Genomic DNA, 51,665 nt, shown 5'->3' on the forward strand with positions numbered 1-51,665 from the left:
ATGAGGTTGATAGGTCCGAGGTGGAAGCGTGGTGACACGTGGAGCTGACGGATACTAATAGATCGAGGACTTAACTAACTTATTTGATATCGTTTGTTTACTCTTATTTAGTTTTCAGGGTATAATTTATAAAAAACCTTGCATTTCTTTTAAGAAATGAATATAATAGAACTTGTCTTGATTTTAAGAAATTGTCTGGTGATGATGGCGAGAAGGTCACACCTGTTCCCATACCGAACACAGAAGTTAAGCTTCTCAGCGCCGATGGTAGTTGGGGCATTGCCCCTGTGAGAGTAGGACGTTGCCAGGCAGGATAAGTCAGTAAAACACCCCGAAAGATATCGTAATATCTTTCGGGGTGTTTTTGTGTATAACCAAATATAATGGCGATAGAATGTTAGTAGAATAATTCATCATGCTTTGCGAACTGGAACAGAACTTTTCTTAAAGAAGAAATAGAATCGCTTGAAGCAATGCTGAAGGATGGATACCTATATCTGGATCAAGGAATCAGAACTAAATTCAACTAAACCGCATTATATTCTTTTGAAGCATGTTGAAAATGAATAGCATCCTTTATTTTTTGCTTAACTGTTTCTTGATCATGTGATAGAGCTTCTTTATAAATTTTTCTTTGGTTTTCATTGTTACAAAATCGAATTTAATTTAAGTAATCAAATTATATAGAAAAAGCACGCCCATCTTGAAGGCGTGCTTACTAAAATTGGTTATGCCATGCCGAAAGGTCCAAGCTTCTGAGTGTTTCCTCCACCATTTCCACTCATGCCCGCCACGAATGGGAGCATTTTTGAAATGGCTTGGCCGAAATTTTGGTTGTTTTTAGTCATCGTATAATACGTTGCCGCTCCAACTCCAACGGAAGCGAGAATTGGTAACCATTTTCCTTTTGTTTGCACTCGAAACCAACCCTTTCTGTGCTAAAGTATTTGTCCCCAATACATGATTAGAATTCCCTAATAGAGTAAAAAAATAAGAGGAATCAACTACCAGGTGAAGACGTTTCGAATGCAGCATTCATTCCAGCAAGCCTACCGGTGACTAACGCAGATGTAATATTATATCCCCCAGTATAACCATGTATATCTAAAATCTCCCCACAGAAATATAATCGGTCCATCATTTTCGATTGCATTGTATTAGGGACGATTTCCTTAATCGAAACACCTCCGCCTGTTACGAATGCTTTTTCCAGTGGTAGAGACCCATTTACTGTATAGGTGAAATGTTTAAAACCTTGTACAATGGAACGGAGTGTTTCCTTTCCAATATTTGCTGCCTTCTGATCCTCTTTAACGTTATTCTTTTCGAGGATAAAGTTTAGAAATCTTTCTGGAACTACTCCCTTTAATATATTTTTAATTGCTTTTTTAGGATTTTCTGCAATCGTTTCAAGAAGTTCCTGGTACAGTTCTTCCTCATGCTTGTCTGGCAATACATCTAGGTGCATGGTTACTAATTTTTTCCCTTTCATAAGCTCTTTGACAACAAATTGAGAGCATCGTAAAACTGCTGGTCCCGATACACCGAAATGAGTAAAGATCATGTCCATTTTATGTGTGATGATCGGTTTATTTTTATCGTTTAGAACAGAAAGGGCAATACTTCTTAAAGAAAGACCTTGTAATTTCTTTTGTTTAATAAATTCTTCAGTAGAGGTTAAGGCGACTTCTGTTGGGTATAATTCTGTAATCGTATGACCTGCCTTTTTTGCCCATGCATAGCCATCTCCAGTTGACCCTGTATGAGGAACGGCTTTTCCACCAGCTGCAATCACTATCGCACCTGTTTCAAATTTATCACCATTTTCAAGAATGACGGTATGTGCACTTTCTCCATAGTGTATCGCTTTCACAGGTGTATTTAGCTTTACTTCTACACCAAGCTGGTCCATTTTATTGATTAATGCTTGGACGACATCTTTTGCAGAGTTAGATACCGGGAACATACGTCCATGATCTTCTTCCTTTAGTGCAACACCAAGTCCTTCGAAAAAGTCGATAATGTCGTAATTATTAAAGACTGAAAAAGCACTATATAAAAACCGACCATTTCCCGGGATATGCTTAATAACTTCGTCTTGAGGAAGGCGGTTGGTAACGTTACATCGACCACCACCAGATATAGCGAGTTTTTTTCCTAATTTATTTCCTTTTTCAATTAGCATGGTTCTAGCACCATGTTCAGCTGCAGCGATAGCAGCCATTAATCCTGATGGTCCACCACCAATTACTATTACGTCATAATTCAAGCGTACTCATTCCTTTCAACTGTTAATTTTAACACTTTACACTTGATGTACTCAATTTTTAGCTGGAAAAATGTCATGTTTTGCAGCTTTGTTATCGTTAAAACTGATATTTTTGATATGGAAGAAGGTTTAAGTGCTTTTCTATCCTTTTTAATAATATAATGGTAAACGAAATGTATATAATTGTAAGTTAAGGTTATCTATCGGAACGGTAGTATGTTAAAATAGGCTTATTGTGATATTTTAAATTGTAGATGCAGGTGAAAAAATGTCAAAATCAACAATCGTAAGGGGTGCTTTCCTGTTAACGGGGGCGTCTTTTTTATCGAAGTTTTTAGGAATGATATATGTAATACCCTTTAATGCAATGGTAGGGCCAGAAGGTGTTGCTCTTTATTCATATGCTTACCTCCCGTATAGTATTTTAATTACCATAGCCACGGTCGGTATTCCGTTAGCAGTATCGAAGTTCATATCGAAATATAATTCCTTAGGGGATTATTATACTGGAATGCGAATGTTTAAAACCGGTATGTCACTAATGGCAGTTACAGGTATTATTACATTTCTTGCTCTCTTCTTTAGTGCGGAGCTAATTGCAAATCTAATCATTTCAGACGATGAGTTACATAATACTGTGGAAGATGTTACGATGGTCATTCGTATGGTTAGCTTTGCTTTAATTATTACTCCTTCTATGAGTATTATGCGAGGCTTTTTTCAAGGAAATCAATCGATGGGACCAACAGCAGTTTCTCAAGTTATAGAGCAAATTGCCAGAATCGTGTTTTTATTGGTAGCAGCGTTTCTTATTATCTATATATTTAATGGAACAACGACCACTGCAGTAGGCTATGCAACATTTGCTGCATTCATAGGTGCCATTTTCTCTTATGGTGTCTTGTTAATCTATTGGAAAAAACGTAAACCTTTTATCGATAAGAAACTCGCGGAACAAAAATCGGTACATGATATACCAAAAAAAGAGTTAATGCGAGAATTATTACGTTATGCGGGACCTTTTGTTATTGTTTCTCTTGCTATTCCACTGTTTCAAATAGTTGATACAGTTACGTTTAATCGAACAATGGTAGCAATTGGACAGGGGGAAATCTCTGAGGCGTTATTTGGGTCGATTTATTCATTAAGTCATAAGCTAGTCATTATACCAGTTACAATAGCAACAGGGTTATCTTTAGCTGTAATGCCAGTTGTCACGTCCTCCTTCACCCAAGGACAAAAGCCGCTATTAAATAATCAAATTAACCAGGCACTCCAAATTATACTGGTACTGGTTATTCCAGCATCATTTGGATTAACCATGCTCTCATCAGAAGCGTATGGTACCTTGTTTGGCGGATTAGAAACATTGAATCTAACTGGACCTTTACTCGGTTGGTATGCGCCTGTTGGCATTTTATTTGCATTATTGACTGTTACAGCGTCCGTTTTACAAGGAATCAATCAACAAAATCATGCAGTATTTAATTTATGTGCTGGATTTTTATTTAAAGTGCTCTTTAATATACAGTTCATTCATATGTTTGGTGCAAAAGGATCTATTTTTGCTACTGCGATTGGTTTAGCTATTGCAGTAGTGTTGAATCTCATCCGTATAAGAAGTACAGTAGGATTCCAGTTTAAACCAATCGTTAAACGCACCATGCTTACGGGGATTTTTGTTATCATCATGTGGATTGTGATTTTATTGGTTAAATTAATTGTGGGAGCAATATTCCCATATGAAGAAACGAGACTGGGATTAATGCTTATGCTATTCCTAGGCGTTTCAATTGGTGGCTATGTATACCTATGGTTTGCATACAAGTCTACATTATTAGAGCGGGTATTTGGAGAAAGAGTACGTATTTTAGGGAAGATTTTCAGGTAGCTTTGAGGTGTTAATATGAGAATAGATAAATTACTTTCCAATATGGGTTACGGTTCCCGTAAAGATGTGAAAGCATTAGTGAAGAAGAAACGGGTTACGTTAAATGAAACAGTTGTTAAGGATAGTGGTCTAAAGGTTGATCCGAAGAAAGACATAGTCAAAGTGGACGATCAGGTTGTCATCTATAAACCATTCATTTATCTGATGATGAATAAGCCTCCTGGAGTGGTCTCTGCGACCGAGGATCAGCGTGATAGGACGGTAATTGATATACTAACACCAGAGTTACAACATTTTAACCCTTTTCCTGTTGGACGATTAGATAAAGATACAGAAGGGTTATTAATACTAACTAATGATGGTCAATTAGCTCATCAATTACTTTCACCAAAAAAAGATGTGGGAAAAACATATTATGCTAAAATATCGGGGATGGTAACCGATAAAGAGGTTGAGCTGTTTTCAAATGGAGTTACATTAGATGATGGCTATAAGACAAAACCAGCAAAGTTAACCATCATTGCTTCTGGTGATATTTCCGAAATTGAAATAATCATTACAGAGGGGAAATTTCACCAGGTGAAGCGAATGTTCGAAGCTGTCGGAATGAAAGTTATCTATTTGAAGCGATTAAGTATGGGGGAGCTAAAGCTGGATTCTTCTTTAAGCTTAGGGGAATATCGTGAGTTGACTGAAGAAGAACTTTCTTATTGTCAATTTATTAAGTGAGGGATATAAATGGGACAAATTCCACATTATTTTATCGCTATACCGGTTTCAACTGAATTAAAAGAGACATTCTTCACCTGGCAAGAGACGTTGAAGCAAAATGTGTCTTATAAAGTATGGCCACATCAAGAAGACCTACACATTACATTGAAGTTTCTCGGGGCTGTTGAGGAGCAGCAGCTAAAACAGTTGCGAAATAATTTAGCGACCATTCCCCATCCTACATTTACCTTATCCGTAGGCGGGGTTGGAACCTTTGGAAAGCATGATACCCCCCGTGTAATTTGGGCTGGTGTAGAAAAAAATACAGAACTTGAAGGGTTATTTCGAAAAATTGAATCCGTTGTAACGGAAATTGGATTTCCAAGCGAAAATAGACCTTACAGACCGCATATTACACTAGCGAAGAAATGGTTAGAATCGTATCATTCAAGCGCTCTAGATGAAGTGAAGGAACAATTTGCAGCCGATTATTTTCAAATGAATGTAGATGAGTTTGTAATGTATCAAATTCATCCGTCTAAATCACCAAAATATCAGATTGTGGAATGTTATCGGTTGAAGAGGGGGTAATCCATTGGCCCAGTTAATTAAATTACAAAATTACATTACACGATATGAATGGGATATTTATCGTTATCCGAGTCAATTTATTCGATATAAACAAGATAATTGGAAGAAGCTTTTAAACTTATGGAACAATCCTGAGCTCTTGTCGACGTTGTCTGACATAGAAGAAGAGCAAAAAAAACCATCGAAATGGAATTTGTTTCAAAGAAAAAAAGAACAAGAAGAAGTAGAAGCTACAAAGCATGACGTTATGCTTCCAAATACGGAAGAAGAGCTTAAGCATTATTTCTTGAATCAACTTATTCCATTTCAGTTTAAATGGGCTACATCAACTATATCTAATGTTTCTTTTGTTGCCCCAAAATATTATAAAGACGAATTGCTTCACTATTTTTTAAAACGATTTCCAGATACCTATTTCGTAATGTATTATCCTGTTTTCGAGATACGGAAGGCGCCAGTTGAAGGGGAGATTATACTTATTAGTCCATTAGGTATCGAAATCATTTATGTATTGGAAGAAAATCAGAATACAATGATTACCGCATCGGATGATAGAAGCTGGGTCTTGGAGAACGGTGTCAAAAGCAAGAAGCAGTTAAGTCCAATCTTTGCACTAAAGCGGACGGAGAAGATTGTGAAAGGCATATTAGATAAATATGATATTTCATTTCCTGTACATAAGGTCGTCCTCTCCCGGACAAATATCATCAATTTTTTAAAAGAACCATATCATACTAGAATTATAGGAAAACATGAATATGATCAATGGTTTCAGCAAAAAAGATCGCTTAATTCCCCATTAAAAAGTGTTCAATTAAAGGCAGCAGAGGCATTGTTAAAACATTGCCAATCATCGTATGTAAAGCGGCCGGAATGGGTGGACGAGGATGAATTTGACGGTGGAATGAAGGAAGAAGATGGTTAATATTTTCATGGAAGGATGTATCTGAAGTAGATGCGCCCAAACGGGAGAAGGATAAGCCTAATAAGTAGAAGTATGTACCCGGGTGAGTAGTAGATGTGCCCAAGGGAGAGCAAGATGCCCCCGAATGGGAATTAGATGCGCCCAAGTGAGAGCAAGATGAGCCCAATAAGTGGAAAGATGCGCCCGAATGGGAATTAGATGCGCCCAAACAAGAGATAGATAAGCCCAATAAGTAGAAACATGTACCCGAGTGGAAAATACATGCGTCCAAACAAGAGAAAGATAGTCCCAAAAAGCTGAAACATGTACCCGAGTGGAAAATACATGCGCCCAAACAAGAGAAAGATAGTCCCAAAAAAGCTGAAACATGTAATGCAAAAATTCAACCCCATGTTCTACTGGTGTTAGTTATTCGTGGTATTTCTAAATGGAAAGTGTTAGGATTGTTTTTAACTGTTTTTATTGGGAAGCATATTTCATTTAAAGAAGTAGATTTATATCATGTGAGTCTCAATAAAAGCGAATAAGGCAATTAGTTTTCAAGTTGATGGGCAAATAGAAGTATGTAGTTCGTGTGAAATTGCTAAAGATAAACAAGCTATCCAAATAATGGGGACTATTTTTTCTTAATAAATAGGATAGACAACTTGAAAATAATGATAGAATTCGATAATCTATTAACATGTTTGTAATTTTTGTTGATTATTTTTTGATATGGGGAATGTATGATGGAATGGTTTAAGAAGGTTTTTGGTGAAGAATGGGAAATTACGCCTGCTGGTGGACTAACTGGGGAGGCTTATTTTGCCAAAAAAGATTCGAAGCAACTTTTTCTTAAACGAAATTCATCCCCATTTTTAGCAGTATTATCAGCTGAAGGGATTGTTCCTAAGCTCGTATGGACAAAACGATTAAACAATGGTGATGTGGTAACTGCTCAAAAATGGTTAGAGGGAAGGGAACTTAGACCAGCCGAAATGCAATATCAACGTGTAGCTGATCTACTTCATAAAATTCACCATTCCACTGAATTATTGCATATGTTGCTACGCTTAGGAAAAAAACCTATTACAGCCGATGATTATATACAATCAATTGAAAAGCGTTTAAATGCTAATCGAATCGAGAATGCCACAGTAGAAATTAAAGATGGTTTAGCTTATTTAAATAACTATTTACCGATTGCTAGACAACATAATCAAACGGTTTGTCATGGAGATATGAACCATCATAACTTACTGCTAACGGATGATGGTCAGTTATATTTAATAGACTGGGATAATGCTATGATTGCCGATCCGATTTTAGATTATGGTAAGGTTCTGAATTCCTATATTCCAAAAGAGAACTGGAAAGAATGGCTAGAGCAGTATGGTATGGAACTAGATAAACCGTTTTTAATTAGAATGTATTGGTACTTAATTGTTGACGCGCTTTCTTTCTTAGCCTTTCATTATGAGCGAAATGAAATGGATAAGTATGAAGAGCGTCTGATTGCGTTAAAAGAACTTAATTTACAAATGAGATTATTGTAAATTATTTTGTTCAATGGTGGAAATCCAATTAGTAATATTATCCTTATTGGTCAGAATATGCTCCTCTTGATTTTGAACACTTTCTCCTTGTCTACCGTAATTGTAGATTTCCGGTAAAAGCTGTAAGAGTTGTTCATTAGATATGGAGTTATTTGCTATCATGGATTTTACTAACCTTTTTATTTGTTGATATTCAGATACTTGAGCACAACATTCAGTTTGTTGCTCATCTAAAATGTCTAATAATAATTCTAGTTGATGATTTACTGTCAATGACATGTGACTTCACCTCATGGAATAGTATTCGATAATTTAATAAAAATATGTAAAAGTAGTAGAAAGAGGTGTCCTCTATTGCGTCAGCGTAATAAACCTTGGGCCGATGATTTTTTGCGTGAAAATACGCATTTAGTAATTCCTAATCCAAGTGAACATAAAAATAAATGGAAGGAACTTTTTGGAAATGACAATCCAATACACGTCGAAGTTGGTACAGGAAAAGGTCAATTTATTGTAGGGATGGCCAAACAATACCCTAATATTAACTTTATCGGTATTGAGCTTTCCAAAAGTGTTATCGTAACGGCTGCAGAGAAGGTTCAAGAATCAGGGCAATCCAATATCCTGTTAATTCAAGAAAATGCAGAGAATCTTAACGACATTTTTATGGAAAATGAAGTTTCAACCATATACTTGAATTTCTCCGACCCATGGCCGAAAAATCGTCATGCCAAGAGAAGGCTCACTTTCCGTACATTTCTAAAACGATATGAAGCAGCATTGGCTTCTAATGGAGAATTAATCTTTAAAACAGATAACCGAGGTCTCTTTGAATATTCGTTAGTTAGCTTTTCCGAATATGGTATGCTATTAAAGGAAATCAGTCTTGATTTGCATAAGGATCATGATCCAGAAAATGTCATGACAGAATATGAAGAGAAATTTTCTGCAAAAGGTCAGCCAATATACCGGTGTAAGGCAGTTTTTCGAGAGGAGTAGCAACTCCTCTTTTTTTAATTATTGGACGATGGATAAATTAGAGAAAGGGTACAGGATGAAAGAGAAGCTATTTGGAAGAGGCTAGAAGTAACAGTAATTAAGCCTCATTTGATAGCGTTTGCAAGATGATGCACCTTCCTATACACTATTATTAGGAAGGATGAAGGGGGAGATTGGATGGAGAAATTACAAGTAGGCCGCGCTACTTTAACTTGGTTAAGTGGAGGAGTGAATCACTTAGATGGTGGTGCCATGTTTGGTGTTGTACCAAAGGCCTTATGGTCCAGAAAGTATCCAGTGAATGATAAAAATCAGATAGAACTAAGAACTGATCCGATTTTACTGCAAATTGATGGTCAAAATATGTTAATTGATACAGGTATGGGGATTGATAAATTAACAGAAAAACAAAAGCGAAACTTCGGTGTGCTTGAGGAGTCGATGATTGAGAAATCGTTAGCTGAACTTAATTTAACCACTAATGATATTGATACAGTATTGATGACCCATTTACATTTTGATCATGCTTGTGGATTAACAAAAAAAGTAAATGAAACATATGAATCCGTATTCCGAAATGCAAAGATTTTTACTTCACAAGTGGAATGGGATGAGATGAGAAACCCAAATATTCGCTCCGTGAATACATATTTGGAAATGAACTGGAAGCCCATCGTCGATCAGGTAGAGCCTTTTCACGAAGAAATTGAGATTGTCCCTGGCTTAAAAATGGTTCATACGGGTGGACATAGTGATGGTCATTCCATTATCGTATTCGAAGATAAAGAGGAAACGTTTATTCATATGGCCGATTTAATGGCAACGAATGCCCATCAGAACAAGCTGTGGGCGATGGCCTATGATGATTATCCAGTAGCTTCTGTCCATCAAAAAGAAAAATGGATGGAATATGGTTATCAAAAGCAGGCATGGTTTACGTTTTATCACGATGCATTTTACCGTGCTATTAAATTTAACCAACAAGGTGATCAAACAGATGTCGTGGAAAGAGAGCGATATGAGTATTAACTAAAATTCAGAAATACCACGTATTTTTAGGTATTAAAAAAGTAGCCTAGCAAAGCTGTAAGGCTACTTTTTCATGTACATTAAACCGATTCTACGACGTCAATGACGGCACCAGTGTCTGCATCTGCATAAAATTCGTATTGTTTATTCTGTCCATCAATACTACGTGTAACACCACCACGATATGCATTGTACTGTAAGCCATTTTTTTCAATTGGCTCAGGCTTCATATAAATCCAAGAACCACTAATTGGTCCTTGCTTTTTGAATGTTTCTTTGGCGTATTTCAATGCCTTTTCAGGTGTTATCTTTTGATATTGATCGATTTGCTGCTTTGCTAAGTATCCAGCAGCAAAGCCTACACCAGCTGCTACGACAGTTTTTTTCCAACTCATCTTCTCACCTCATGCTTTAAACTTTTTTTCACATGTTAGTCTAGTTTTTAGTATACCGTAATTAGAACAAAATAGAAAATATTATTGAATTGTGGAAACAATTTAGTCCTTTCGGTATACTTAAGAAGTAGTGAGAAGGAATGGAGGGTTACATAGATGAATCAGGAAACATTACAATTATTTAAAACGTTAACAGAATTACAAGGTGCACCTGGTAACGAACATCCAGTTCGTGCTTTCATGAAAAGTGAGCTTGAAAAATATGCAGATGAAGTAATTCAAGATAACCTTGGTGGTGTATTTGGAGTTAAAAAAGGAAGCGGCCCTCGTGTAATGGTTGCAGGACATATGGACGAAGTGGGCTTTATGGTAACACAAATTACGAAAGCTGGACTTATTCGCTTCCAAACATTAGGTGGCTGGTGGAGTCAAGTATTACTTGCTCAGCGAGTACAAATTATGACAGAGAATGGACCAATAATAGGTGTTATTAGTTCCATCCCTCCACATAATTTAACACCAGAACAACGTAATAAACCTATGGATATTAAAAATATGTTAATTGACATAGGTGCTGATGATAAAGAGGACGCAGAAAAAATCGGAATTAAACCAGGACAAACCATCGTGCCAATTTGCCCATTTACACCGATGGCGAATGAAAAGAAGATTTTAGCTAAAGCATGGGATAATCGTTATGGTTGTGGACTTTCTATTGAACTATTAAAAGAATTACAAGGTGAAACACTCCCTAACGAATTGTATTCTGGAGCAACCGTACAAGAAGAAGTAGGATTAAGAGGCGCGAAAGTTGCAGCGAATATGATTAATCCCGACATCTTCTACGCACTGGATGCATCGCCTGCCAATGATATGACAGGAAGTGAAAGTGAATTTGGTAAATTAGGCAAAGGTGCTTTATTACGTATCTTTGATCGTTCGATGATTACACATCGGGGAATGCGAGAATTCATTTTAGATACGGCGGAATCTAATAATATTCCATATCAATATTTCATCTCCCAAGGGGGAACTGATGCAGGGAGTGTACATCTTTCAGGTAATGGCGTACCATCTGCAGTTGTCGGTATTTGCTCACGCTATATCCATACAGCAGCATCTATTATTCATGTGGATGATTACGCTGCTGCAAAAGAACTGTTAGTAAAACTAGTAAAATCTACTGATCAAAATACGGTCGATACGATCCGCAAACAATAATGAAATAGCAAACCAGCTACTCGTCCTAATGAGTAGCTGGTTTTTTTGATTAAAAAGGACATTACAAGTTTATATTTACATGTTTAAACGTATGGTAGCTTACATAAAGCAGTGAATAATTGCATTTCTTCTTGATAAAGCTAGGTACATAAGTATGCATATTTGTACCATCCTTCGAGAAAAAACAGCCATGTCATCCATACCGCGACAAAGTTAGTTTTCAAGTATCTTGAAGTGAAGATAATTGTAGCATATGATTTTAAGTGGAAGTTAGACACATATAACAATGAAAGGGAGAGATATAATGGCAAAGTCAACCATTAAAGTTAAGGTTCAACAATTTGGTAACTTCCTAAGCTCTATGGTATTGCCAAACATAGGTGCATTTATTGCATGGGGACTAATTACCGCATTATTTATAGCAGATGGCTTCTTTCCAAATGAAAGCCTTGCCAAACTAGTTGACCCAATGGTCTTTTACTTACTACCATTATTAATTGGTTATACAGGTGGTAAATTGATTCATGATCAACGAGGTGGTGTCGTAGGTGCAATTGCAACAATGGGAGTTATTGTAGGGGCACCAGATACACCGATGTTTTTAGGAGCAATGATTATGGGACCGCTTGGTGGTTTCGTAATTAAAAAGTTTGACCAAGCAATCGAAGGTAAAGTCAAATCAGGATTTGAAATGCTAATCAATAACTTTTCAGCTGGTATTCTTGGTGGATTACTTGCAATTCTTTCATTTTTAGCTATCGGCCCAGCTGTAAACGGATTCACACAATTGCTTGTTTCGGGAGTAGATTGGTTAATAGGTGTAGGTCTGTTACCATTAACTAGTATCTTCATCGAACCTGCAAAAATTCTATTCTTAAATAATGCAATCAACCATGGAATCCTTTCTCCAATTGGTTTAGAACAGGCGAGAACTGTAGGACAATCCATTCTGTTCCTATTAGAAGCAAACCCAGGACCAGGTCTTGGTGTGCTATTAGCCTTTATGCTGTTTGGGAAAGGTACTGCAAAGCAATCAGCACCAGGGGCTGGAATCATTCATTTCTTTGGGGGTATTCATGAAATATACTTCCCATATGTACTGATGAAACCTATGCTGTTAATTTCCGTTATTCTAGGTGGTATGAGTGGTATTTTCACACTAGTATTATTAGGCGGAGGTCTACAGGCTCCTGCTTCTCCAGGTAGTATCTTTGCTATAGCAGCTGTTACACCAGGGAAAGCAAGTGTTTATTTTGCCAACTTTGCAGCAGTATTCGTAGCAACAGCCGTTTCCTTTATTATTTCTTCATTTGTGCTAAAATCAAGTAAACAAGATGAGGATAATATTGAAGAGGCAACGAATAAAATGCAAGAAATGAAAGGGAAGAAAAGCTCTGTTGCAGGAGCATTGCAATCTAAAGCAGGAACTCTTCCAGAAAAAGTAAATAAAATTGTTTTCGCTTGTGATGCTGGTATGGGATCAAGTGCAATGGGGGCTTCCTTACTACGTAAAAAAGTAAAAGAAGCAAATCTAGATGTGACAGTTACCAATTCAGCTATTAGTAATTTAACCAATGACGCACAAATTGTTATTACACAAAATGAGTTAACACCACGTGCTAAAAGTAAACTGCCAGATGCTTATCATATTTCGGTAGATAACTTCTTATCCAGTCCAGAATACGATAAGTTGATTGACCAATTACAAAATGGTGTTACGAAAGAGCAAACAGAGTTAGTCGAAGAAACCGTAGCAGAGGTAACAGATGTAGATCATAATCAAGATGATGATTTATTACGAGAGGAAAATATTTTCCTAAATCAAGAATTTGCTACGAAGGAAGAGGCAATTCGTTTCGCAGGTGAAGTACTAGTGAAAGCTGGTTACGTTGAAGAAAGCTATGTTGATGCGATGATTGATCGTGAAAAGCTAACATCAACGTACATGGGAAATAATGTTGCCATTCCACATGGTACAGAAGAGGCGAAAAAAGCTGTATTACGTTCAGGGTTTACCGTGCTTCAAGTTCCTAATGGGGTTGACTTTGACGGTCAAGAAGCCAAGCTTATCTTTGGAATAGCTGGTAAGGACGGTACACATTTAGATATTCTTTCTGGTATTGCTATTGTTTGCTCAGATGAGAAAAATGTGGAACAAATGGTACAAGCCAAAACAGCCAAAGAATTGTTAACGATTATTAATAGTAAATAAAGTAGAAAATGAGTAGAAAGATGGTGAATAACTGTCTTTCTATTCGTTATTTTTGTTCAGATACATCTCAATTAACTAGAAACGAGTGGGTAGCATGTTTATTACGTCAAGAGAAAAATCGATCATTGATTTAGTAATGAAGACGTCAGGTAAGCACACACCACAATCACTTGCTAGCTATCTCCATGTAAGTGTAAGAACGATACAGCGTGATTTAAAGGCTGTCGAAAACATCTTGAAATCTTTTGAATTACTATTAAAGCGGACAACCAATGATGGATTAATGATAGAAGGAAAGAACGAACATATTTTCAAATTAATGCAGCAGCTTTATTATGTACATCCAACAGATGAAACACCTGAGGAAAAAAAGCTGCAGCTGTTAATTATCTTATTACATGAAGGATCGTTTTTTAAAATTAAGGTGTTAGCACATCAGCTAGGGGTGAGTGTGACAACTCTTGCATCCTATCTAGACGACTTAACCAGCTGGCTAGACAAATTTACGATAGACTTGTCGAGAAAAAGAGGCGTTGGCGTTAGTATTACAGGAAATGAAGCAAATAAACGGCGTGCTTTAGCAACCTATCTATTGTTTCATTTTCATGAAGAATTATTAGAAAGCTTATATATTCTGATGAAGGATATGGAATTAGAGGATTCTGTTCTTGGTTATTTTCCTCCTGACTATTTGATGATCATTGATGAGCTAGTGAATCGTATGTTTGAGAAAGGTAAAATGCGGTTAGCTGATAATGATTATTTAGGACTTGTCGTTCACATTGCGATTACGCTTAAGCGAGTAGAGAACAATTTTTTACTAGATGAACCAATAGGAGAAATAGAGGAAGAAGAAACAATAAATGCTTTTCAACTCATGGATCAGCTATGTGAAGAGCTAAAATCTAAATTATCCATTCCATTAACCGAGAGAGATGTGCAATATCTAGCTGTGATACTAAAAGGTTCTAAGCTGCAAGATTCAGATACAATTGCTTATGACCGCATTATGCTCGGACAAATTATTAATAATATCATACAGGATGTATCTAGCCAATTACATGTGGATTTAACGCGAGATTTTTCATTGTTCCAGGGGTTGTTTGCCCACATGGAGCCTTCCATATTTCGTTTAAAACATCAAACAGGCTTGTTCAATCCGTTAACAGCCCAAATAAAGAAGAAATATCCTGTATTGTTTATGGCAGTTCGAAATAGTCTCGAGAAGGAAATTCCGGAGATTCGCTTTCCGGATGACGAAGTTGCATTTATCGTTCTTCACTTCGGTTCCGCCTTATTGATGAACGAAGAGAAGCCTACTATTCATGGTGTAGTTGTCTGTCCTACAGGGATTGGTACATCTAAAATGTTGGCCAGTCGTATTAAAAAGGAATTCCAGGAGATTGATACTATAGAAGTTAAAACGATTAAAGAAATGCAACAATCAAATGTAGACGAATTTGACATTATTATTTCCACTGTTCGGTTACCATTTGATGAGGTTCATTATATTCTTGTCTCCCCATTATTAAGTGATGAAGACATACAAATGATTCGTAGCTATTTACAGAGTAATCTTCAACAATTTACAGGAAAAAAAGAGTATGTAAAAATTAGGGATAAAGAGATGAGACAGGAATCATCAAGTTTATTAGATGTTTTACAGGAAATGAAAGACGTTCAGACTGGTATTGAAGCAATTCTTAATAATTTGCGTATATATCGAAAGAGTAGTCCAGACTATACATGTGTACTGAAAGAAATGGTAATAGAACTGGAACAAGAATCCTTAATTACAGATGCTGATGTCGTGTTTCAGAAGCTTTTAGACAGAGAAAAAATGGGAGGTCTTGGGATTCCGCATACGAATATGGGACTATTCCATTGTCGGGATGACAGTATACAAGAGCTTATCTTTCAAATATGTCATTTAGACAATCCTTGTGTAATTAAGGGAATGGATGGAAAAGAAGTTACATTGAAGCACTTATTGTTAATGCTATCTCCTGACAAACTTAGCATAAAAGAACAAGAAATACTAAGTTTAATCAGCACAAGTTTAATTGAAACGGATACAGCTTTAATGATCTATTCTTCCTCTAATGAAGAAATGATAAGAGGTAAATTAGAGGATTTATTTTCAACCTACTTACAAAATAAATGGATAAAGGAATGATAGAAGTGAAACAAGCAGTTCATTTTGGTGCAGGTAATATTGGTAGAGGATTTATTGGAGCCTTATTTTCCAATTCAGGATATCATGTAACCTTCGTCGATATTGCAGATCAAATTATTAATCAATTAAATGAACAAAAAAGCTATCAAGTAATTCTTGCAACAGATCAACAAGAAACAACTACAATAAACCATGTCTCAGGACTGAACAATATGACACAGGAGCAAGAAGTCATCGAGGTTATCACGAATGCGAGCTATTTAACGACCGCAATCGGTCCAAATATCTTACCGAGAATTGCGCCGTTAATTGCACGTGGAATCTCGGAAAGAGTATACCAAACAGATGAGCCATTATATGTCATTGCATGCGAAAACCAAATTGGTGCTACTGATATTTTGAAAGAACATATCTTGGATAATCTTGATGAAGATACGAAAGAAAGGTTAGCTGGTAAAGTATTTTTCTTTAATTCTGCTGTTGACCGTATTGTTCCAATCCAAAAGAATAATACGTCACTTGATGTGTTAGTGGAGCCATATTATGAATGGGTTGTAGAAACAGAAGCTGATATTCCACACGTAGAAGGCATGACGACAGTTAAAGAGCTAGCTCCATTTATTGAAAGGAAACTATTTACGGTTAATACAGGACATGCTGTGATCGCTTATCTTGGTTACTTAAATGGAAAATCAACGATTGATAAAACATTAGCCGATGAAGCAATCGTTAATAAAGTAGAAGCAACATTAAAAGAGACCGGTGATTACTTGGTTAAACAATATGGTTTAGACAAAGAGGAACACAGTAAGTATATCCAAAAGATTATCGATCGATTTAAAAACCCGCATTTAAATGATGGTGTCACTAGAGTAGGACGTGCCCCTCTTCGTAAATTAGGGCCAGAAGATCGCCTTGTTCGTCCAGCAACAGAAGCACAAAAGGCCGGCTTACCGTATACAAATCTAGCTCAAGCAATCGCTGCAGCGCTATTATTTGATTATCAAGAGGACGAAGAAGCAGTCAAACTTCAAACGATGATTAAAGAAAGCGGAATTGCTAAAGTGTTATCAGAAGTTAGTAACTTACCAGAGGACAGTGAAATTACCCAAGAAATTATAAAACAATATGATGCACTAAAATAATAGTATACTCGGAAAAATAGTAAGATATAGTAGAGGCTGGGACAAAACGAAAACAAAGGTAATAAAAACGAACCATTACCACATTAGCCACGGAAATATACGGAGACTCCTGTGGGAGGAAAGGGTTTGATGTGCTAACTTTCATGTTCGGTTTATCCTATGTTAGAAATAGTTTTGTCCCAGGCTCTTTTTATTTAAATGGTTACATGGTATGGTAAAATAATATTTTAGGAAAAGGAAGGATAGTAAAAGGAGATTTTGACATGAAATTTATCGTCGGTTCGAAAAATCCAACCAAAGTAAATGCTGTATCCAGTATATTTCCAGACCATGAAGTAATGGGTATAGAGGTTCCTTCTCAAGTATCTACTCAACCATTTTCCGATGAAGAAACTTTAGAAGGCGCAGTCAACCGTGCAAAACAGTGTGCAAATATTGAAAATAACAGTATTGGCATTGGATTAGAAGGTGGCGTAATGTATGTCGGTGACTGGCTTTATTTATGTAATTGGGGTGCGCTAGTTACGCCAACAGGGTCTATATATACGGCTAGTGGTGCAAGGGTGCTATTACCAAAAGAAATGGAAAAACCGCTAAAGCAATGGATAGAGCTTGGGGTAATAATGGATCAATATGCCAATAAAACTGGAGTATCTAAAAAAGAAGGTGCTATTGGTATATTTACTAATAATCAATTAACCCGCGAGGAAATGTTTGCCCAAGTCGTTACCTTACTTAAAGGTCAGTGGGAGTATTGGCAGAATAAATAGGGGGACTGCCCCTATTTATTCATAGATATATGCTAGAACTTCTATAGCTTGATCTATCGTTTCTACGGTTACATTGGCTTTGTTGGAAAGCTCTTTTAATGGATGAATTAGACTTTCTGGGCGAATAATAATAGTAGGCTTATTCATTGTAATTGCCGCACTTACGTCTATTGCCGTATTCCATTGTTTATATTTTTCTCCAAATAAGGCAATAACGATATCTGCTTTTTGCAGTAAGACTTGTGTTCTAAAATTATTAATACTGGAGGCGGCATCATCTCTATACAGGTTGTTAGGCTGTTTTCCTAAAATATCCTCTCCAATATCATCCGAACGATCATGGTTTGTTTGTGGACCTACAAACTTTAAAGGTAGTTTCACTTCTCTCGCTTTGCTGACAATCTCTTCTCGCCAATTATCATGAATTTGCCCTGCTAAATATACGATAAGTTCCATCTTTTTACCTCCATAATTTATTTATGTTAAGTTAATACTATCGGATTATAACTAGAAATAAAAGTGATACGACTAACGTTTCTACTTGAAATATCTTGAATTAATAGTAAGATAAGGGGTAGAGTGTTTGCAGGTCTATAGTAGGAGGAAACGGAAACATGCCGAAGATAACATATATCGTATGTATTATATTATCCGTATTCGTCATTGCCATAACTGTATTTAGTTTTCAATCAGAAGAGTCAATTATTGCACAAGCCGGAGAAAAAGCAGAAGAAGTTTTCTACAGTGAAGATATTCCCGAGGATAATTATGAAGGAGAATATTTTTCTTTCTATTTACCAGCTAACATGAATGTAGAAGAAGTAGATATGTTTAATGCTATCGTACATGGTGGGGATCAGCCATTACTTGTCTTTTATAATACATTAGAAGATAATCGAAGCCAGCTGAATTATGAAGCTGCAAAAACAGAGGATGTAGTATTATTAGAATCCTTTTCTGGGGACGATAAATTCGGCTATATTCGCCTTCTTCATGAAGATGAAAAAATGGGATATGAATTACAGATCGGTGTTGGAGGAGTAAAATTAACAACATTTACAAGTAAGAATAAAGCAATCACCGATTCGGAAAACCTTATGAAAATAGCGCTATCTATTGTTGAATAGATAAAAGACTGAGATATACTAGATGGTAAACTAAAAAATCCATACGATTAATTAACATGAGCTTCAGGCTTGTAGTTCTAAAGCCTTTCGTTATCAATTTGTAATCAATTGGATTTTCTGTGTTTAAATTATCTACTATGTTTCAGTTTTTTGTTTATTCTTTAGGTGAAATAGTTGAACAGAAACCTAATCATAGCTATCATAAGAAAGTAAAGGCAAAAAAGTAAGCCATTATGCCGATAAGTTATAGGAGGCTTTTTTATGAAAATGACCAGTCTTAAAATGAAAAAAATCCTAGAGGAAAGGCTGTCAGATTCTAATTTTAGTATAAAATACAATAGAGAACAGGATACTTTACGTGTTGAGTGGAAGAGTTCCAATCAAGGTGTAACGATTAAACTCCCCAATATAATTGGTAAGTATAACGAGCGTGGTGAACAAGCTATAGATGAGCTTGTTGAACATATATCAGAATCCTTAAAAATAATGAATCAGTCTTATACCCTGAATGGGATGGAAAAACATATCCTTCCGGTTGTTCGTTCCACTTCATTTCCAACTAGTTCTAAGTCGGGTAGTGAACTTTTATATAAAGATCATACAGCAGAAACGAGAATCTTTTATGCGATTGATTTAGGGAAGTCCTATCGATTAGTTGACCAAGCGATGCTAGAACAGGATGGCTGGACAGAAAAGCGAATTGATGAGATTGCTACTTTTAATTTACGTTCGTTAGATACGACGTATAAAGTAGATACGGTAGCAGAGAATGATTTTTATTTCTTTGCACAGCAGGATGGATATGATGCTAGTAGAATTTTAAATGAATCGCTATTAGAAGACATGAAGAGAAAGAGTAAAGGGGAATTAGCTGTTGCGGTACCACACCAAGATGTTTTGATTATAGCAGACATTCAAAACAAGACAGGGTATGATATACTTGCACAGATGACGATGAAGTTTTTTACAGAAGGTAGAATTCCCATTACCTCCTTACCATTTATTTATGAGGATAAGAAGTTAACACCGATATTTATTTTAGCTAAAAATAGACCAGAAAAATAATAGTAGAAAGAGTGAGTTTGATGGACGTATTTTATAATCCTAATGGAATTGGTGATGTATTAATCATTCCTTTAAAAGAAACCGATGATCGTTATCGTATAAGTCATGAAACAATCGGACCAGTAACAAGAATTATAGATAGCAATCAAGAAGTATTAGGCTACAATATTGCTGATGCTTCGAAGTATTTTGAACTAAAAGAAACTGGTAAGATTCCATTAACTAATGAACTATTAGATAAAGTGAAGCAAGTATTTGCAGATCATAACATCGATGATGCACTAGACTTAGACCTTAGTCCGAAGTTTGTTGTAGGTTATGTAGTAGAGAAAGCACAACATGAGAATGCGGATAAATTGAGTGTATGTCAAGTAGATGTAGGGGATGAAGTACTACAAATCGTATGTGGCGCACCAAATGTGGATAAAGGACAAAAAGTAGTTGTTGCCAAAATTGGAGCTACTATGCCTAGTGGTTTAAGAATCAAACCAACTGAGCTTCGAGGAATACCTTCTAATGGAATGATTTGCTCGCAAAAAGAGCTAGGAATTCCCAATGCTCCAAAGGAAAAAGGAATTTATATCCTAGATGATTCCTATTCAGTTGGTCAAGCTTTTACTGTATAATAGAAAGCAACCTATGTTTGACAGCTTAGGTTGCTTTTTCATTTAAGATGAGAAAATTATTAATTTTTAATGAATAAGAAAAGTTTTTCTAGTAAAACGAGATGATATTAGAAATTCTATAAAGGAACAAGAGAAAAGAGTGAATGCAATGTGGGATAAATGGAAGAAAAGAATTGAAACATTTATTTGGAAGGAAGTAGAAGTAGAAGAAATTGACTATCAAGATGATGAATATACACCATTACAAGATTCTAAGCCTGACATTAAAACGAGGATGGTTTATCAATATCCATACAATAATTCTTACCATATTCCACAAATCTCTAATCCTAATAAAGAGATTAGAAGATCATTAGGAGACATTGAAACACCAGCATACTTACGGAAAGGTAATAGACCTAACAATACGAAGCAACCTATGCCACAACAAGCTGATGTTGCAAAAACAACAGAAGAGAAAAAGCCCTTTGAAAGGACAGATGTTCCTTCGCCGATATATGGCTTTAGAGAACGAACCAATAAAGAAGTTAACTCGATTCCAGCATATGTACGAAAAAAGAGACCAACAGAAGTTACTACTTCTGACTTACACCATCATGATGAGATAAATGCTAACTTGAATTCCTCTGAAGCTAGTAATCTAGAAGTTAATCATGCACCAATGCAAGAAGCATATGAGGAAATAACTAAACCACAACCAGCTCATGAGGAGACAGCTAACTTTCAAGAAGATAAGGTTGAATATAAGGAACCGTTACAAGGTAAAGAGGATATACAAGAACCCGAGAAAGTACAGCAAAATGCTGATGCGGATCATAATAATCAGAAATCGTCATCAATTACAACATCAGAAGGGCAGAAACAACGAAGTGTTCCATACAATGTTATTATGACACCTTCAGATAAGAGGAAAATATTACATAAGAAGGTAGAGCATAAACAACCGTCTCAGGCTGAAGTGGAACATGTTACGAATAACAATTCTAATCATACAACGGTACCTTTACATTTATTAAATGACCCAGTTGAGAAGAGTAATCTAAATGATCAATGGATACAGGAGCAACAGCAATTACTCGAACAGACTCTCAAGTATTTCCATGTTCGTGCTAAAGTTGTAAATGCAACACAAGGACCAGCCGTTACTAGATTTGAAGTGCAACCAGAATTAGGGGTAAAAGTTAGCAAGGTAAAAAACTTAAGTGATGATTTGAAGTTGAATATGTCTGCCAAGGATATTCGGATAGAAGCTCCTATCCCAGGCAAGAACACGATAGGAATAGAAGTTCCTAATCCGACCTCACAAATGGTTGGACTTTCTGAAATAATTGGTTCTAATTCGTTTAAAGATAGTTCTTCACCATTAAGCATTGCTTTAGGGTTAAATATTGAGGGAACTCCTATCGTAACGAACATTCAAAAAATGCCACACGGCTTAATTGCCGGTGCTACTGGATCTGGTAAGAGTGTATGTATTAATACAATATTGTTAAGCTTAATTTATAAGGCACATCATGACGATGTCAAATTTATACTAATCGATCCGAAGATGGTGGAGCTTGCACCGTATAACGGCATACCACATCTTGTATCTCCGGTTATTACGGATGTTAAGGCAGCAACAGCTGCATTAAAATGGGCAGTAAATGAAATGGAAGAACGGTATGAGAAGTTTGTCCAAGAAGGTGTCCGAGATATTGAGCGTTATAATCAAAAAGTATTAAAACAAGGTCGAGGACATGAAAAAATGCCGTTTATTGTCATTGTAATAGATGAATTAGCGGATCTGATGATGGTATCGCCTCAGGATGTAGAGGATGCGATTAGTAGAATTGCGCAAAAGGCTAGGGCATGTGGTATACATTTATTATTAGCAACTCAACGTCCTTCTGTCGATGTATTAACAGGACTAATCAAAGCGAATATTCCTACTAGAATTGCATTTAGTGTGTCCTCACAAGTTGATTCTAGGACAATTATTGATACTGGTGGTGCAGAAAAGCTGTTAGGTAAAGGTGATATGCTCTTTGTCGAAAATGGAGCTGGTAAAAGTGTCCGTCTACAAGGGCCATTTGTTTCTGATGAGGAAATCGAACGAGTTACTAGCTATGTTAGCTCTTTAGCGGAGCCAAATTATTTATTCGAACAAGAATCATTGTTAAAGCAATTTGAAGCTGATGAGGAAGAGGATGAGCTTTTAACAGAAGCAATTCAATTTGTGTATAACCATGACAGTGCAAGTACCTCCTTATTACAACGACATTTTAAAATAGGGTATAATCGAGCAGCAAGGTTAATTGATGCACTTGAATATAAAGGAATTATTTCTGGTCAAAATGGTAGTAAGCCTAGAGATGTCTTAATTACCAAGGCAGAGCTAGAAGAACTATTATCTTAAACGGATACAAGTAGCGTTTACTTGTTAAAATAGGTTACTGGATATATGATATTATAGGGAATATGTTAGAAGGAGACTACTATGAAAGAGATAGAACAAAAGCTAAGCGGTCAAATAGACCGTTTAACAAATAAAACGTTTAAATTTGATAAACGAATTAAAGAAGGCTGGTTTTCAGCAGTTTATTTTTTAAAGACGAAAGAAATAGTTGAGAAAAAGGTGCCGAATAATCATGTAACAATGCAATTCTTCCAAAAGAAGGATGCTGTACTTTGTGGAACAGACGAAGCAATTGCACTCGTTCATACCTTTGCAGATCATCCAGAAAAGCTAGAAATACATTCCTTAAAAGATGGGGACAAAATTAGCCCATTTGAAACGGTACTTACTATCTCAGGCCCTTACCAGGAGTTTGGTTACTTAGAAGGGATTATTGATGGGATTTTGGCTAGAAGAACATCTATTGCTACAAATGTATATAATGTTGTAAAAGCGGCAAGATCGTCTGGTAAGCAGAAGCCAGTTATTTTTATGGGGGACCGCGATGACCATTATACAACGCAAGCCGGGGATGGTTATGCGGCATTTATAGGTGGTTCTACTGCTCAAGCAACACATGCCATGAATGAGTGGTGGGGAAAAGAAGGTATGGGTACGATGCCACATGCACTGATTCAAATGTTTAAAGGTGATGTTGTTGCAGCGATGGAGGCATACCATGAAGTATACCCTAATGATGATTTAGTAGCACTCGTCGATTATAATAATGATGTCATTACCGATTCATTAAAAGTTGCACGTGCATTCGGTGAAAAGCTTAAAGGTGTTCGTCTGGATACATCCAATACATTAGTGGATAAATATTTCCTCCGAAATCATCATGTTATGGGGTCATTTGATCCAAGAGGAGTAAATCCTGAACTTGTATTTGCCCTAAGAAAGGCACTTGACGACAACGGATTTCAACATGTTGAAATCGTTGCGACAGGTGGGTTCACCGAAGAGAAAATCCGATATTTTGAATCATTAGGTGTTCCGGTTAATACCTATGGAGTAGGTAGAAGCTTACTGCAGCAAGATATTGGCTTTACTGGTGATAATGTATTATTAAATGGGTATCCAGAAGCAAAAAATGGCCGACGTTATCGTCCAAATCCACGACTAGAAAAAGTGGAATATCATAAGGCTTAAATTCGTTCTAATGGGTATGACACATCGAAATAACTATTTTATAACTACATTATATTTGGTATAATTATTTAATGTTATTACAATTTTTTTAGTAGTAAACGACTAGGTGCAATTGTTCGAAACGTATGCACATCCCGTGTTGTTCTTACACATATAGTTGGAGGTTCTTTTTTATGACAACTTACCATTTTATTGGTATAAAGGGTACTGGAATGAGTGCTTTAGCACAAATTCTTCATGATTCTGGAGAAAAAGTGCAAGGCTCAGATGTGGAAAAGCAATTTTTCACCCAGGAAGCTCTTGAATCAAAAAACATACCGATTTATCCTTTTTCGAAGGAGAATATTACTGATGGTTTAACGATTATTGCAGGTAATGCGTTTTCAGATGAACATGTTGAAATCCAAGAGGCAAAACGTAAAGGGTTAGTTTTCTACCGTTATCATGAATTCCTAGGAGAATGGTTGAAGCAATATACGAGTATTGCCGTAACGGGAGCTCATGGTAAAACTTCTACGACAGGATTATTAGCACATGTTCTAAATGCATCCTATCCAATTTCATATCTTATTGGTGACGGAACTGGAAATGGACATGTAGATAGCAATTACTTTGTATTTGAAGCATGTGAGTATCGAAGACATTTTCTAAGTTATGAACCAGATTATGCAATCATGACGAATATCGATTTTGATCACCCTGATTACTTTTCAAGTATCAATGATGTATTTGATGCATTTCAGTCTATGGCTGATAATGTTAAAAAGGGGATCATCGCTTGTGGAGATGATGAAAAACTACAGCAAATTCAAGCGAAGGTGCCAGTAGTTTATTACGGATTTTTACCAACAAATGATTTCCAAGCCCAAAATGTGAAGGAAACGGAAGAGGGTACAAAATTCGATGTATTTGTTCGAAATACGTATTATGATACATTTACCATTCCAATGTATGGGAATCATCATGTATTAAATGCACTAGCAGTTATAGCGATTTGCCATTATGAAGGTATGGATGCAGATGCGATGAAACATATTAGTACCTTTAAGGGTGTTAAACGTCGTTTTAGCGAAAAGAAAATCAGCAACCAAATCATCATTGATGATTATGCGCACCATCCTAGAGAAATTATGGCTACCATTGAATCGGCTCGGAAGAAATATCCTAATAAAGAGGTAGTTGCTATTTTCCAACCGCATACCTTTACAAGGACTAAGACTTTTTTACAAGAATTTGCCGATAGTCTGAATGAAGCGGATTCGATTTATTTATGTGAGATTTTTGCATCTGCTAGGGAAGATAGTGGACAATTAACAATTAACGATTTGCAAAAATTGATACCAAATAGTACTATTCTTGAACTCGAGAATGTTAAAGAATTAATGAAACATGAAGATAGTGTGTTAATCTTCATGGGTGCTGGTGATATTCAAAAATTCCAACATGCCTATGAGAATGCATTATCTGCTAAATAATTGGATACAACTATAAAAAGTAGGCTGAGACATAACCAAAAGAATCAAATGTAAAACTGAATGATACACGATACTAGCTCCGGAAATATACGTAGACTCCTGCGGGAGAAAAGGCATCGGTGAGACCTCGAAGTGTGAAGCACGAGGAGGCTCACCAGCCGCCCGCGAACCGCAAGTATATTTCCGGAGCGGGGTCGTAGCTCATCATTCGTTTTTTACTTTAAGATAAATTCTTTTGTCCCAGGCTCTTTTTTTTTAGACAAAATCAAGGTGAAAGATAGTATTAAGTCCCCGTTCCATTTGCTTTTGATAGGAAAATAATACATCTATTAGAATTATCTGCTACAAATCAGTCGAATTTTATGATAGAAAAGCCTATAATGGAGATATACTAAGATAGAGCTAAAGATATAATGCCAATGTTTAAATGTCGAAAAATGAGGGAATCTCTTAATATGTACAAGCACATGCATATTGGCAATTATACATGGAAGGGATGGTTATCAGATGGAAGTACTATTATATATTGCTGCTCTTATTGCTGCAGTTGCTTTTGCAGTGCTAGTAGTATATTTGGCAATGACACTAAAAGCTTCAACACGCACACTAAATAATGTTGCAAGTACGCTTGAAGGTCTTGAGAAGCAAATGCAAGGTATTACAACCGAGACAACGGAATTATTACACAAAACAAATGCACTTGCAGAGGATGTCAACCAAAAAACGGCTAAACTAGATGGTTTGTTTGATGGAGTAAAGGGAATTGGAGAAACCGTGCAAGATTTTAATCAAACTTTAAAACAATTTTCATCAAGTATTTCTAGATCGATGGCAGAGAATCAAGATAAGGCATCACAAGCCGTAACATGGGGTGCCGCACTATTTGATTTCATCAAAAAGAGAAAATAAAGGGAGGAAGATTTAGATGGCAGATAATAATGGTAGAGATTTTGTAGTTGGTGCAGTAATTGGTGCAGCAGTAGGAGCTGGTCTAGCTTTATTATTCGCTCCAAAGTCTGGAAAAGAATTACGTGGGGATATAAATGAAGGGGCTCAACAAGTACGTGAGCGTGCTACCGAATGGAAAGATGTTGCACAAGCTAAAGGCTTGGAATGGAAAGATATAGCACAAGCAAAAGGGCAAGAATGGAAAGAATTGGCGACTGAAAAAGGCTCAGAATTAAAACAAAAAACACAAGAAATAACTTCTAATGTGCAAAACAAAATACAGGATTTACGTAAAACAGAGAAGAGCGTGAAAGAAGATACTTCTGAAAGTAATGCTGTAGAGCAAAATCAATAAATAGAAGTGATCTACAACAAAGGGTAATGATAAACCCTACTCGATTTTTATTATTTAAAGAAATACATGTGAAGAGGATCTTGTAATCGAACGGCATTACCTATGAAGTATAGTGCTAATTAGTTAAGTTTAGAAGGATATAGGCGCGAGACATAATTATATAGAATGAAAAGGCCGAACTCATTCCCATTTGATTAAAGAATGGAATGAGTTCGGCTTTTCTTGATTTATCCCCAAACAATAGCCAATCTATCCCCAGCTATAATTTGTTCATAAAAAGTAGTAGGCTGATCATTTTTCGTTAATACGAAATTTCCATTTGCATTAGATAAATCAATATCTACATAACGAAAAACATCTTGGAATATAAACGGTTCGGTGTTCTTTTCTTCAATGGAAATCTGGTCATTTGGATAAAGTTCGTCATCTAAATCCAATCGTTGCTTAGCCCGTTTGATTATAAGTTGTGGCTGAGTAAGGGTAACCGTTTGCTGATTAAACAAAACCGTTATTTCAACGTAATAATCCTTTTGCATCGCTTGAAGTAATGTGTTAACGGTAGGAATCGTTTTTGGTATAACTGTTAAATGATCATTCTCTTTTAGCTTACTGTGAAGTGTAGCAGGCTTCTCATTGATTAAGATCTGATTTTCCGCGACACCTAAATTAATTTTTTGCTTGTTTACATACAGAATAAATTCTTTTTCTTCAGGGAGTTTTTCGGTACTAACCATAGTGAAAAAGTCTTTAATCGTCCTCGGTGTACGTATTTCAATAGTATCACGGTCTTGAATTATGTAATCCTTTGTTTGATGTGAGTTATTGACATAGTAGGTAGATTTCAATTCAAAAGTCGCATCATTATATTTAATTTTGACTGGTGGTAAATCACCAACAAGCTCCTGTAATTTGACAATCGGCTGGTTGCCATCTGCTCCTTTCGTAATGTCAATTGTATCACCATTCTGTACGAAGCTATCTACCGTTGCTGGTTCATTATTTAACAGGATAGTCGGTGCCCCTCCAAATTCTCCTGGTAATGTAATTTGTTTGCCGTTTAGTGAAATAATCGATGCCATTCCTGGTTTACCGTATAGTTTATTGATTTCTATCCCTGCTTGGACTAAACAGTCTCCAATAGTTAATTGCTTCAATTCAAACATTCTAATGGTTTGCTCGTTCACCTTCAGTGAAATATAATGAATCGGATTTTGTTTGGCTGCTATAGCAATTCCAATTGGTGTAACAAAATCGGGTCCTTTTGGAAGATTATCCGTTTTATTTAACACTTGGATCGCATCAATATCTCGTATAGCTACTCGATTTGCTGGTAACTGAAGTTTATTTGCCAGCCGGGTAGTGAGGTCTGGAGTTTGACTACCGCCTCCTACTAACATAACGGCCTTAGGCTGTGCTCCATTTAATTGCAATATTTCCTCGGCAATGGCAGATGCTAATCGATCAATGTTATTGTCAATATCAGCTACCAAATTCTCATAGGTTATCGTAGTTTCAAATCCTAATATATCTGCTACAGTAGCACTACCCTCTGTTACTATTTGTCGTTTCGTTACTTCAGCCAATGGAAAATCTAATAAATATGTATCACTTACCGCTTCTGTAATCTCATCTCCAGCAATAGGTACCATGCCATAGGCAACGACCGTACCGGTATTGGTGATGGCAATATCACTAGTACCTGCCCCTATATCTACTAAAGCGACATTTAAACGTCTCATGGATTCAGGTATTAACACTTGAATTGCGGCAATAGGTTCTAGTGTTAAAGCATCCATTTCTAAATTCACACGATTCAGTGCTGAAAGTAAAGATTCGACCACTACTCTAGGTAAAAATGTTGCAATAATTTCTACTGATGCATGGTTACCAATTTGATCTATTAGGGAACCAATTCGTTCCTCATCAATTTTGTAATGGAGCACGGAATAACCTACACAATAATAGTTAGAAAAATCATGACCAGTTTCATCAGAAGAGATCTTTTGTTGTGCAGCATGCACTGCACTTAATTCTAAGTGCTTGATCGTATCATGCTCCGTAATTGGTTGTTGATTTAGTTCCAGTATAGCAGAGGATGTGATCGTTTTAAGTGATCTACCAGCTGCAGCTACACAAACTTTTCGTAATGGTCCATGGGAAGCCTCTAACGTTATCTTCACTTCATTAATGACGTTAGCTACTTCTTCCACATGATGGATTTGCCCATCCAACATCGATCGAACCTTGTGTTCTTTCATACAATAATCAACTAGTGTATACGTAGAGTCGTTTTTTTCTAGAATTATTCCAGTAACGGAACGAGTACCTATATCTAAGGCAAATATGTAATCTTCCTTCATTATGTAAATCCCCCTAAAGTGAAAGCTATCGATATACCATCGTCATTCTTACTAAATCTACTATTATTATAAACTTTAAGATGACAAAGAGAAAATTATTAGCTATAATTGGGTCACATTAAGTAGAAGCATCTATTCTAATTGTAGTTTTCCTTTCAGGAGGCATATACATGAAACATAATGAACTAGACCAATTAAGGCATCGACTTGATGATGTAAACTTACAAATACTTGAACTTGTGAATTTGCGAGCAGCTATTGTAAAGCAAATTGGTCATATCAAAAATAATCAAGGGATGAAGCGTTTTGATCCTGTAAGAGAAAGAGAAATGTTAGATCATTTAATTCAACATAATAATGGTCCATTTGATAATTCAACCATTGAACATATTTTTAAAGAAATATTTAAGGCTGGATTAGAGTTAATTGAGGATGATCATCGTAAAGAATTGTTAGTTTCTCGAAAGCGTAAGCCAGAGAATACCGTCATCGACATTAAAGGAGAAAAAGTTGGTGATGGATCGACTCATTACGTTATGGGTCCTTGCGCAGTAGAAAGCTATGATCAAGTGAGAGAAGTCGCAAAGGCTGTTAAAGCGAATGGCATTAAACTGTTTCGGGGTGGAGCATTTAAGCCAAGAACTTCCCCATATGATTTTCAAGGGTTAGGGCTTGAGGGGCTGAAAATTCTTAGACAGGTGGCAGATGAATTTGATCTAGCAGTAGTTAGTGAAATCGTCAATCCCGCTCATATTGAAACTGCTCTTCATTATGTTGATGTAATTCAAATTGGGGCAAGAAACATGCAAAATTTTGAATTACTGAAGGCGGCAGGAGAGGTTGATAAGCCAGTCTTATTAAAGCGAGGATTGTCCGCAACAATTTCAGAATTTATCAATGCAGCAGAGTATATAATTTCTCGAGGAAATGGAAATATTATTCTATGTGAACGAGGAATACGCACGTATGAAACAGCGACTAGAAATACATTAGATATATCTGCAGTACCGATATTAAAGCAAGAGACACATTTACCTGTAATGGTTGACGTGACACACTCAACAGGTAGAAGGGATTTATTAATACCAACTGCAAAGGCAGCTTTAGCGATTGGAGCGGATGGTATTATGGCAGAGGTTCACCCCGACCCTGCAGTTGCACTATCTGATTCTAGACAGCAAATGGATATTGAGATGTTTGAAAACTTCTTACAAGAGTTATCTAAATACACTTCATCTATTGGCTAGAAGAGTTTGATTCAATTGGGGTCAAGCTCTCTTTATTGTTTCATAAGTACCAGCATGGCTCTTTCCCCTTTAATATAGTTCATATCGACTAAGCAGGAGAGGAGTTGACATGCAACATCAGCAACTTATGTCGACATACCTCAGGTAAAAGGGATATGTCTCTATTTCTTATAGCTTAGCCAGTCTCTATGCTAAGTAACGGCTGGTTAAGCTGCTGTTAAATTTTTTGTGTTTTTTATCGCGGTAGAGTATGATTGTTAATAGAATATTTCATGTCGAATGGAACGGAAATAGGAGGTTATAAAATGACAGTTACAATATATGATGTAGCAAGAGAGGCAAATGTTTCCATGGCAACCGTTTCCCGTGTTGTAAATGGTAACCCGAATGTAAAACCAACAACTAGAAAGAAGGTATTGGCAACGATAGAGCGATTGGGCTATCGTCCGAATGCAGTCGCACGTGGGCTAGCTAGTAAGAAGACCACTACTGTAGGTGCGATTATTCCGGATATTTCTAGTATATTTTTTGCAGAGTTAGCGCGAGGAATTGAAGATATCGCGACAATGTATAAATACAATATTATCTTAAGTAATTCTGATCAAAATAAGGATAAAGAGCTTCAATTAATTAATACAATGCTTGAAAAGCAAGTAGATGGAATTATCTTTATGGGTGGAAATATAACACAAGAGCATATCCAGCAATTTTCAACTGCTTCCGTTCCAGTAGTATTAGCTGCTACCTATGATGGTACAGAAGCTACTCCTTCAGTCAATATTGATTATGAAGTTGCTGCATATGAAGCAGCAAAAAATTTAATTGATAAAGGAAATAAACGTTTGGCGTTTATTAATGGTAATGAAGAAGAGACCATTAATCAGTTAAAATATCAAGGCTATTTACGTGCTTTAAAAGAAGCATCGATTGAGCCTGTGGCAGATTATGTCGTAAATGGTGATTATACGTACGAATCTGGAATCAAAGCAGTTGAGCAATTTATGAGCTTAGCACAAAAGCCTACTGCCGTATTTGCAGCTTCAGATGCTATTGCTCTTGGTGCAATCCATGGTGCACAAGATTTAGGATATCGTGTTCCAGAGGACTTAGAAGTCTTTGGTTTTGATAATACCAAATTAGCTAATATGGTTCGCCCTACCTTGTCTACTGTTGTGCAGCCAATGTATGATATTGGTGCTGTAGCGATGCGTCTATTGACTAAATATATGAACAAAGAAGAAGTAGAAGAGAAAAAGGTAGTATTACCACATCGTCTTGTCGAAAGAAACTCAACAAAGTAATCTAAATGTCGATATATAAGATATAGCGTTTATGAAGCAGAAGTTTGGGGAGAGGGAATATGAGAAAAAGAGATCTATTAACTCCAATCGGCATTACCATAGGCTTTATTATGATTATGGCGGCGATACTATCGAATGCAGGTGCAGAAGGGTTTGTATCATTCCTCGATATTTCTTCCATTCTAATCGTATTAGGTGGGGTAGTAGGTTCATTATTAATTAACTTTAAAATGGACCAAATTAAATTAACAGGAAGAGTAGTGAAAGAATCCTTTCATCAAAATGAACAAAAGCTTCCTGAATTAATTAATCTATTTATTCGACTTTCTGAACGCGCAAGACGCGAGGGAATATTAGCTTTAGAAAATGAATTAGAAGACGTGGATGATCCATTTATCAAAAAGGGAATTCTCTTAGCCGTTGACGGTATCGAACCAGAAGTCATTCATGATATTATGAATGCGGAGATTACGGCAATGGAGGAACGTCATTATCGTGGAAGAATGATTATTGAAAAATGCGGGGAATATGCACCAGCATGGGGAATGATTGGAACATTAATTGGCTTAGTGCTGATGTTAAATAATTTGACAGATCCCGCTACTCTCGGTCCTAGTATGGCAGTTGCTCTTTTAACTACCTTATATGGAACGGTGCTTGCTAACCTTGTATTTATACCGATGGCAAGCAAGCTTGAGAGTAAAACAGAGGAAGAGGTTTTTATCAAGCAAATTATCATTGAAGGTGTTATTGGTGTTCAATCAGGTCAGAATCCTCGAATCCTCGAAGAGAAGCTAGGAGCCTTTTTATCAGATGATACGAAGGACAAGGATGCAATCGAAGAAGGGTCTTCGTATGTGGGGGATGGCCTAAATGAAGCGTAGAGAAGGAAGAAAAAACGTAAAAAAGGGTGCACCGAAATGGATGGTAACGTACTCCGATATGGTCACTTTAATATTAGTTTTTTTCATCTTACTATTCTCTATGTCTCAGATTGACGCTGTTAAATTCGAAGCGATTTCTGAATCGTTTAAGAATCGGATGATTTTTGATTTCTTTCCATCTCCTGTACCAATGGATAATCCTACGGAAAACACAAGCACGGAAGAAAAGGGTCAGACTACAAATGAGTTTGATATGCCTGTTAATGATGATAAAAAGTCCAAACCAGATTCCGATACAGCTGAGGATTCTCTAAGTAATTTGATGGACGAAGTAGAAGCATATTTGGACGAGCATAGTCTAAACCATGTAATATCCGCTAATCGTTCTGAACGTGGAGTAGAATTAGTGCTACAGGATAGTATTTTATTTGATTCCGGAGAAGCTGATATTCTCCCATCAGCACAACCCTTCTTAACAAAGGTAGGGAATTTACTATCACAAATCAATAATGATATTAAGGTAGAAGGACATACAGATGATGTACCAATGTCTAGTTACCGATACCCATCGAACTGGGAGCTATCTGGAGCACGTGCCAGTAGTGTAGTTAGGCTATTAGTAGAGGAGAACAATTTGGATGAAGACAGGTTCTCCATTGCTGGTTATAGTGACACAAAACCTCTTGTCCCAAATGATAGTGCTAGTAATCGAAGCAAAAATAGAAGAGTTGAAATAGTTATTTTGGAAGAATCTTATACAGAGAGTTAAAGAGGATAAGACAGTAAGAAGTAATGGTATGGTTGAAATAAGAAACGATTAATAGAGTTGTGCGTTGAGTACATTTGTAGACTCCACAAGTAGAGCCCCCAGGATGAGAATGCTGGTATCTACGGTGTGATTTACTTGGGTAATGGCTCGATGTGGAATTATTCCTGAAGCAGGGTCAATGTATTCATCTCTTATCGTTTTCTTTTCCTATTCCATTTCTTTTTATGTCTTATCCTCTTTTTACTTTTGTATATTTTAATAAGTAATCTAGGTTAGATCTATTTTTCTCTTCAATTTCTTTTTTACGAGGAATCGTTGGGATTTCTTCCGTTTTATCGTGCCATGTTGTAGGTAAAGTTACTGGTGATTCTGTTTGCCACTCCTTAATCCATGAAGGGGGGAGAAGTCCTTTTAGCGGTTTTTCATCCTTCATCACATTCCAGATTTGTGCCCATGCTCTTGGGACTACCCGCCATATATCATAACCACCACCGCCTAATGCAATCCACCTTCCATTACAATACGTATTACTGATTTGTAATGCAACTTCTGGAATTTTTTCAAAGGTAGTCATTGAACTACATAAATGTGTTAATGGATCATAGAAATGGGAATCTGCACCATTTTGGGTAATGATAATATCTGGTTTAAAGAATTCGGCTATTTCCCATATAGCGGTCTCATAGCTCTCGATATAAGACTCATCTTGGGTGAATGCATCTATTGGTAAATTGAAGCTGTATCCATGTCCTTCTTTAATACCTCGATCTGTGACCTTTCCAGTGCCAGGGAAAAGATATCTTCCTGTCTCATGGATAGAAAAGGTACAAACATTAGGGTCATCATAAAATGCCTCTTGTACGCCATCACCATGATGGGCATCAGTATCGATATATAATACCTTTAAATGAAAGTGCTGCCTAATGTATTGAATAGCGATTGCCGCATCATTGTAAATACAAAATCCTGATGCTCTCCGTTTAAAACCATGATGAAGTCCACCTGCAAAATTCACTGCTCTAGTAGCACCGTCCTTTAATACAGCATCCACTGCAGTGAGTGTTGCTCCTACTATTTGAGAAGCAGCTTTATGCATGTTTGGGAAGACAGGAGTATCCTCTGTACCTAGTCCAAACCGATTTAAATCATCTTTAGATAAAGTCATAGCTGATTTTACAGCCCGAATATATGCTGGTTCATGAAGTAACAGAATTTCATCATCTTCTGCTTCTCGGGGTTTGATGATATGAATGTCTGATAGTTGGCCAGATTTTTCTAGTAAATCTTTTGTAAGTACTACTCGTTTCTGGTTGAAAGGGTGGTCGTCGTGGAAGTGATAGTTTAAAAGTGAATGATCAAAAACAAATTTTATGTTTGGACTCATAGTCTAGGCTCCGGAATGTTATTTGGCCACATCAATTCATATCCTGCATCACGTAAATCTCTAATAATAGGTAATGGATTCATTGTTTGAACACGAAAGACTAATATTTTATAATCAGGGTCATTTCTATATGGATAAACTAATACAGAAGAAATGTTCACATGACGTTTTCCAAAAATAGATGCAACCTCAGGTAATATACCTGGTTTATGTGGAACTTTCACTTCTATTTGGGAACCTTGAACATGGGTTCCGGTTAGCTGAATTAACGTATAAAGCAAGTCCTTCTCCGTAATCACACCAACAAGCTTGTCGTGATGAACAACAGGTAGACATGCAATTTCTCGGTCATAAAAAATTCTAGCTACCTCTTCAACAAAATCTAATGGATGTGCGGTTAAGACAGGGCTTGACATAATAGAAGAGATTTCTTTCTCTAAGACATCACGATTGGAATCAGCGGAGGTAAAGATAGATGGACTTGCGTCTCGCACATCTCGATCCGATACTATTCCAACAACCAAATTGTCTTTGTCCACAATTGGAATATGTCTAATTTTGTATTCTACTAATAATTCGTGTGCTTTAGCAATGGAATCGGTTGGGCTTAAAGTCACAACATTACGATTCATTATTTCCTCAACATGCATTACAGACCCTCCCTAAAACTACGTAATTGGTATCGTTTTAGAAATCTAAGCTTTTCAAATTGGTTGATAGATGCTTCATCGACTTTCGAACCAATCCGTACCATTAAACAATTCGCTGGGTGTGAAATGATTTCTGGGTCATCTGTTGGAGCAGGTAGTAGCCCACCAGAAGCCATCATTTTTTCCATTACTTTGCGATATTCCCAAATGCTTAAATTGGTTCCTTTTAAATCCCAGTGCCAATAATATTCCGTCGAAATAACAATATAATGTTCCATAAAAGGATCCAACATGGAAACATGGAGGAGATTAGAAGCAACTTTCCCCCCTCGATAGTCTGGAATTACTTCTATAGCCCCTAGTTCAATCAAATTAGTCATTTGAAAGGTTGACCATCTTTCTAAGGGGTCTGGGTAAAGGTAGGTTACATAACCAATAATGGTATTCTGTTCTCTAGCAATGATAATTCGGCCATCAGGTAAATCAGCAATACCCATCAGTGCTTGCAATTGGTTAGGTGCCGGGCGAAAGGAATTTAAATCTGGATGAAATTCGTACCTAGCTAACTCTGATGAGGAGATAGGTCCTTCAATAATGAGTAACTTATCTTTTACTTGATGTTCTATTTTGTTATACGTTTTGATATGCTCCATGTTTTCACCACCGAATTATCTTGTTACATTATATTATACAGGATTATCGTTGTAATTTTTAGTCTTTTCTTGAACAAAAAAGAAGAAGGGGCAGGTTTTCTTTTAGTGGGGAATATCTGTGTTATACGTTACCTGGAAAGGGACTGTATTTGTAGTTTATCTTACGTGATTAATCTACATGAAAAAAAGCTTGTAGAGAAAAGTCACGTACTCTCTACAAGCTTGAGTTGAAGGGTTAACCTTCGTTCTCACCATCACCTGGAGGTTCTTCCTCTCCGGGATCTTCAGGATTATTTGGATTTGGTTCGGTATTATCTCCGCCACCGTCTACAGGTTCTTCTTCATCACGAGGATTCGGTTCTACCGGGTCTTTAGGTGTATTTGGTTTTGGATCTTTTGGCTTATCTTTATCCTTATTATCTTTGTTATTTGGTTTGTTAGGTTTATCAAGTTCTTCAGGTTCCTCGAAATCACCTATTATTATTTCATCAGAAGCTTTGGATTCCAGTCCAAAGTAATCTACTGCTTTAACGTGATAGACACCTGTACCACTGGGCAGGGTGAATTTCGTTTCGATTGAGCTACCGATTAGCTTGAATGATTCACCAGGTTCATTAGCACGAAAGATGCGGTATCCCACTACATCCTTACTAGAAGAAGCATTCCATGTTAAGTTCCTTCCACTGTTTTTCAGTGAACTTGGTGCTTTTGGAGCAACCCCATCATCATTTATCGTAGAGTTAAACCCTTTGATATTTGGTATAGTTATTTTCTCCCATGCTTCTCTTCGAATGGAAGGGAATAACTGCCTAATATCTCTTAACTTATCGTATTGATTTCGAATTAGCCATTCAGGATTAAATGATAGTCCATCGTCTTGAATGAATTCTTTCGGTGTATTTGGTCCTGCCAGTACGGCTTTCCCATCCACTAACACATAAGATCCTCGACTTAAACTATCATCTACTTTTGTTGGAACAAATTTAGCATTAAATAGATCACTTGAAACAAGTCCAGCCTCATTACATAGATCAGATGGAAGCATTCCGGAAGTGGCACAATAGCTACGAGAAACGATGCCATCTGGTCGTTGAAACTTCTGTGAAGGTGCTATTAAATCAGGATTTATATCAGAAGCTGCATTAATCAGCTCTGCCCATAATTTTAGATTACGATTGGTATGGTGTAGCTCACAGCTATCACATACTAGAGATTGGCCAATTCTGTATCCTAGCCATGCACCCATTGTAACGTTTGGATTTGATCCAACGAAATGGACATCATGTGTATGTTGTGATGTACCAGTTTTACCTGCCCAATCAACATTTTTATACTTTAACTGGCCTGGAAGATAGGAAGCTGATCCTTGCTTCACAACATCTCTCATCATATCAAGTGTTAAATAACTCGTCTGAGGAGAAAATACTTCGACAGGTTCACTCTTATGCTCGTAAACAACCTCTCCATCTTGCGTAGTAATTTTCTCAATCATATACGCATCGACAAAGTTACCACCATTTGCAAATGTAACATATGCATTTGTGTTTTCTTCGATTGTTATACCAGTTGATGTCCCCCCAATAGCAAGGGCTTGGTGTGCATATTCATCATCACCGATAGATGTAATACCCATTTTGCGAAGATATTGCTCAACTGGATTATCATTCATTATTTGTGTATAGACTTTTATAGCAGGAACATTATAGGAATTCATTAAATGATTCCGAACCGGTAAAATACCATGATAGCTATTGTCGAAGTTCTGTGGAGTCCAACTACCCCATGATGTTTCAACGTCTGCAATCGGTGTACCTGGCTGAATGATTCCTTTTTCCATAGCTGGAGCATACACTAATAATGGCTTCATTGTACTTCCATTTGATCTCTTTGCTCTAGTAGCATAATTTAATTGGTTATCATAGCTATAGCCACGTCCACCAAGAAAACTAATGATTCTACCAGTTGAATTTTCGATTAATTCCGCAGCTGCCTCTACTCGTTGGCGTTCAATTACTTCACCTGTACTAGGATCGACAACCTGCTTTGTTGAATCAGGTCCATAATATTTAAAGTTCTTAGCAACTTCTTGCCAAGCATCATAGATATCCTTATCAATCGTCGAATGGATATTATAGCCATTTCTACGTAAGTCTCGATTGGCTAAAATGGCATATTCTTCTTTAAGCTCATGATCCTCATCTAAATCTTCCTTCGAGTAGCCATCCTTTTCAGCTAACACATAGGTTAAGATTTCACTAGCTCTTTCTTCTAATTCAATCGTCAAATGTGGGTATTTATCAAGTGGTGATTCTGATTCTGTTACAAAGTCTTTTGTAATATCATACTTTAGTGCTTCTTGATATTCCTTGTCTGTTATTTTCCCTGATTCATACATTCGACTAAGCACGACTTTCATACGATTAACTCCAGGAGCTAGCCCTTCCTCATCCTTTAATCCGCCACCACTTTTATATGGTGTGTAATAAGAAGGACCTTGTGGGAGGCCGGCAAGAAATGCAGCTTGTGGTAAGTTTACCTCGTCTGCATCGACACCAAAGAGTTCCCTTGCAGCAGTTTGAACACCTGCGATATTCCTACCATTAGCACTGCGCCCATAAGGGATAATATTTAAGTAAGCCTCTAATATCTCATCTTTACTAAAGAACTGTTCTAACCGCATAGCTAGTAATATTTCTTTTGCTTTTCTATCAAACGATACTTCATTTGTTAAAATCTGGTTTTTAATTAATTGTTGTGTTAATGTACTACCACCAGATTTCATATTAGAGTTGGTAAACTCTTGGACTAAGGCCCGAATGATGGCCTTTGGTACAACCCCATTATGCTCATAGAAGAATTCATCTTCTGTAGCCAAGACAGCCTCTATTAAAGTAGGGGATATATTTTCTAGTTTTGTTTCTTCACGGTGAAGATCAGATTGAATATCACCGATATAAATATCTCCTGCAAAATACAGCTTGGAAGTTTCTTCATAGTCATAGATATCTTTTTCCATACTTTCGTATGATCTAATTGGTTCGTCTTTTACAAGAGAAGCAAAATATCCAAACCCGATTCCTGCACCTAAAAACATTCCAATGGTCCCTAATATGATAAAAAATAAGATAACATTCCAGATAACATCATATGTAATTCGGGAAACACGTTGGATTTTTCCAGTGTTCCAAACCGTTTTTACCTTGGTTCCAACATTTTGAAAAAAGTGTTTAAAATCCACGATAAAACCTCCTATTATTCCAAGCATTATTATAGCATAGTAGAAAAAGAGTAGGTACTGTAATTTAAAAAAACGTTGCATTTTTGAAATATATTTTATATGATATGTATAATACTATATTTGAAAGCAATGAAGGAAACAGTAGTATTGCAAATCCCTTTCCAAGAGAGCTGGTGGTTGGTGGGAACCAGTAAATATTTGCATGCGAATTACAATTCTGGAGCAATCTTAATGAACCTAATAGGTGAAATTAAGACGGTGAAAGTCATCGTTAACAACCCCAAAGTGGCAGAATTCTGCAACAAGGGTGGTACCGCGTGTTTAACTCGTCCCTTATTTACATAAGGAATGGGTTTTTTTGTTTTTTAAAAGAAAAAGTTGGAGTGTGAGTAAAGATGCATATTTTAGATGAATTAGAAAAAAGAGGGTTAATTAATCAGGTTACCGATAGAGAAGGGTTAGAAAAGCATTTAGCTGAAAATGAAGTAACATTATATTGTGGTTTTGATCCAACTGCGGATAGCTTACACATCGGACATCTTGTACCATTAGTGATGTTAAAACGATTCCAAAAGGCGGGACATAGACCGATTGCTTTAGTTGGTGGCGGTACAGGAATGATTGGTGATCCTAGTGGTCGTTCAACAGAGCGCTCTTTAAATACGGAAGAAGTAGTAAAAGGTTATAGTGAAAGCATTAAACAACAAATATCTAAAATTCTTGAAGTAGATCAGAACGAGAATGAAGTAGTAGTTAGAAATAACCATGAATGGTTGGGGAGCATGACGGTTATTGATTTCTTGCGTGATGCGGGTAAGCATTTTGGTGTAAATTACATGCTTGCTAAGGAATCTGTTTCTGCTCGTATAGAACAAGGGATTTCCTTTACAGAATTTAGTTATATGATTTTACAATCTTTAGATTTCCAACAATTATATACACGAGAAAATTGTACATTGCAAATTGGTGGAAGTGACCAATGGGGTAATATTACAGCTGGTATGGAATTAATCCGTCGAGCAAGAGAGAATGAAGAAGATGAAGTGAAGGTATTTGGTCTTACAGTACCACTAATTACCAAGGCAGATGGAACTAAATTTGGAAAAACTGCTGGTGGTGCGATTTGGTTAGACCCAGAAAAGACGAGTCCATATGAGTTCTATCAGTTCTGGATCAATACGGATGACCGCGATGTAATGAAGTTCTTACGCTACTTTACGTTCTTGAATGAAGAGGAGCTACATGAGCTAGAGCAAGAAGTAGAAAATCATCCAGAAAACCGAATAGCTCAAAAGCGATTAGCTGAAGAAATGACTAGAATGGTTCATAGTCAAGAAGCGGTTGAACAAGCACAGAAAATTACAGCTTCCTTGTTCAGTGGAGATTTAAAATCACTTTCTGCAAGTGATATTGAACAAGGTTTTAAAGATGTTCCTTCATTCCATACAGATAAGGAAGATATAGGCATTGTTGATTTATTGGTGAATGCTAAGATTTCATCATCTAAACGACAAGCTAGAGAAGATGTTACTAATGGTGCTATCTATATTAATGGGGAACGACAACAAGATCTTCAATATGTTGTTTCAGAAGCAGATCGAATTGAAGGGAAATTTACGATTATTAGAAGAGGGAAGAAGAAGTACTTCTTGATTCAATATAACAATTAAGTAAAAGTTATGAACAAGATTTGGGTAGTGAATGTTGCCAGATTGACTACATGATGCCTTTAATAAGCTAGAAAAAACCAAACTAATTCAAATTCATGGATTTGATATTAGTTTGGTTTTTTCATTTATGTAAGAAATAGAGCTATTGATGGCTGCGGATATAGGCTTCTTCCTCTTCGGGAGTTAGGACTCCTGTTGCCCTTCCTATATTTCCACCTTGTAATTCCCAAATTGTATTATGGTCAACGTCTGCTGTTGTGAAATCTCCTTTAGCCCATTTTTCTAAAATAGTTCGATAGATTTCCTCGTGTTTAAGTTCTGTTTGATCAAGACCTTCAAGTAACCACTGTATTCTCTCGGGCGTTATTTGATAAAAGCCCCATTTTTGCTCAGCCTTTACTTTTTGGTGACTCATTCCATGGATATATTCTTGATAGTCAGCGTCGGTCAATTGATCTGCTGTTTTTCTTTGTCCAAATGGGTTTAATCCTTGTTCCTCATAGGACGCTGCTTGTTCTTCTGTAATGGTACCACCTACCGATTCTCGAATGTCTTCTAAGGATTCAGATACATTTGTTTCATTTTTGTCAGTGCTTGCCTCTTTCACATCAGATAGAATTAAAAATCCAAAGTATCCAAGAATGGAAATAGCAACAATACATAAAAAGACTATCAATTTATTCATACTACTTAAAACCTCCTACTACCTAGTTTATTACAGGAGCACTTAAAAATAAATATTCAATTTTCAAAAAAGTAATCCGCTAAGGAGGGGAGGACTTGCATAAGGGGAGATTATAGCGATAAAAAAAACCCTGAAATTTAGTTAAGATACTAAATCTCAGAGTTTTTAAGGTTATTAACGAGAATAGAATTCTACGATTAATTGTTCGCTAATTTCAGATGGTAATTCAGAGCGTTCTGGTAAACGATTGAATGTACCTTCTAATTTGTCAGCGTCAAATGTTAAATATTCTGGTACGAAGTTTGTTACTTCGATTGCTTCTTTCACGATATCAAGGTTTCTTGATTTTTCGCGAAGACCAATTGTTTGACCAGGTTTTACTAGGTAAGATGGAATATCAACGCGAGATCCATCAACTGTCACGTGACCGTGGTTTACAAGCTGACGAGCTTGTCTACGAGTACGTGCAAGACCTAAACGATAAACAAGGTTATCAAGGCGAGATTCAAGAAGTACCATGAAGTTTTCACCATGAACACCTTTCATTTTACCAGCTTTATCGAATAGAGTGCGGAATTGACGTTCGTTCAATCCATACATAAAGCGTAGTTTTTGTTTTTCTTGTAATTGAAGACCATACTCAGAAAGCTTTCTGCGTTGGTTAGCTCCGTGTTGCCCAGGAGCATAAGGGCGTTTATCTAGCTCTTTGCCAGTTCCAGTTAATGAAATGCCAAGACGACGTGATTTTTTCCATACAGGACCAGTATATCGTGCCATAGGACATTTCCTCCTTTTTATTTTATTTGCATAAAATAAAATTCCAACCGTGATCGCGCCAAACGCCATTATGTTTTCATGTACCATCGCTCCAGCAGCTGAGAGTTACGCGATACACCTCGTTATGAGGAACAAAATGGACAGATTGGTGATTCACTTAGGCTGCCTTATTATTTTACACAAAGAATAGTATATAATTTTTTTGGAACTAAGTCAATGATTCTTTTAATAAAAAGGTTGAATAACGTGCTATTTCATATGATAAAATGGTAAATTTAAATCAATATATTATATAATAGCAATAAATAAAATCCTTTGATAGGTGATTATGATGAATATTAGCTCTATACAAGAACAAATCAAATTAATTAACTATAATTCACTTACTACTGTATCACCTACTGGTAAGGACAATTTCTATCAAAATCTATCCACTAGTTTATATAAATTACTGGATTTAGATTTTATTGGTATATACACCTATGATCAAAGTCACAAACAGCTTCAATTAGTAGCACATACGAATAATTCAGTTGAAGCATTTTCAAATAAAATTGCAGATCCTCATAATAAGTATTGGAATACCATTATACAGAATCAGACCTTCATGGAAATTGCCGAGGAGGATAATGTATTTTCATCCGCTAAAACGGAAGAGACTACGATAGCTGTTCCGATACAGCCATCATGTGGTCCGGCTGGAATGATTGTACTAGGTATAGATTCTAAACAAGGGTTAGTGGATGAGCTTTTAATCACGATCAAAGTGGAGCTAGAAAGGTCGTTTACAGTTGTAAATGAAGTCATCCAATCAAAACAAAATGAAGAAAAATACCAAACGTTATATGATATTACGTCTACATTTTTAGTTTTAAATAATAAGACAGAAATATATACAGAAATTATCTCTAGCATCCGTCGTATTTATCCTGACTATGCATTTTACTTATTATTAGCGCAGGATCATGATGAGACATTAGGTTTACCTATAAGGGCAATTGAATTCAGTGACGATTCAACAAAACTAGCTAGCTCTCAGGCCTTTTTAAAGGCGGAAATTCAAATAGAAAACCTAATTCAGGAGAAAAACACGTGTATATATGCGCCTTTGAAGGGATACCAAGGGGTATATGGTGTACTACAAATTATTATCCCGATGATAATAGACTTTCCAGAAGAGGAGATTGCGTTTATTAGGAAGTTTGCTAACACAGCAGGAAAAGCTATCGAAAATACCATTTTATACCAAAATTCGAAGCATCTTGTATCCGATTTGCAATTGATTAATGACTTAACTCAACGATTAAACTCAAACTTAGATTTAACGGAAATAACGAGGCTTGTAAGAGATCAGATCATAAAAATCTGTAAACCTTCCGAAATAGGATTCATCTATAAAAAGCAGGAAATGGCACATCATTTTGAGGCAATTGATGGTAGTACCTCATTTTTTGAGACATTGGAAGGTCGTATGGTAATGCGTACGTTCGTTTCCGATATACTAAAACGTAAAGAAGCCATTTTTTCAGGAGAATTTACATCGAAGGATACTTATTTTCCTTATCACTCTGTAATGGCTTTACCGATGATTAATGCCGGTGAGGTAAATGGTGTTGTTATCGTACTTCATCACGATTCGTATGCATTTTCATTTGACGAGTTTAAACTATTACAATCCATCATTCGTCACTCTACATTAGCCTTTGTTAACACTATTCTAAAAGAACAATTACAAGAGGCAGCTTCAACAGATTACTTAACCCAGCTAAATTCACGAAATTACTTGGATGAAAAAATAATACAGCATATGAAAAGTGGGGAACTGGGGACATTAATTTTATTTGATATTGATAATTTTAAACAAGTTAATGATACATATGGTCACTATATTGGCGATGAAGTAATAAAGCAGGTAGCAACTATTATAAAGTCCAATATTGCGGACAGAGATGTTGCAGCTAGATGGGGTGGAGAAGAACTTGCTGTTTATCTACCTAATACGGAATTAAATGAGGGAGTTCAACTAGCTAGGAAAATAAATACCCAAGTAGAAAGCTTTACAGAACCAAGAGTAACGTTATCGGCAGGTGTTTCTTCTTGGACAAAAGCATCTGATGACTCGGCTAAGAACTTTTTTATTCGAACAGATAAGGCTCTCTATGACGCCAAAAACTATGGAAAAAACTGTGTCGTGAAATATAGCATAGATGAACAGGAAAAAGATAATCTACACGCTTAGTTTTGTAATGACTTGGATTATTAGAATTAAGCTTCGCATTGAGAAATCATTTAGCTGACTTCTAATTAAGAAAAAAAGGTTAGCGCCGTATGCTTTCTACAGATCGAAGTTAAATATCGTTCTCTTACATGTATTAGATAAAACAAAAAGAAGACACGCGCGAGGTACTTCCTGTGCGATGTCTTCTTTTTATTGCTTTTGTTACGCGGGGCGTCTTTCGAACCGATATGGACGAATAAATTATTGTATGAAACCTAAAGATATTTCGTTAATTCGGCAACAAATTTCTCCAAGTATTCTTGATCCGTTTCATCAAAGCGATTTAAAATCGGGCTATCAATATCAAGGACACCGAATATTTCACCATCTTTTATAATAGGAACAACAATTTCTGATTGACTGGCACTGTCACACGCAATGTGTCCAGGGAATTGATGAACATCTTCAATTCGTTGTGTTTTACGTTCTTTAACAGCAGTACCACATACACCTTTTCCATAACCAATACGAATGCAAGCTGGTAATCCTTGGAATGGTCCTAAAACAAGCTCGTCATCTTTCCATAAATAGAACCCCACCCAATTGGTTTCATCAAGAAATTGATTTAATAAGGCAGAGGCATTGGATAAATTAGCAATAACATCTGTTTCACCATCTACTAACGCTGATAACTGCTTAATTAATAGTTCATAATCTTTTACTTTATCACCAGAATATAAACTCGATTGAAACATAGATAAACATCCTCCCAAAAAATAGTTATAATTAATCCTGATGAATGAAGCAGGATAATTTATATTTCTGTCGTATTAATAATATATGAATCTAAATGATTACGAAAGGAGTTGGGTTCAATGAAAGATTCCCCTACTAAAAGAAAAGTAGTTGAGGCTGCTTCTTCACTTTTTTATCAAAAAGGATTCCATGGTACTTCTGTTCGTGACATCGCAGAAAAAGCCTCTGTTAATGTTTCCTCTATAAGTTATTACTTTAAAGGAAAGCAGGGATTATTAGAGTATGCTGTCTCACGTTATTACGAAGAATATTTAGCAATCATTGAAGCAACTCTTGAAGAATCAAGTGATGATACCCCTAATGAAAAATTGAAAAAATTAATACATAAAATTATACAATATAAACATAGTAACCTACAATTATCCTGCTTTATACATCGTGAATTATCCATGGATTCTGTATTTGTTCGTGAAATGGTTGTTACCTACTTAGCGAAAGAAAATTTTATTATTGGAAATGCATTCACCGCTGTAGTTAAAGGCGGTAACGTAGATAAACAAAAATTAGATCGGCAATTTTTACTGATGCAATTAAAAGGTATGCTTGTCACACCTTATGTTTTACATAATGAATGGCGGAGTCAGGTCGTAGGGGATTACTCGCATTCCTTATTTGTTACCAAATATGTTCAGACCATTCATCAATGGATTGATTATATAACCCAATAAGAAAGGAAAGAGGTTGGGACATAGCAAAAGAATTGAATATAAAACCGAATGATACACGATACTAGCTCCGAAATATACGTAGACTCCTGTGGGAGGAAGGGCAAGGTTGAGACTCCTAAAGAAGTAGCACGAGGAGGCTAAGGCAGCCGCCCGGCGGTAAAGAAGACACTGCGAGGTTCTCTCGAGCAGATGTCGACTTATGCTGTGATAAAGTGCAAGGTAGACACTGCGATGGTTTTATCGAGCAGATGTCGCCCCTGTGCTGGAAGCAACCGCAAGTATATTTCCGGAGCGGGATCCTTGCTCATCATACGGTTTTTACTTTAAGATTCATCCTTTTGTCCCAGCCTTTTTTTTCATTCTAGTGTACCTGAAAATTTGAAGGAATTATATAACTACTTTCATAATCTGACAAAAAATCACTTTTTTAATTGATTTTTTTAGCCAAAAATCGCGGATACATGGTATTATAATGATTATAGAAAAATAGCTTTACATGATAAGAGAATCATTTTTATATAAAGGAATTTCTTCTTGGGATTTTTTAGGGGGCTTTACTATGGAATATATTATTGGAATTGTACTTGTCATAATCGCACTAATTATTATAAGCCTTATTATGAGAAAGAGAATTTATGATTTAGTTGACCGCCTAGAGGGTTGGAAGCTAGATGTCATGAACAGAAATGTATCTGCGCAGTTAACAAGAATTAAAGCGCTAAATCTATCTGGTGAGACGCAAGACCGATTCGAATCTTGGAAGGAACGATGGGATTATATACTTTCAAAATCGCTTCCGGATATTGAAGAATATTTATTTGATGCTGAAGAGGCCGCGGACCGATTCCGTTTCTCGAACGCAAAGAAGATTCTGCGAAAAACGGAGCAGAGCTTACAAACAATTGAAAAAGATATTGATAAAATTCTCATTGAATTAGATGCATTAGTTGAATCAGAAGAAACAAGTCGTAAAGAAGTGGAAAATATTCAACCGGCAATTAAACAGTTACGTAAGAAAATTGCACAGAATAGATTCCAATATGGAAAAGCGGAATTACGTTTTGAAGTAGAGATTGACGAACTAGCGGAGATGCTAAATCAATACCATGAATTAGTAGATTTAGGGAATTACACTGAAGCGAAAGAATTAGTAGACTCCCTAAAAGAACGTCTAGATTTACTTACAGTCGAAATGGAAGAGTTTCCAGAAATATATCGAGCATGTAAACAGGATATTCCTGCCCAAATAGATGATTTATATGCTGGAATTAAAGAGATGAAAGAAGAAGGATTCCGCATTGAACATCTAGGCTTTGAAAATGAATTACAAGGGTACCAACAGAGGCTTTTAGATTGTGTTATCGCTCTAGAAAAGGGAACATCAACAGAAGCGAGAACCTTAATGAAAGAGGTTGAAGATCGTATTCAGGAAATGTATCAATTGTTGGAGAAAGAAGCAATTGCCAAGAATTATATGGAAACCCAAGTTCCAAGCTACCAAAAGTCAGTAGAAGAAATTGCGGCATCATTTGAAGAAACGAAATCAGAGGTTGACTTATTGAAGCAAACGTATTATTTTGATGATCAAGATATGGAAAAATACCTATCATTGGAAAAGAGTATTGGACAGCTGCAAAAAATATTCGATGAAGTTGTAGAAGGTCTAGAAGAGGATGATATGCCTCATTCAGAACTGCGAACACAGCTGGAAACTGGATTTAATCAGTTAGAAGAGCTTTATGAAAAGCATCAAGATTTTAAAGCGAGTATTTATAACATGAGGAAAGACGAGATAGAAGCGAAAGAAAAATTAGCTGATATCCGTGAACAAATTAATGAGACGAACCGCAAGATTAAAAAGAGTAATATTCCTGGAGTACCAAATTTTATTTGGAATTCAATGGACGAAGCTTTAGAGAAAAGTAATCATGTATTAAAAGCATTGGAGAAAAGTCCTTTAGATATTGCTGAAGTACAGCGCTCGTTAACGGCAGCTAAAGCAGCAGTGGATTTATTGGTAGAGCAAACGGAAGTCATGGTAGATCAAGCACGTTTAACTGAACAAGTTATACAATATGCTAACCGTTACAGAAGTAAATATCCATTGCTTGCTGCGAAGCTATTAGAAGCAGAGAATTTATTTAGAAGTTATGAATATGAAGTAGCATTGGAACAGGCTGCTAAAGCACTTGAAGAAGTGGAGCCTGGTGCATTAAAGCGAATTGAAGAACATCAATTAATATAAAAAATAAGAATGGTCAGTGAGGCTGCTTTATGGAAAGAGATTTCCTAAAGACAGCCTTCCGTTTTGTGTTTAATATGAAGTTAAGATTAAAAACTTTCACGTTATCGGAAGTTTTTCTATAATGATATTTTGGGATTAAATACGAAATGAATTGTTATAAGCAGCTCTCATTTGTTGCAATAAAAAGTGATAAAAGGAGGATTTTTCATGATATATCTAGATAATAGTGCAACCACGAAACCACATCCAGAAGTGTTACAAAGTTTTCAACAGGTATCAACCAGTTACTTTGCAAATCCTTCTTCTATCCATATCCTTGGTGGAGAGACGGAGAAACTTCTACTAAAATCGAAGGAACAAGCTGCGAATCTTCTAAACGTTTATGAGGATGAAATTATCTTCACATCAGGTGGTACAGAAGGGAATAATACTGCTATTAAGGGAATAGCATTACAGCATCAAGGACGAGGTAAGCATATCATTACCACTGAAATTGAACATCCTTCTGTCTATGAGGCATGTAAAAGTTTAGAAACGCTAGGATTTCAAATAACCTATTTACCTGTAAATGAAGCTGGAGTTGTGTCTGTTGAAGATGTAAAACGTGCCATTCAACCGGATACCATTTTAATTAGTATTATGCATGTTAATAACGAAATTGGTTCCATTCAACCAATAAAAGAAATTGGTGAAATTGCTAAAAACCATCCAAAGCTCTTCTTTCATGTGGATCATGTTCAGGGCTTAGGGAAGGTACCGATTACCCTTTCTAATAGTGGCATTGACTTGTGTACGATGTCAGGACATAAAATCCATGGACTTAAAGGCACTGGTATCCTTTATAAACGTAGAGGTGTAAAGCTATTTCCTTTATTCCACGGTGGAGACCAAGAGTTAAAAGTGCGCTCTGGTACAGAAAATCTAGCTGGTGCAGTGGCGTTTGTAAAAGCACTACGTCTGATTAAAGAAAGACAAGTGAAGGAATCGGAGAAATTAATCCAATTAAACCTTTATTTACGTCAGGAATTAGGAGAAATAAAGGAGGTTGTTATTAATTCTTCTGAGCAAGCAGCACCACATATCCTGAACTTTTCTATTCCGGGATTAAAACCTGAGGTAATGATTCATACTTTAGGAAAGCAAGGAATATTTATTTCAACAAAATCTGCATGTTCCTCTAAAGATTTAGATGAAAGTAGAATTGTAAAGGCGTGTGGATTCTCGCAAGATAGGGCAAAATCGGCATTGCGTGTTAGTCTTTCCTATGACAATACAATGGACGAAATAAAAACGTTTATTCATAAACTGAAAGAAGCAATAACCCAACTAAAAGAAGTAATGGAGTAGATAATAATGGAATTTGATCATATATTAATTCGCTACGGAGAACTAGCGTTAAAAGGTAAGAACCGTAAACTATTTGTAGAAAAACTACAACAAAACATTCGTCATAAATTAATGGATTATCCGGAAGTAAAAGTGAAGAGAACTCAAGGGAGAATGTTTATCCTATTAAATGGAGAAGATCCACAACCAATTATGGAGAAGGTTAAGCATATCTTCGGAATTCATAGCCTAAGTTTAGCGATAAAAGTAGAAAATGAATTGGAAAGCATCAAAGAAGCTGCTTTATATGCGTTGACAAATGCAGTAGAAGTGAAAAAATTTAAAGTTACTGTAAAACGTATTAATAAAGGATTTCCAGTACGATCTCAAGAATTGAATCAAATCTTAGGCGGACATCTCTTAAGCCATACCGATTCATATACGGTAGATGTACACAACCCAGATGTAGAAGTGAAAGTAGAAATACGCCAAGAAGCTACTTACATTACATCAAGTGTTGTACGAGGTGCAGGGGGACTTCCAGTAGGAACCTCTGGTAAGACGCTATTACTGTTATCCGGAGGAATTGACAGTCCAGTTGCAGGCTATCTTGCGATGAAGCGTGGTGTTGAGATTGAAGCAATTCATTTCCATTCGCCACCATTTACAAGTGAACGAGCAAAGCAAAAGGTATTGGATTTAACAGAAAAATTAGCAAGCTTTGGTCCAAGTATTAAAATCCATATCGTTCCGTTTACGAAGCTTCAACAAAAAATATTCCAAGAAACACCTGATGGATACGGCATGACGGTAATGAGAAGGATGATGTTACGCATTAGTGAAAGAGTGTCTCAAAAGGAAGGTATCCTTTCCATGACAACGGGTGAAAATTTAGGTCAAGTAGCAAGTCAAACCATGACTAGTATGAATACGATTAATGAGGTTACGAATTATCCGATTATTAGACCGTTAATTACGATGGATAAGGATGAAATTATCGAGATTTCCAAAAACATTGATACCTTTGATATCTCGATAAGACCTTACGAGGATTGCTGTACTATCTTTGTACCGAAAGCACCGAAAACAAAACCTAAACGTGATCGCGTGAACTATTTTGAATCTAAGTTTGATTATGAGGAATTAATTCAAGAAGCAATTGATGGTATAGAAGTCGTCAGAATTACCGATAAGAAAAAAGCAGAGGATGCGTTTGAAGGTTTATTTTAACCAGAAGTGTATTTAGCAACACTTACCAATTAATAATATGAATGTTTCACCTCTAATACGCACATTATAAGTGTACCAAGGAGGTGAAATACCATGGCAAACAACAATAGCAACAATTCTAACCAATTACTTGTACCTGGTGCTGAACAAGCGCTAGAACAAATGAAGTATGAGATTGCTCAAGAATTTGGTGTTCAACTTGGTGCTGATACAACTTCTCGTGCTAACGGTTCTGTTGGTGGAGAAATTACAAAACGTCTTGTTCAAATGGCTGAACAACAGTTTGGTGGATTTAACGGTTAATACTAATTAAATAGTTTAAATGGCTGAGGACCATTCTCTACCCGAGGATGGTCCTCTTTATAGTGTGCCAGGCATGCACACATTCTCTAGGGTTGAAGTCCTGAATCACGAAGGCAGTAGTAGTGATTAGCTTAAGACAAGGGTGTCTAGGGTGACCTAGAATCTGAAGGAAGTCAGCGGCAAATCT

Annotated in this window: 44 protein-coding genes, 1 rRNA gene and 1 other annotated feature; of the genes, 32 read left to right on the forward strand and 13 right to left on the reverse strand. The window is 36.5% G+C overall.

The annotated features are described in order from the left end of the window. The first annotated feature begins 194 nt into the window (after nt 1-194). Nucleotides 195-310: ribosomal RNA gene (gene rrf / locus AAIB49_RS13270) — 5S ribosomal RNA — on the forward strand. Between the two features lie 418 nt (nt 311-728). Here the strand turns inward: rrf and AAIB49_RS13275 are convergent. After that, complete coding sequence (locus AAIB49_RS13275; protein ID WP_186871300.1) at nt 729-917, reverse strand: hypothetical protein; 189 nt, start codon at nt 915-917, stop codon at nt 729-731. 83 nt (nt 918-1,000) lie between these two features. After that, nucleotides 1,001-2,269, reverse strand: coding sequence for a BaiN/RdsA family NAD(P)/FAD-dependent oxidoreductase (locus tag AAIB49_RS13280; protein WP_343458299.1), 1,269 nt, complete (start codon nt 2,267-2,269; stop codon nt 1,001-1,003). A 268-nt stretch (nt 2,270-2,537) separates the two neighbouring features. On the opposite strand from AAIB49_RS13280, the gene AAIB49_RS13285 reads away from it, so the two are divergent. The 5 genes from AAIB49_RS13285 (at nt 2,538) to AAIB49_RS13305 (ending at nt 7,922) form a co-directional block, all read left to right on the forward strand. Beyond that, a complete protein-coding gene (locus AAIB49_RS13285) occupies nt 2,538-4,160 on the forward strand; it encodes a putative polysaccharide biosynthesis protein (protein ID WP_343458300.1) in 1,623 nt (540 codons plus the stop codon). Between the two features lie 15 nt (nt 4,161-4,175). After that, on the forward strand, nt 4,176-4,889 hold the full coding sequence (locus tag AAIB49_RS13290; protein ID WP_343458301.1) for a pseudouridine synthase: 714 nt from the start codon (nt 4,176-4,178) through the stop codon (nt 4,887-4,889). Nucleotides 4,890-4,898: 9 nt separating this feature from the next. Further along, on the forward strand, nt 4,899-5,462 hold the full coding sequence (gene thpR, locus AAIB49_RS13295; RefSeq protein ID WP_343458302.1) for an RNA 2',3'-cyclic phosphodiesterase: 564 nt from the start codon (nt 4,899-4,901) through the stop codon (nt 5,460-5,462). 4 nt (nt 5,463-5,466) lie between these two features. After that, nucleotides 5,467-6,387 carry an NERD domain-containing protein gene (locus AAIB49_RS13300; protein ID WP_343458303.1) on the forward strand — a complete coding sequence of 307 codons (921 nt, stop codon included), beginning with the start codon at nt 5,467-5,469 and terminating at the stop codon, nt 6,385-6,387. A gap of 728 nt (nt 6,388-7,115) precedes the next feature. Beyond that, nucleotides 7,116-7,922, forward strand: a complete 807-nt coding sequence (locus AAIB49_RS13305) for a phosphotransferase (RefSeq protein ID WP_339214238.1) — start codon at nt 7,116-7,118, stop codon at nt 7,920-7,922. Here the strand turns inward: AAIB49_RS13305 and AAIB49_RS13310 are convergent. Next, a complete protein-coding gene (locus AAIB49_RS13310) occupies nt 7,914-8,201 on the reverse strand; it encodes a YtzH-like family protein (protein WP_339214239.1) in 288 nt (95 codons plus the stop codon). The two genes, AAIB49_RS13305 and AAIB49_RS13310, sit on opposite strands and share 9 nt — an antisense overlap. Before the next feature lie 75 nt (nt 8,202-8,276). Between AAIB49_RS13310 and trmB the strand changes: the two genes are divergently transcribed. Further along, complete coding sequence (gene trmB / locus AAIB49_RS13315; RefSeq protein WP_339214240.1) at nt 8,277-8,921, forward strand: tRNA (guanosine(46)-N7)-methyltransferase TrmB; 645 nt, start codon at nt 8,277-8,279, stop codon at nt 8,919-8,921. 177 nt (nt 8,922-9,098) lie between these two features. Then, nucleotides 9,099-9,950, forward strand: coding sequence for a YtnP family quorum-quenching lactonase (locus AAIB49_RS13320; RefSeq protein WP_343458304.1), 852 nt, complete (start codon nt 9,099-9,101; stop codon nt 9,948-9,950). An 80-nt stretch (nt 9,951-10,030) separates the two neighbouring features. Here AAIB49_RS13320 and AAIB49_RS13325 read toward each other — a convergent pair whose 3' ends face one another. Then, the gene (locus AAIB49_RS13325) at nt 10,031-10,345 is read right to left on the reverse strand and encodes a PepSY domain-containing protein (protein ID WP_339214243.1); all 315 of its coding nucleotides are present in this window, start codon (nt 10,343-10,345) and stop codon (nt 10,031-10,033) included. 156 nt (nt 10,346-10,501) lie between these two features. Between AAIB49_RS13325 and AAIB49_RS13330 the strand changes: the two genes are divergently transcribed. The 5 genes from AAIB49_RS13330 (at nt 10,502) to AAIB49_RS13350 (ending at nt 17,869) form a co-directional block, all read left to right on the forward strand. Then, nucleotides 10,502-11,566 (forward strand): M42 family metallopeptidase, encoded by a 1,065-nt coding sequence (locus AAIB49_RS13330; RefSeq protein ID WP_186871311.1) that lies wholly within the window; start codon nt 10,502-10,504, stop codon nt 11,564-11,566. A 304-nt stretch (nt 11,567-11,870) separates the two neighbouring features. Next, nucleotides 11,871-13,778, forward strand: a complete 1,908-nt coding sequence (locus tag AAIB49_RS13335) for a PTS mannitol transporter subunit IICBA (RefSeq protein WP_343458305.1) — start codon at nt 11,871-11,873, stop codon at nt 13,776-13,778. 94 nt (nt 13,779-13,872) lie between these two features. Further along, nucleotides 13,873-15,954 (forward strand): BglG family transcription antiterminator, encoded by a 2,082-nt coding sequence (locus AAIB49_RS13340; protein WP_343458306.1) that lies wholly within the window; start codon nt 13,873-13,875, stop codon nt 15,952-15,954. A 5-nt stretch (nt 15,955-15,959) separates the two neighbouring features. Then, nucleotides 15,960-17,099 carry a mannitol-1-phosphate 5-dehydrogenase gene (locus AAIB49_RS13345; RefSeq protein ID WP_343458307.1) on the forward strand — a complete coding sequence of 380 codons (1,140 nt, stop codon included), beginning with the start codon at nt 15,960-15,962 and terminating at the stop codon, nt 17,097-17,099. Between the two features lie 263 nt (nt 17,100-17,362). Beyond that, nucleotides 17,363-17,869: a DUF84 family protein gene (locus tag AAIB49_RS13350; protein ID WP_343458309.1), complete on the forward strand. Its 507-nt coding sequence runs from the start codon at nt 17,363-17,365 to the stop codon at nt 17,867-17,869. 15 nt (nt 17,870-17,884) lie between these two features. On the opposite strand, the gene AAIB49_RS13355 is transcribed toward AAIB49_RS13350, so the two are convergent. Then, nucleotides 17,885-18,325 (reverse strand): YtoQ family protein, encoded by a 441-nt coding sequence (locus AAIB49_RS13355; protein WP_343458310.1) that lies wholly within the window; start codon nt 18,323-18,325, stop codon nt 17,885-17,887. 158 nt (nt 18,326-18,483) lie between these two features. Here AAIB49_RS13355 and AAIB49_RS13360 point away from each other — a divergent pair, with 158 nt between their 5' ends. The 8 genes from AAIB49_RS13360 (at nt 18,484) to AAIB49_RS13395 (ending at nt 27,054) form a co-directional block, all read left to right on the forward strand. After that, nucleotides 18,484-18,996 carry a hypothetical protein gene (locus AAIB49_RS13360; protein ID WP_343458311.1) on the forward strand — a complete coding sequence of 171 codons (513 nt, stop codon included), beginning with the start codon at nt 18,484-18,486 and terminating at the stop codon, nt 18,994-18,996. Between the two features lie 261 nt (nt 18,997-19,257). Continuing rightward, nucleotides 19,258-20,061 carry a DUF1444 domain-containing protein gene (locus AAIB49_RS13365; RefSeq protein WP_343458312.1) on the forward strand — a complete coding sequence of 268 codons (804 nt, stop codon included), beginning with the start codon at nt 19,258-19,260 and terminating at the stop codon, nt 20,059-20,061. A gap of 20 nt (nt 20,062-20,081) precedes the next feature. Further along, nucleotides 20,082-20,687, forward strand: a complete 606-nt coding sequence (gene ytpR, locus AAIB49_RS13370; protein ID WP_343458313.1) for a YtpR family tRNA-binding protein — start codon at nt 20,082-20,084, stop codon at nt 20,685-20,687. A 148-nt stretch (nt 20,688-20,835) separates the two neighbouring features. Further along, entirely contained in the window at nt 20,836-23,085 is a 2,250-nt protein-coding gene (locus tag AAIB49_RS13375) for a DNA translocase FtsK (RefSeq protein ID WP_343458314.1), read from the forward strand. An 81-nt stretch (nt 23,086-23,166) separates the two neighbouring features. After that, on the forward strand, nt 23,167-24,276 hold the full coding sequence (locus tag AAIB49_RS13380) for a nicotinate phosphoribosyltransferase (RefSeq protein WP_343458315.1): 1,110 nt from the start codon (nt 23,167-23,169) through the stop codon (nt 24,274-24,276). A 173-nt stretch (nt 24,277-24,449) separates the two neighbouring features. Then, nucleotides 24,450-25,751: a UDP-N-acetylmuramate--L-alanine ligase gene (murC, locus tag AAIB49_RS13385; protein WP_339214262.1), complete on the forward strand. Its 1,302-nt coding sequence runs from the start codon at nt 24,450-24,452 to the stop codon at nt 25,749-25,751. 507 nt (nt 25,752-26,258) lie between these two features. Beyond that, nucleotides 26,259-26,660, forward strand: a complete 402-nt coding sequence (locus AAIB49_RS13390; RefSeq protein ID WP_339217937.1) for a DUF948 domain-containing protein — start codon at nt 26,259-26,261, stop codon at nt 26,658-26,660. A 16-nt stretch (nt 26,661-26,676) separates the two neighbouring features. Next, the gene (locus AAIB49_RS13395) at nt 26,677-27,054 is read left to right on the forward strand and encodes a YtxH domain-containing protein (RefSeq protein ID WP_339214264.1); all 378 of its coding nucleotides are present in this window, start codon (nt 26,677-26,679) and stop codon (nt 27,052-27,054) included. 227 nt (nt 27,055-27,281) lie between these two features. On the opposite strand, the gene AAIB49_RS13400 is transcribed toward AAIB49_RS13395, so the two are convergent. Next, complete coding sequence (locus AAIB49_RS13400) at nt 27,282-29,414, reverse strand: cell division protein FtsA (protein ID WP_343458316.1); 2,133 nt, start codon at nt 29,412-29,414, stop codon at nt 27,282-27,284. A gap of 170 nt (nt 29,415-29,584) precedes the next feature. On the opposite strand from AAIB49_RS13400, the gene AAIB49_RS13405 reads away from it, so the two are divergent. From AAIB49_RS13405 to motS, 4 genes are all read left to right on the forward strand, one after another. Beyond that, nucleotides 29,585-30,661: a bifunctional 3-deoxy-7-phosphoheptulonate synthase/chorismate mutase gene (locus AAIB49_RS13405; RefSeq protein ID WP_343458317.1), complete on the forward strand. Its 1,077-nt coding sequence runs from the start codon at nt 29,585-29,587 to the stop codon at nt 30,659-30,661. Nucleotides 30,662-30,966: 305 nt separating this feature from the next. Beyond that, nucleotides 30,967-31,962 carry a catabolite control protein A gene (gene ccpA / locus AAIB49_RS13410; RefSeq protein WP_343458318.1) on the forward strand — a complete coding sequence of 332 codons (996 nt, stop codon included), beginning with the start codon at nt 30,967-30,969 and terminating at the stop codon, nt 31,960-31,962. 59 nt (nt 31,963-32,021) lie between these two features. Beyond that, nucleotides 32,022-32,846 carry a flagellar motor protein MotP gene (gene motP / locus AAIB49_RS13415; protein ID WP_343458319.1) on the forward strand — a complete coding sequence of 275 codons (825 nt, stop codon included), beginning with the start codon at nt 32,022-32,024 and terminating at the stop codon, nt 32,844-32,846. Beyond that, nucleotides 32,836-33,615 carry a flagellar motor protein MotS gene (gene motS, locus AAIB49_RS13420; RefSeq protein ID WP_343458320.1) on the forward strand — a complete coding sequence of 260 codons (780 nt, stop codon included), beginning with the start codon at nt 32,836-32,838 and terminating at the stop codon, nt 33,613-33,615. The genes motP and motS overlap by 11 nt, the downstream gene beginning before the upstream one ends. A gap of 229 nt (nt 33,616-33,844) precedes the next feature. Here the strand turns inward: motS and AAIB49_RS13425 are convergent, their stop codons facing one another. The 4 genes from AAIB49_RS13425 to AAIB49_RS13440 all read right to left on the reverse strand — a co-directional run bounded on the left by AAIB49_RS13425 (nt 33,845) and on the right by AAIB49_RS13440 (nt 39,540). Further along, nucleotides 33,845-34,999 (reverse strand): acetoin utilization protein AcuC, encoded by a 1,155-nt coding sequence (locus AAIB49_RS13425; RefSeq protein WP_343458321.1) that lies wholly within the window; start codon nt 34,997-34,999, stop codon nt 33,845-33,847. Then, nucleotides 34,996-35,649: an acetoin utilization AcuB family protein gene (locus AAIB49_RS13430; RefSeq protein ID WP_343458322.1), complete on the reverse strand. Its 654-nt coding sequence runs from the start codon at nt 35,647-35,649 to the stop codon at nt 34,996-34,998. The genes AAIB49_RS13425 and AAIB49_RS13430 overlap by 4 nt, the downstream gene beginning before the upstream one ends. Further along, nucleotides 35,649-36,302: a GNAT family N-acetyltransferase gene (locus tag AAIB49_RS13435; RefSeq protein WP_339214275.1), complete on the reverse strand. Its 654-nt coding sequence runs from the start codon at nt 36,300-36,302 to the stop codon at nt 35,649-35,651. Before AAIB49_RS13435 ends, AAIB49_RS13430 begins: the two co-directional genes overlap by 1 nt. Before the next feature lie 235 nt (nt 36,303-36,537). Then, a complete protein-coding gene (locus AAIB49_RS13440; protein ID WP_343458323.1) occupies nt 36,538-39,540 on the reverse strand; it encodes a transglycosylase domain-containing protein in 3,003 nt (1,000 codons plus the stop codon). 120 nt (nt 39,541-39,660) lie between these two features. Continuing rightward, nucleotides 39,661-39,877: a binding site (T-box leader), on the forward strand. 58 nt (nt 39,878-39,935) lie between these two features. Here AAIB49_RS13440 and tyrS point away from each other — a divergent pair. After that, nucleotides 39,936-41,210 (forward strand): tyrosine--tRNA ligase, encoded by a 1,275-nt coding sequence (gene tyrS, locus AAIB49_RS13445; protein ID WP_339214277.1) that lies wholly within the window; start codon nt 39,936-39,938, stop codon nt 41,208-41,210. Nucleotides 41,211-41,352: 142 nt separating this feature from the next. On the opposite strand, the gene AAIB49_RS13450 is transcribed toward tyrS, so the two are convergent. Both AAIB49_RS13450 and rpsD read right to left on the reverse strand, forming a co-directional pair. Beyond that, the gene (locus AAIB49_RS13450) at nt 41,353-41,895 is read right to left on the reverse strand and encodes a DUF6241 domain-containing protein (protein WP_339214278.1); all 543 of its coding nucleotides are present in this window, start codon (nt 41,893-41,895) and stop codon (nt 41,353-41,355) included. Between the two features lie 174 nt (nt 41,896-42,069). Next, nucleotides 42,070-42,672 carry a 30S ribosomal protein S4 gene (gene rpsD, locus AAIB49_RS13455; protein ID WP_186871335.1) on the reverse strand — a complete coding sequence of 201 codons (603 nt, stop codon included), beginning with the start codon at nt 42,670-42,672 and terminating at the stop codon, nt 42,070-42,072. Nucleotides 42,673-43,003: 331 nt separating this feature from the next. Between rpsD and AAIB49_RS13460 the strand changes: the two genes are divergently transcribed. Next, nucleotides 43,004-44,911, forward strand: coding sequence for a sensor domain-containing diguanylate cyclase (locus AAIB49_RS13460; RefSeq protein WP_343458324.1), 1,908 nt, complete (start codon nt 43,004-43,006; stop codon nt 44,909-44,911). Nucleotides 44,912-45,165: 254 nt separating this feature from the next. Here the strand turns inward: AAIB49_RS13460 and AAIB49_RS13465 are convergent, their stop codons facing one another. Further along, nucleotides 45,166-45,645, reverse strand: a complete 480-nt coding sequence (locus tag AAIB49_RS13465) for a GAF domain-containing protein (RefSeq protein ID WP_339214284.1) — start codon at nt 45,643-45,645, stop codon at nt 45,166-45,168. A gap of 120 nt (nt 45,646-45,765) precedes the next feature. Here AAIB49_RS13465 and refZ point away from each other — a divergent pair, with 120 nt between their 5' ends. From refZ to AAIB49_RS13490, 5 genes are all read left to right on the forward strand, one after another. Beyond that, complete coding sequence (gene refZ, locus AAIB49_RS13470; RefSeq protein ID WP_339214286.1) at nt 45,766-46,374, forward strand: forespore capture DNA-binding protein RefZ; 609 nt, start codon at nt 45,766-45,768, stop codon at nt 46,372-46,374. A gap of 559 nt (nt 46,375-46,933) precedes the next feature. Then, complete coding sequence (gene ezrA / locus AAIB49_RS13475; protein WP_339214288.1) at nt 46,934-48,619, forward strand: septation ring formation regulator EzrA; 1,686 nt, start codon at nt 46,934-46,936, stop codon at nt 48,617-48,619. Nucleotides 48,620-48,826: 207 nt separating this feature from the next. Next, complete coding sequence (locus tag AAIB49_RS13480; protein ID WP_339214290.1) at nt 48,827-49,966, forward strand: cysteine desulfurase family protein; 1,140 nt, start codon at nt 48,827-48,829, stop codon at nt 49,964-49,966. 6 nt (nt 49,967-49,972) lie between these two features. Then, nucleotides 49,973-51,175, forward strand: a complete 1,203-nt coding sequence (gene thiI, locus AAIB49_RS13485) for a tRNA uracil 4-sulfurtransferase ThiI (protein ID WP_343458326.1) — start codon at nt 49,973-49,975, stop codon at nt 51,173-51,175. 93 nt (nt 51,176-51,268) lie between these two features. Then, entirely contained in the window at nt 51,269-51,478 is a 210-nt protein-coding gene (locus AAIB49_RS13490) for an alpha/beta-type small acid-soluble spore protein (protein ID WP_211742594.1), read from the forward strand. Nucleotides 51,479-51,665: the final 187 nt, after the last annotated feature.

This window comes from Ornithinibacillus proteolyticus (genome assembly GCF_039581225.1).
Lineage (GTDB): Bacteria > Bacillota > Bacilli > Bacillales > Amphibacillaceae > Ornithinibacillus > Ornithinibacillus massiliensis.

What these genes read in the sequence shown, in the direction of transcription:
- AAIB49_RS13490 (WP_211742594.1), top strand. Translation starts at nt 51,269, where the DNA reads ATGGCAAACAACAATAGCAACAATTCTAACCAATTACTTGTACCTGGT.
- AAIB49_RS13320 (WP_343458304.1), top strand. Translation starts at nt 9,099, where the DNA reads ATGGAGAAATTACAAGTAGGCCGCGCTACTTTAACTTGGTTAAGTGGA.
- AAIB49_RS13380 (WP_343458315.1), top strand. Translation starts at nt 23,167, where the DNA reads ATGAAAGAGATAGAACAAAAGCTAAGCGGTCAAATAGACCGTTTAACA.
- thpR (WP_343458302.1), top strand. Translation starts at nt 4,899, where the DNA reads ATGGGACAAATTCCACATTATTTTATCGCTATACCGGTTTCAACTGAA.
- AAIB49_RS13290 (WP_343458301.1), top strand. Translation starts at nt 4,176, where the DNA reads ATGAGAATAGATAAATTACTTTCCAATATGGGTTACGGTTCCCGTAAA.
- AAIB49_RS13285 (WP_343458300.1), top strand. Translation starts at nt 2,538, where the DNA reads ATGTCAAAATCAACAATCGTAAGGGGTGCTTTCCTGTTAACGGGGGCG.
- AAIB49_RS13430 (WP_343458322.1), bottom strand. Translation starts at nt 35,649, where the DNA reads ATGCATGTTGAGGAAATAATGAATCGTAATGTTGTGACTTTAAGCCCA.
- AAIB49_RS13435 (WP_339214275.1), bottom strand. Translation starts at nt 36,302, where the DNA reads ATGGAGCATATCAAAACGTATAACAAAATAGAACATCAAGTAAAAGAT.
- AAIB49_RS13425 (WP_343458321.1), bottom strand. Translation starts at nt 34,999, where the DNA reads ATGAGTCCAAACATAAAATTTGTTTTTGATCATTCACTTTTAAACTAT.
- refZ (WP_339214286.1), top strand. Translation starts at nt 45,766, where the DNA reads ATGAAAGATTCCCCTACTAAAAGAAAAGTAGTTGAGGCTGCTTCTTCA.
- tyrS (WP_339214277.1), top strand. Translation starts at nt 39,936, where the DNA reads ATGCATATTTTAGATGAATTAGAAAAAAGAGGGTTAATTAATCAGGTT.
- murC (WP_339214262.1), top strand. Translation starts at nt 24,450, where the DNA reads ATGACAACTTACCATTTTATTGGTATAAAGGGTACTGGAATGAGTGCT.
- AAIB49_RS13335 (WP_343458305.1), top strand. Translation starts at nt 11,871, where the DNA reads ATGGCAAAGTCAACCATTAAAGTTAAGGTTCAACAATTTGGTAACTTC.
- thiI (WP_343458326.1), top strand. Translation starts at nt 49,973, where the DNA reads ATGGAATTTGATCATATATTAATTCGCTACGGAGAACTAGCGTTAAAA.
- AAIB49_RS13390 (WP_339217937.1), top strand. Translation starts at nt 26,259, where the DNA reads ATGGAAGTACTATTATATATTGCTGCTCTTATTGCTGCAGTTGCTTTT.
- AAIB49_RS13325 (WP_339214243.1), bottom strand. Translation starts at nt 10,345, where the DNA reads ATGAGTTGGAAAAAAACTGTCGTAGCAGCTGGTGTAGGCTTTGCTGCT.
- AAIB49_RS13375 (WP_343458314.1), top strand. Translation starts at nt 20,836, where the DNA reads ATGTGGGATAAATGGAAGAAAAGAATTGAAACATTTATTTGGAAGGAA.
- AAIB49_RS13480 (WP_339214290.1), top strand. Translation starts at nt 48,827, where the DNA reads ATGATATATCTAGATAATAGTGCAACCACGAAACCACATCCAGAAGTG.
- AAIB49_RS13365 (WP_343458312.1), top strand. Translation starts at nt 19,258, where the DNA reads ATGAAAATGACCAGTCTTAAAATGAAAAAAATCCTAGAGGAAAGGCTG.
- AAIB49_RS13360 (WP_343458311.1), top strand. Translation starts at nt 18,484, where the DNA reads ATGCCGAAGATAACATATATCGTATGTATTATATTATCCGTATTCGTC.
- AAIB49_RS13400 (WP_343458316.1), bottom strand. Translation starts at nt 29,414, where the DNA reads ATGAAGGAAGATTACATATTTGCCTTAGATATAGGTACTCGTTCCGTT.
- motS (WP_343458320.1), top strand. Translation starts at nt 32,836, where the DNA reads ATGAAGCGTAGAGAAGGAAGAAAAAACGTAAAAAAGGGTGCACCGAAA.
- AAIB49_RS13450 (WP_339214278.1), bottom strand. Translation starts at nt 41,895, where the DNA reads ATGAATAAATTGATAGTCTTTTTATGTATTGTTGCTATTTCCATTCTT.
- AAIB49_RS13395 (WP_339214264.1), top strand. Translation starts at nt 26,677, where the DNA reads ATGGCAGATAATAATGGTAGAGATTTTGTAGTTGGTGCAGTAATTGGT.
- AAIB49_RS13355 (WP_343458310.1), bottom strand. Translation starts at nt 18,325, where the DNA reads ATGGAACTTATCGTATATTTAGCAGGGCAAATTCATGATAATTGGCGA.
- rpsD (WP_186871335.1), bottom strand. Translation starts at nt 42,672, where the DNA reads ATGGCACGATATACTGGTCCTGTATGGAAAAAATCACGTCGTCTTGGC.
- AAIB49_RS13330 (WP_186871311.1), top strand. Translation starts at nt 10,502, where the DNA reads ATGAATCAGGAAACATTACAATTATTTAAAACGTTAACAGAATTACAA.
- AAIB49_RS13350 (WP_343458309.1), top strand. Translation starts at nt 17,363, where the DNA reads ATGAAATTTATCGTCGGTTCGAAAAATCCAACCAAAGTAAATGCTGTA.
- AAIB49_RS13310 (WP_339214239.1), bottom strand. Translation starts at nt 8,201, where the DNA reads ATGTCATTGACAGTAAATCATCAACTAGAATTATTATTAGACATTTTA.
- ytpR (WP_343458313.1), top strand. Translation starts at nt 20,082, where the DNA reads ATGGACGTATTTTATAATCCTAATGGAATTGGTGATGTATTAATCATT.
- AAIB49_RS13405 (WP_343458317.1), top strand. Translation starts at nt 29,585, where the DNA reads ATGAAACATAATGAACTAGACCAATTAAGGCATCGACTTGATGATGTA.
- motP (WP_343458319.1), top strand. Translation starts at nt 32,022, where the DNA reads ATGAGAAAAAGAGATCTATTAACTCCAATCGGCATTACCATAGGCTTT.
- AAIB49_RS13465 (WP_339214284.1), bottom strand. Translation starts at nt 45,645, where the DNA reads ATGTTTCAATCGAGTTTATATTCTGGTGATAAAGTAAAAGATTATGAA.
- ccpA (WP_343458318.1), top strand. Translation starts at nt 30,967, where the DNA reads ATGACAGTTACAATATATGATGTAGCAAGAGAGGCAAATGTTTCCATG.
- AAIB49_RS13460 (WP_343458324.1), top strand. Translation starts at nt 43,004, where the DNA reads ATGAATATTAGCTCTATACAAGAACAAATCAAATTAATTAACTATAAT.
- ezrA (WP_339214288.1), top strand. Translation starts at nt 46,934, where the DNA reads ATGGAATATATTATTGGAATTGTACTTGTCATAATCGCACTAATTATT.
- AAIB49_RS13340 (WP_343458306.1), top strand. Translation starts at nt 13,873, where the DNA reads ATGTTTATTACGTCAAGAGAAAAATCGATCATTGATTTAGTAATGAAG.
- AAIB49_RS13305 (WP_339214238.1), top strand. Translation starts at nt 7,116, where the DNA reads ATGGAATGGTTTAAGAAGGTTTTTGGTGAAGAATGGGAAATTACGCCT.